Annotated in this window: 52 protein-coding genes, 2 tRNA genes and 2 pseudogenes (1 of these 56 only partly in view); 21 read left to right on the forward strand and 35 right to left on the reverse strand. The window is 74.6% G+C overall.

The features are described 5' to 3' along the window. Nucleotides 1-101 precede the first annotated feature (101 nt). The 9 genes from G339_RS0130680 to galU form a co-directional block, all read right to left on the reverse strand. On the reverse strand, nucleotides 102-2,189 hold the full coding sequence (locus G339_RS0130680) for a SpoIIE family protein phosphatase (protein ID WP_240489946.1): 2,088 nt from the start codon (nucleotides 2,187-2,189) through the stop codon (nucleotides 102-104). A 161-nt stretch (nucleotides 2,190-2,350) separates the two neighbouring features. Beyond that, nucleotides 2,351-2,424 (reverse strand) — tRNA-Ala (locus G339_RS0130685). A 57-nt stretch (nucleotides 2,425-2,481) separates the two neighbouring features. Beyond that, the gene (gene sepX, locus G339_RS0130690) at nucleotides 2,482-3,063 is read right to left on the reverse strand and encodes a divisome protein SepX/GlpR (RefSeq protein ID WP_019634900.1); all 582 of its coding nucleotides are present in this window, start codon (nucleotides 3,061-3,063) and stop codon (nucleotides 2,482-2,484) included. 248 nt (nucleotides 3,064-3,311) lie between these two features. Next, nucleotides 3,312-3,941 (reverse strand): GNAT family N-acetyltransferase, encoded by a 630-nt coding sequence (locus G339_RS0130695; protein WP_019634901.1) that lies wholly within the window; start codon nucleotides 3,939-3,941, stop codon nucleotides 3,312-3,314. A gap of 104 nt (nucleotides 3,942-4,045) precedes the next feature. Then, nucleotides 4,046-4,243 carry a hypothetical protein gene (locus G339_RS0130700; RefSeq protein ID WP_019634902.1) on the reverse strand — a complete coding sequence of 66 codons (198 nt, stop codon included), beginning with the start codon at nucleotides 4,241-4,243 and terminating at the stop codon, nucleotides 4,046-4,048. Next, nucleotides 4,243-4,719 (reverse strand): MogA/MoaB family molybdenum cofactor biosynthesis protein, encoded by a 477-nt coding sequence (locus tag G339_RS0130705; protein WP_033324881.1) that lies wholly within the window; start codon nucleotides 4,717-4,719, stop codon nucleotides 4,243-4,245. Before G339_RS0130705 ends, G339_RS0130700 begins: the two co-directional genes overlap by 1 nt. Nucleotides 4,720-4,727: 8 nt before the next feature. Beyond that, entirely contained in the window at nucleotides 4,728-5,225 is a 498-nt protein-coding gene (gene moaC / locus G339_RS0130710; RefSeq protein WP_019634904.1) for a cyclic pyranopterin monophosphate synthase MoaC, read from the reverse strand. Continuing rightward, complete coding sequence (gene glp / locus G339_RS0130715; RefSeq protein WP_019634905.1) at nucleotides 5,222-6,430, reverse strand: molybdotransferase-like divisome protein Glp; 1,209 nt, start codon at nucleotides 6,428-6,430, stop codon at nucleotides 5,222-5,224. The genes moaC and glp overlap by 4 nt, the downstream gene beginning before the upstream one ends. 28 nt (nucleotides 6,431-6,458) lie before the next feature. Further along, on the reverse strand, nucleotides 6,459-7,385 hold the full coding sequence (gene galU / locus G339_RS0130720) for a UTP--glucose-1-phosphate uridylyltransferase GalU (protein ID WP_019634906.1): 927 nt from the start codon (nucleotides 7,383-7,385) through the stop codon (nucleotides 6,459-6,461). Nucleotides 7,386-7,418: 33 nt separating this feature from the next. On the opposite strand from galU, the gene G339_RS0130725 reads away from it, so the two are divergent. The 3 genes and pseudogenes from G339_RS0130725 to G339_RS41175 form a co-directional block, all read left to right on the forward strand. After that, nucleotides 7,419-8,000 carry a 5-formyltetrahydrofolate cyclo-ligase gene (locus G339_RS0130725; protein ID WP_019634907.1) on the forward strand — a complete coding sequence of 194 codons (582 nt, stop codon included), beginning with the start codon at nucleotides 7,419-7,421 and terminating at the stop codon, nucleotides 7,998-8,000. A 283-nt stretch (nucleotides 8,001-8,283) separates the two neighbouring features. Next, nucleotides 8,284-9,768, forward strand: coding sequence for a potassium/proton antiporter (locus tag G339_RS0130730; RefSeq protein ID WP_019634908.1), 1,485 nt, complete (start codon nucleotides 8,284-8,286; stop codon nucleotides 9,766-9,768). Between the two features lie 124 nt (nucleotides 9,769-9,892). Next, nucleotides 9,893-10,033, forward strand: a pseudogene (locus tag G339_RS41175) (FmdB family zinc ribbon protein); the annotation flags it as partial. Between the two features lie 14 nt (nucleotides 10,034-10,047). Here G339_RS41175 and G339_RS41180 read toward each other — a convergent pair. Further along, entirely contained in the window at nucleotides 10,048-10,266 is a 219-nt protein-coding gene (locus G339_RS41180) for a hypothetical protein (protein ID WP_019634910.1), read from the reverse strand. Nucleotides 10,267-10,535: 269 nt separating this feature from the next. On the opposite strand from G339_RS41180, the gene G339_RS0130745 reads away from it, so the two are divergent. The 4 genes and pseudogenes from G339_RS0130745 (at nucleotide 10,536) to mscL (ending at nucleotide 13,554) form a co-directional block, all read left to right on the forward strand. Continuing rightward, nucleotides 10,536-11,354, forward strand: a complete 819-nt coding sequence (locus G339_RS0130745) for an S-methyl-5'-thioadenosine phosphorylase (protein WP_019634911.1) — start codon at nucleotides 10,536-10,538, stop codon at nucleotides 11,352-11,354. Nucleotides 11,355-11,365: 11 nt separating this feature from the next. Then, nucleotides 11,366-11,662 (forward strand): annotated as a pseudogene (locus G339_RS41185) (SAF domain-containing protein); the annotation flags it as partial. 999 nt (nucleotides 11,663-12,661) lie between these two features. Then, nucleotides 12,662-12,874, forward strand: a complete 213-nt coding sequence (locus G339_RS40725) for a hypothetical protein (protein WP_019634913.1) — start codon at nucleotides 12,662-12,664, stop codon at nucleotides 12,872-12,874. 230 nt (nucleotides 12,875-13,104) lie between these two features. Then, entirely contained in the window at nucleotides 13,105-13,554 is a 450-nt protein-coding gene (mscL, locus tag G339_RS0130760) for a large conductance mechanosensitive channel protein MscL (RefSeq protein WP_019634914.1), read from the forward strand. Nucleotides 13,555-13,683: 129 nt separating this feature from the next. Here mscL and G339_RS0130765 read toward each other — a convergent pair whose 3' ends face one another. Further along, entirely contained in the window at nucleotides 13,684-14,709 is a 1,026-nt protein-coding gene (locus tag G339_RS0130765) for a D-alanyl-D-alanine carboxypeptidase family protein (protein WP_033324866.1), read from the reverse strand. Between the two features lie 117 nt (nucleotides 14,710-14,826). Here G339_RS0130765 and G339_RS39205 point away from each other — a divergent pair, with 117 nt between their 5' ends. Beyond that, nucleotides 14,827-14,991: a hypothetical protein gene (locus G339_RS39205; protein ID WP_157408119.1), complete on the forward strand. Its 165-nt coding sequence runs from the start codon at nucleotides 14,827-14,829 to the stop codon at nucleotides 14,989-14,991. A gap of 338 nt (nucleotides 14,992-15,329) precedes the next feature. Beyond that, nucleotides 15,330-15,402: transfer RNA gene (locus G339_RS0130775), tRNA-Arg, on the forward strand. A 329-nt stretch (nucleotides 15,403-15,731) separates the two neighbouring features. Here the strand turns inward: G339_RS0130775 and G339_RS39210 are convergent. Both G339_RS39210 and G339_RS35910 read right to left on the reverse strand, forming a co-directional pair. Beyond that, entirely contained in the window at nucleotides 15,732-16,304 is a 573-nt protein-coding gene (locus G339_RS39210) for a CRISPR-associated endonuclease Cas3'' (protein ID WP_157408120.1), read from the reverse strand. 810 nt (nucleotides 16,305-17,114) lie between these two features. After that, nucleotides 17,115-17,519 (reverse strand): ArsR/SmtB family transcription factor, encoded by a 405-nt coding sequence (locus tag G339_RS35910; protein ID WP_019634917.1) that lies wholly within the window; start codon nucleotides 17,517-17,519, stop codon nucleotides 17,115-17,117. Nucleotides 17,520-17,855: 336 nt separating this feature from the next. On the opposite strand from G339_RS35910, the gene G339_RS39600 reads away from it, so the two are divergent. From G339_RS39600 to G339_RS40125, 3 genes are all read left to right on the forward strand, one after another. Next, complete coding sequence (locus G339_RS39600) at nucleotides 17,856-18,167, forward strand: hypothetical protein (protein ID WP_019634918.1); 312 nt, start codon at nucleotides 17,856-17,858, stop codon at nucleotides 18,165-18,167. A gap of 64 nt (nucleotides 18,168-18,231) precedes the next feature. Beyond that, nucleotides 18,232-18,606 (forward strand): TIR domain-containing protein, encoded by a 375-nt coding sequence (locus G339_RS40730; protein WP_019634919.1) that lies wholly within the window; start codon nucleotides 18,232-18,234, stop codon nucleotides 18,604-18,606. Further along, a complete protein-coding gene (locus G339_RS40125; RefSeq protein ID WP_026341929.1) occupies nucleotides 18,603-19,544 on the forward strand; it encodes a cation:proton antiporter domain-containing protein in 942 nt (313 codons plus the stop codon). The genes G339_RS40730 and G339_RS40125 overlap by 4 nt, the downstream gene beginning before the upstream one ends. A 129-nt stretch (nucleotides 19,545-19,673) precedes the next feature. On the opposite strand, the gene G339_RS0130800 is transcribed toward G339_RS40125, so the two are convergent. Continuing rightward, nucleotides 19,674-20,171 (reverse strand): MarR family winged helix-turn-helix transcriptional regulator, encoded by a 498-nt coding sequence (locus tag G339_RS0130800; protein WP_033324868.1) that lies wholly within the window; start codon nucleotides 20,169-20,171, stop codon nucleotides 19,674-19,676. A 131-nt stretch (nucleotides 20,172-20,302) separates the two neighbouring features. Here G339_RS0130800 and G339_RS0130805 point away from each other — a divergent pair, with 131 nt between their 5' ends. Beyond that, entirely contained in the window at nucleotides 20,303-22,129 is a 1,827-nt protein-coding gene (locus tag G339_RS0130805; protein WP_019634921.1) for a chloride channel protein, read from the forward strand. A gap of 79 nt (nucleotides 22,130-22,208) precedes the next feature. Here G339_RS0130805 and G339_RS0130810 read toward each other — a convergent pair whose 3' ends face one another. The 12 genes from G339_RS0130810 to G339_RS0130865 form a co-directional block, all read right to left on the reverse strand. Continuing rightward, nucleotides 22,209-22,709, reverse strand: a complete 501-nt coding sequence (locus G339_RS0130810; protein ID WP_019634922.1) for a MarR family winged helix-turn-helix transcriptional regulator — start codon at nucleotides 22,707-22,709, stop codon at nucleotides 22,209-22,211. A gap of 71 nt (nucleotides 22,710-22,780) precedes the next feature. Beyond that, nucleotides 22,781-23,641, reverse strand: a complete 861-nt coding sequence (locus G339_RS0130815) for a nitroreductase/quinone reductase family protein (protein ID WP_019634923.1) — start codon at nucleotides 23,639-23,641, stop codon at nucleotides 22,781-22,783. A 56-nt stretch (nucleotides 23,642-23,697) separates the two neighbouring features. Further along, complete coding sequence (locus G339_RS0130820; RefSeq protein WP_019634924.1) at nucleotides 23,698-25,053, reverse strand: NADH-quinone oxidoreductase subunit N; 1,356 nt, start codon at nucleotides 25,051-25,053, stop codon at nucleotides 23,698-23,700. Then, on the reverse strand, nucleotides 25,050-26,519 hold the full coding sequence (locus G339_RS0130825) for a complex I subunit 4 family protein (RefSeq protein WP_240489948.1): 1,470 nt from the start codon (nucleotides 26,517-26,519) through the stop codon (nucleotides 25,050-25,052). The genes G339_RS0130820 and G339_RS0130825 overlap by 4 nt, the downstream gene beginning before the upstream one ends. A 5-nt stretch (nucleotides 26,520-26,524) precedes the next feature. Further along, entirely contained in the window at nucleotides 26,525-28,597 is a 2,073-nt protein-coding gene (locus tag G339_RS0130830; protein ID WP_019634926.1) for a proton-conducting transporter transmembrane domain-containing protein, read from the reverse strand. After that, the gene (gene nuoK, locus G339_RS0130835) at nucleotides 28,594-28,899 is read right to left on the reverse strand and encodes an NADH-quinone oxidoreductase subunit NuoK (RefSeq protein ID WP_019634927.1); all 306 of its coding nucleotides are present in this window, start codon (nucleotides 28,897-28,899) and stop codon (nucleotides 28,594-28,596) included. Before nuoK ends, G339_RS0130830 begins: the two co-directional genes overlap by 4 nt. Continuing rightward, a complete protein-coding gene (locus tag G339_RS0130840) occupies nucleotides 28,896-29,408 on the reverse strand; it encodes an NADH-quinone oxidoreductase subunit J (RefSeq protein ID WP_019634928.1) in 513 nt (170 codons plus the stop codon). Before G339_RS0130840 ends, nuoK begins: the two co-directional genes overlap by 4 nt. After that, nucleotides 29,405-30,301, reverse strand: a complete 897-nt coding sequence (locus G339_RS0130845; protein ID WP_019634929.1) for an NADH-quinone oxidoreductase subunit H — start codon at nucleotides 30,299-30,301, stop codon at nucleotides 29,405-29,407. The genes G339_RS0130840 and G339_RS0130845 overlap by 4 nt, the downstream gene beginning before the upstream one ends. Beyond that, complete coding sequence (locus G339_RS35930) at nucleotides 30,291-31,382, reverse strand: hypothetical protein (RefSeq protein WP_019634930.1); 1,092 nt, start codon at nucleotides 31,380-31,382, stop codon at nucleotides 30,291-30,293. Before G339_RS35930 ends, G339_RS0130845 begins: the two co-directional genes overlap by 11 nt. Further along, complete coding sequence (locus tag G339_RS0130855) at nucleotides 31,373-31,711, reverse strand: NADH-quinone oxidoreductase subunit A (protein ID WP_019634931.1); 339 nt, start codon at nucleotides 31,709-31,711, stop codon at nucleotides 31,373-31,375. The genes G339_RS35930 and G339_RS0130855 overlap by 10 nt, the downstream gene beginning before the upstream one ends. A gap of 105 nt (nucleotides 31,712-31,816) precedes the next feature. Continuing rightward, complete coding sequence (locus tag G339_RS0130860; RefSeq protein ID WP_019634932.1) at nucleotides 31,817-32,047, reverse strand: Lrp/AsnC ligand binding domain-containing protein; 231 nt, start codon at nucleotides 32,045-32,047, stop codon at nucleotides 31,817-31,819. A 22-nt stretch (nucleotides 32,048-32,069) separates the two neighbouring features. Beyond that, a complete protein-coding gene (locus tag G339_RS0130865) occupies nucleotides 32,070-32,258 on the reverse strand; it encodes a hypothetical protein (RefSeq protein WP_019634933.1) in 189 nt (62 codons plus the stop codon). Nucleotides 32,259-32,338: 80 nt separating this feature from the next. Between G339_RS0130865 and G339_RS0130870 the strand changes: the two genes are divergently transcribed. The 3 genes from G339_RS0130870 to G339_RS0130880 all read left to right on the forward strand — a co-directional run bounded on the left by G339_RS0130870 (nucleotide 32,339) and on the right by G339_RS0130880 (nucleotide 34,570). Continuing rightward, nucleotides 32,339-32,749, forward strand: a complete 411-nt coding sequence (locus tag G339_RS0130870; RefSeq protein WP_026341931.1) for a YchJ family protein — start codon at nucleotides 32,339-32,341, stop codon at nucleotides 32,747-32,749. 55 nt (nucleotides 32,750-32,804) lie between these two features. Beyond that, on the forward strand, nucleotides 32,805-33,158 hold the full coding sequence (locus G339_RS0130875) for a DoxX family protein (RefSeq protein WP_019634935.1): 354 nt from the start codon (nucleotides 32,805-32,807) through the stop codon (nucleotides 33,156-33,158). Between the two features lie 200 nt (nucleotides 33,159-33,358). Continuing rightward, the gene (locus G339_RS0130880; protein WP_019634936.1) at nucleotides 33,359-34,570 is read left to right on the forward strand and encodes an alpha/beta hydrolase; all 1,212 of its coding nucleotides are present in this window, start codon (nucleotides 33,359-33,361) and stop codon (nucleotides 34,568-34,570) included. A 47-nt stretch (nucleotides 34,571-34,617) separates the two neighbouring features. Here the strand turns inward: G339_RS0130880 and G339_RS0130885 are convergent, their stop codons facing one another. Then, a complete protein-coding gene (locus tag G339_RS0130885) occupies nucleotides 34,618-35,853 on the reverse strand; it encodes an MFS transporter (RefSeq protein ID WP_019634937.1) in 1,236 nt (411 codons plus the stop codon). Between the two features lie 84 nt (nucleotides 35,854-35,937). On the opposite strand from G339_RS0130885, the gene G339_RS0130890 reads away from it, so the two are divergent. The 3 genes from G339_RS0130890 to G339_RS0130900 all read left to right on the forward strand — a co-directional run bounded on the left by G339_RS0130890 (nucleotide 35,938) and on the right by G339_RS0130900 (nucleotide 38,059). After that, entirely contained in the window at nucleotides 35,938-36,309 is a 372-nt protein-coding gene (locus tag G339_RS0130890) for an ArsR/SmtB family transcription factor (protein ID WP_019634938.1), read from the forward strand. A gap of 120 nt (nucleotides 36,310-36,429) precedes the next feature. Further along, nucleotides 36,430-36,783 (forward strand): YciI family protein, encoded by a 354-nt coding sequence (locus tag G339_RS0130895; RefSeq protein WP_019634939.1) that lies wholly within the window; start codon nucleotides 36,430-36,432, stop codon nucleotides 36,781-36,783. Between the two features lie 43 nt (nucleotides 36,784-36,826). After that, nucleotides 36,827-38,059: an RNA polymerase sigma factor gene (locus G339_RS0130900; protein ID WP_019634940.1), complete on the forward strand. Its 1,233-nt coding sequence runs from the start codon at nucleotides 36,827-36,829 to the stop codon at nucleotides 38,057-38,059. A gap of 65 nt (nucleotides 38,060-38,124) precedes the next feature. On the opposite strand, the gene G339_RS0130905 is transcribed toward G339_RS0130900, so the two are convergent. The 8 genes from G339_RS0130905 to G339_RS0130940 form a co-directional block, all read right to left on the reverse strand. Beyond that, nucleotides 38,125-39,384: a lipase family protein gene (locus G339_RS0130905; RefSeq protein WP_019634941.1), complete on the reverse strand. Its 1,260-nt coding sequence runs from the start codon at nucleotides 39,382-39,384 to the stop codon at nucleotides 38,125-38,127. 262 nt (nucleotides 39,385-39,646) lie between these two features. Then, complete coding sequence (locus G339_RS0130910; protein WP_019634942.1) at nucleotides 39,647-40,894, reverse strand: NAD(P)/FAD-dependent oxidoreductase; 1,248 nt, start codon at nucleotides 40,892-40,894, stop codon at nucleotides 39,647-39,649. Continuing rightward, nucleotides 40,891-42,354 (reverse strand): NAD(P)/FAD-dependent oxidoreductase, encoded by a 1,464-nt coding sequence (locus G339_RS0130915; protein WP_019634943.1) that lies wholly within the window; start codon nucleotides 42,352-42,354, stop codon nucleotides 40,891-40,893. The genes G339_RS0130910 and G339_RS0130915 overlap by 4 nt, the downstream gene beginning before the upstream one ends. Beyond that, entirely contained in the window at nucleotides 42,351-43,793 is a 1,443-nt protein-coding gene (locus G339_RS0130920) for an FGGY family carbohydrate kinase (protein ID WP_019634944.1), read from the reverse strand. The genes G339_RS0130915 and G339_RS0130920 overlap by 4 nt, the downstream gene beginning before the upstream one ends. Next, nucleotides 43,790-45,274 carry an amino acid permease gene (locus G339_RS0130925; protein ID WP_019634945.1) on the reverse strand — a complete coding sequence of 495 codons (1,485 nt, stop codon included), beginning with the start codon at nucleotides 45,272-45,274 and terminating at the stop codon, nucleotides 43,790-43,792. Before G339_RS0130925 ends, G339_RS0130920 begins: the two co-directional genes overlap by 4 nt. Nucleotides 45,275-45,346: 72 nt before the next feature. Next, nucleotides 45,347-46,111: a DeoR/GlpR family DNA-binding transcription regulator gene (locus tag G339_RS0130930; protein ID WP_019634946.1), complete on the reverse strand. Its 765-nt coding sequence runs from the start codon at nucleotides 46,109-46,111 to the stop codon at nucleotides 45,347-45,349. Between the two features lie 146 nt (nucleotides 46,112-46,257). Next, nucleotides 46,258-47,541 (reverse strand): serine hydrolase domain-containing protein, encoded by a 1,284-nt coding sequence (locus G339_RS0130935; RefSeq protein WP_019634947.1) that lies wholly within the window; start codon nucleotides 47,539-47,541, stop codon nucleotides 46,258-46,260. A gap of 86 nt (nucleotides 47,542-47,627) precedes the next feature. Next, on the reverse strand, nucleotides 47,628-50,996 hold the full coding sequence (locus G339_RS0130940; RefSeq protein WP_019634948.1) for a pyruvate carboxylase: 3,369 nt from the start codon (nucleotides 50,994-50,996) through the stop codon (nucleotides 47,628-47,630). 204 nt (nucleotides 50,997-51,200) lie between these two features. On the opposite strand from G339_RS0130940, the gene G339_RS37240 reads away from it, so the two are divergent. Together G339_RS37240 and G339_RS37245 are read left to right on the forward strand one after the other, a co-directional pair. Beyond that, nucleotides 51,201-54,674, forward strand: coding sequence for an AAA family ATPase (locus G339_RS37240; protein ID WP_157408122.1), 3,474 nt, complete (start codon nucleotides 51,201-51,203; stop codon nucleotides 54,672-54,674). Nucleotides 54,675-54,776: 102 nt separating this feature from the next. Further along, nucleotides 54,777-56,295: the 5' portion of a serine/threonine-protein kinase gene (locus G339_RS37245; protein ID WP_051108009.1), read on the forward strand. The gene runs 212 nt beyond the window's last position; 1,519 of the gene's 1,731 nt are visible here — the first part of the coding sequence; it begins with the start codon at nucleotides 54,777-54,779; its stop codon lies beyond the right edge, outside the window.

Here is a 56,295-nt window from a genome sequence, read left to right on the forward strand (position 1 = left end):
GCCCTGGGCGGGACGCTGACCGTCGACAGCGTCCCCGGCTCGGGCACCGTTCTCGTCGCAACCCTACCGATCTGACCCGATATCGACAGGAGGGAAAACCCTCAACCACCGGGGGTCCGGACGGCGATGAGCGCGATGTCATCGGTACCGGCAATAGGCAGTTCGTCCAGGAGCCCATCGCACAGATGCGCCACGGGCCGGCGCGCGAGCCCGGCGGCCTGACGACGGAGCCGCTCCAGGCTCGCGTCCAGGTGCTCGTTCGGATGCTCCACCAGGCCATCGGTGTAGAGCAGCAGCGTCGAACCAGGCGGAAGCGACTCCGTCGCACTGTGGTACTCCTGCTCGAACGGGAAGCCCAGCAGCGGATTGCTCGCCCCTTCGAGGAAGCGGCCCGCGCCCCCGGCGGTGACCAGCAGCGGCGGCGGATGCCCGGCGACCGCGTAGTTGAACTGCCACCGGCCGGGTTCGGGCTCCTCGACGCGCGCCAGGACGCAGGTCGCCGTCGCGTCCGGAGCCACCGTCTCCATCGCGTCGTTCAGGCGGCGCAGGATCTCGCCGGGCGGCGCGAGCCGGTCGGCCGTGAGCACCCGCAGCATGTTGCGGAGCCGGCTCATGTCGACGGCGGCGGCCAGGTCGTGCCCCGCCACGTCCCCGATGGCCACGACCGTCGCGCCGTCCGGGAGGACGAACGAGTCGTACCAGTCGCCGCCCACCTCGGCCGCCGCCGGGCTCGCCAGGTACCGCGCGACGATCCGCAGATCGGACAGCTCGGGCGGTTCGGCGAGCAGCCCGTGCTGCAGCGCCAGCGCGACCTGCTGCGTGCGGTAGAACTCGACGGCCCCGCTCAACGCGTCGTGCGTGTGCTCGAAGATCTGCCGCATGAGGGCGATGTCGTCGGGGTCCATCGGGCCGCGGCCGCCCCGCCGCGCGCCGGTGACCACCGCCGCGACCGCGCCGTCCACGACGACCGGCATCAGCACGACGCTCGTCGCGCCGGTCTCCGCCAGCCAGTCGGCCGTGGTCTTCGGCAGCAGGTCGACCGGCGGCCGGCCCGGCGGAAAGGTGCGTTGCAGCGGCCGCCGCCGCGCCAGCGCGCGGGCGAACGCGCTGTCGGGCGAGAACCGCTCATCGCCGCTGGGCGGCTTGCGCGGCAGCCCGCCGACCGCGGCGGTGGCGATCCGCCGGGCGATGACCGGCGCCCCGGCCGGACGGTCCCCCAGGTCGGGCAGCAGATACACGCCGCACCCGTCCGCGAGGGCGGGCACCAGGACGTCGGCGAGCGCGGCGAAGATGTCGGTCAGCGCCGTCTGCTCGGTGGCTGCCGCGGCGGCGCGGTCGAGCAGCGCGCGGCGCTGCCGGTCCCGGTGCTCCTGCTCGATGTCGAAGCACGTGCCGATCCACTCGACGACGACGCCGTCCTCGACCACCGGCGCGGACCGCACCTCGAAGTGCCGGTACTCGCCGTCCCGCGTGCGGACCCGGTAGACGTGGTGCCACGGGCGCAGCTCCCGGCGCGTGCGCTCCCACGACCGCAGCGTCGCCTCGACGTCGTCGGGGTGCAGCGCCCGTGTCCAGCCGTCGCCGCGGAACTCCTCAGGGGTCTGCCCGGTGATGCGCTCCCAGCCGCCGTGCGACTCGACGACCTGGCCGGCCGGGTCCGTCACCCAGACGACCTGCGCGTTGATCCACACCAGGCTCTCGAACCGGCGGCGCAGCCGCGTCTGCTCCTCGGTCACCCGGTCCGCGCGCCGGACCGCCGCGACCTGCTCGGTGACGTCCACGGCCACCACGAGGACCCCGGGCCGCTCGTGGGTGAACCGCGAGAGGCTGAACGAGAAGCACCGCTCCGGATCGGCGACGCGCGCGGCGGCCAGCCGCACCGGCGCCTCGACCAGGCTGACCGTCTCACCGGTGGCCAGCACACGGTCGAACAGGTCGCCGTATTCGCGCTTCGCCACCGTGCTGAACGCTTCTCCGATCGGCTCGCCGAGCGGGAAGTCCCCCACCAACGACCGGTAGGCGTGGTTCGCGTACACCAGGCGGTGCTCCGGCCCGATCGTCAGCGCGACCGCGACCGGCGCCGGATCGAAGGCCTCCAGCGCGAGCCGCCCCATGCCGACCCCGCCCGCACCGCCCATCGCCAGTCCCCCGGTCCCGTCCGCAACCGCCTTCTCCGGGTTCCTGCCCACTCGCGGCGCGACTTCCTCACGGCGGCGCCGAATGCTCCGGCTCCATCCCCCGCCATCACCCAAAGTTGGGACGCCGTTTCAGGGAAAGGAGGACGCCCGCCGGTCCGCCGCACATGCGAAAGGCCGGTTCCGACGAGCGGAACCGGCCTTTGTCGACCTTGTGGAGCTGAGGGGATTTGAACCCCTGACCCCCTCGATGCGAACGAGGTGCGCTACCGGTCTGCGCCACAGCCCCAAGGACGTGTTTAGGTTAGCAGGACTCGGGAGCGTTCGCGTAATCGAAGGCGCCGGGTCACTCGCCGACGGCGCGGCGGTCGTCGGCGTACTGGTCGAAGACCTCCTCCTCCGCGACGGGGAGGAGCTCGATGACCTCGGCCTCGTCGGCGGGCTCGGGTTCCGCGGCGGCGAGCTCGGCGGCCAGGGCGCGGCGCTCGGCGGCCTCCCGGCGGCGGACCGCGTCCACGCCGACCGCCACGCGCAGCAGCGCGAGGTGCCCGGCCAGCAGCAGGACGGCCGGGACGGTCGCGAACCACGGCGCGACGCCCGTCGCCGCCAGGACCACCGAGGTCAGGAACAGCAGCGTGAGGCCCGCCGTGCGACGGCGGCGGCGCGCGATGACGGCGGCGCGGCCGGCGCGGCGGCGCGGGGCGGCCGGGACCGGGTCGTGGGTGTCCGCGTCGTCCTCCGCCTCGATCTCGGCCGGGGGCCCGTCGGCGTCGGTGTCCGCGAGGTCGGCCTCGTCCGTCTCCCCGCCGCGGCGGGTCCGGAAACGGGATGCTCCGGGGGATTCATTGTTGTCCCGGCGGAGCCACATGGGAACCAGGACGACGGCCCAGACGGCCACGATCGCGAGATAGAGGACGGCGCTGCTCAAGCGGCCACCCCCCGGCGCCGGGGGCGGCCCGGAGCACGGCGACGGAGCGGGCCGCGAAGCGGCTCGCGCACGTGCGTCGGGAGCAGGGTCACGCCCGCACGCTACGAGTCGGTGTCAATGGTTGACGAGCATAAGGGGCGGTGTGTCGCGAGATAGTTCTCTTGGTTACTCTCCGTTTGCCGAGGCTTCGCCGACGCAGGAAACTTACGGCGCGCCGCCCCGTCCGGACGTCACCGTCCGCTCAAATGTCAGGGTGACGAGGAGGAGTGGGGAAATGCTCGTTTGCGGGCGGCGAGCCAGCGCGCCCGCAACCCGCCCGGCACGTCCTCCACGGTGAGGGCGTAGCAGATGTGGTCGCGCCAGGCGCCGTCGATGTGGAGGTGCCGCCGCCGAATTCCCTCCTCGCGGAACCCGAGCTTTTCCACGACCCGGCGGCTCGCGGTGTTCTCCGGCCGGATATTGGCCTCGACGCGGTGCAGCCCGACGGTGAAGAAGCAGTGGTCGACGGCGAGCGCGACGGCGGTGGGGGTGATGCCGCGCCCGGCGACCCGCCGGTCCACCCAGTACCCGATCTGCGCGGACCGCGCCGAGCCCCACACGATCGCGCCGACGGTGAGCTGCCCGGCGAACCGGTCCTCGTGGGTGACGACCCACGGCAGCGCGAGCCCCTGCCGGGCCTCGCGGCGCATCGTGCGCACCATCGCGAAGTAGGGGCCGAGGCCGCTGCGGAAGAGCGGCGTCTCGGGATTGGTGGGCTCCCACGGGCGGAGCCATTCGGCGTTGCGGACGCGCAGATCGCGCCAGACGGACGCGTCGCGGTGCCGCAGCGGGCGCAGCCCGACCGGACCATCGGTCAGCGTGACCGGCCATCCCCGCATGCGTTCCACGGCTCCATGATTCCCTTTTCGAGGGTGCGGACGCCATCCATTGTCCCGCAGATCCGCCCCGGCCGCCCGGCGCGGCGCGCTCGGCCCCGTACCGGCTACGGAAAGACGTGGTGCCGGTGGGGATACAGGTCCCGCAGAACGCCGATCTCGGCGGTGTGGTGGGAGAACTCGTCGAGGACGTGGATCGCGAGGTCCAACGTCGTCCGGTCGCCGTACGCCCCGAATTTCCCCCCGAGCGGCCGATCCCACTCGGCGGCGCCGAGTTTGCGCAGTGCCGGGGCGGGGTCGGTCATCAGCTCTCCGGGGGGCGGGGGTGGTCGCCGCCTCCGATCTGGTCGACGGCGTGGTGCAGGACGGTCCGCAGGACGGCCATCCCGTCGCGGACGCCGCCCGTGGAGCCCGGGAGGTTCACGATCAGCGTACGTCCGGCGATCCCGGCGACGCCCCGGGACAGGATCGACGCGGGGACCTCGGCGCGGCCCTCCTGGCGGATCGCCTCCGCGATGCCCGGGATCTCCCGCTCGACGATCCGGCGCGTCATCTCCGGCGTCGCGTCGGTCGGGCTCAGCCCGGTGCCGCCCGTGGTGACGACCACGTCGTAGCCCTGCGCGACCGCGTCCGCGAGGACCTCGGCGACCGGTTCCCCGTCCGGCACGACGACCGGGCCGTCCACCTGGAGGTCCAGGTCCTCGAGCAGGGTCACCAGCATCGGGCCGGACCGGTCCTCGTACACCCCCGCCGCCGCGCGGTTCGACACGGTGACCGCCATCGCGCGGATCACCGGTCGGCCGCCCGCCGCCACGTCCCGGTCTTGCCGCCGGTCTTCTCCTCGACGCGGACGCGCTCGATCGACGCGGCCGGGTCGATCGCCTTCACCATGTCGACCAGCGCGAGCGCGGCGGCCGTGACCGAGGTCAGCGCCTCCATCTCCACGCCCGTGCGGTCCGCCGTGCGGGTCGTCGCGGTGATCTCGACGCCGCCGTCGGTGACCGCGAGGTCCACCGCGACGCCGTGCAGCGCGATCGGATGGCACAGCGGCACCAGGTCCGGCGTCCGTTTCGCGCCCATGATCCCGGCGATGCGCGCGACCGACAGCGCGTCGCCCTTCGGGACGTCCCCGGCGCGCAGCGCCGCGACGCACCCGGCCGACAGCGCGACGAACCCCGTCGCGGTCGCGGTGCGGTCGGTGACCTTCTTGTCCGCGACGTCGACCATCCGCGCCGCGCCCGCCTCGTCCAGATGGCTGAACCCGGCGAACTCCGAACCCATGCTCATGACGGCAACCTCATGACCTCGACATGCGCCCCCGCGGGCACGGCCTCGACGTCCTCGGGGAGGACGATCAGCGCGTCCGCGCCCGCGAGCGCGCCGAGCTGGTGCGACCCCTGCCGGTCGGCGGGGGCGACGGTGGGATGGCCGCGGGTCTCGCTGAGCGTCCCGCGCTGGTAGTGGCGGATTCCGGCGGGCGAGCGCAGGTCCGCGGTGAGGACGGCGCTGACCGTCGGCAGCGCCTCCGGCGGCAGGCCCTGCATCGCGCGCAGCGCCGGCCGGACGAACACCTGGAACGACACGTACGCGCTGACCGGGTTGCCGGGCAGCGTGAAGACCGGCGTCCCGTGCAGGAGCCCGAACCCCTGCGGTTTGCCGGGCCGCATCCGCACCTTGTGGAAGGCGACGGACCCGACGCCGGTCAGGACCTCCTTCACCACGTCGCGGGCACCCATCGACACGCCGCCGGACGTCACGACGGCGTCGGCGCGGGCCAGGACGTCCTCCAGCGTCCGCAGCACCTCGGCGGGGTCGTCGCCGACCGTCGCCTGCCGGTACCCGACGCCGCCCGCCTCGGTGACGGCGGCGGTCAGCATGAAGCTGTTGGAGTCCCAGATCTGGCCGGGCGCCAGCTCCGAGCCGGGTTCCCGCAGCTCGCTGCCAGTGGACAGCACCACCACGCGCGGTTTCGGCCGCACCCGGACGCTCGCCCGGCCGACCGCCGCGACCATGCCGAGCCGTGCGGCCGTGAGCCGCGCCCCCGCCGCCGCGACGACCTCGCCCGCGATCACGTCCTCCCCCGCGCGCCGGATGTAGTTCCCCGGCGGCGCGGCCCGGAAGACCCGCACCGCGCGGACGCCGCCGTCCGTCCACTCGACGGGGATGACCGCGTCCGCCCCGGCGGGCAGCGGCGCGCCCGTCATGATCCGCGCGGCGAGCCCGCCGGTGATCGCCTCGACGCCCGCGTCCCCGGCGGCGATGTCCCCGACCACCGGCAGCTCGACCGGCGACGCGTCGGTCGCCCCGGCGATGTCGGCGGCGACGACCGCGTAGCCGTCCATCGCCGAGTTGTCGAACGGCGGCAGCGGCACCGGCGCGGTGACGGGCTCGGCCAGGACCGTGCCCGCCGCCTCCAGCAGCGCGAGATCCAGCGGCTCCGGCACGGGGACGCCGGCCAGGATCTCGGCGAGATGTTCCTCGACCGTTCTCATGCCCACGTCTCCCAAGTGTGCCGGGTCGTCACCGGGGACCGGCGCCGTCCACGCCGTCGTGCTCCCGGCAGAATTCGCGCAGCCAGGCGAGGAACTCGGCCGACAGGTCCTCGCGCTCGGACGCGAACATCACGACGGTGCGCAGGTACTCCAGCTTGTTGCCGGTGTCGTAGCGGCGGCCCCGGAACTTCACGCCGTACACGCCGCCGCCCTGCTCGGGCGGCGTGTCGGCGAGGGTGCGCAGCGCGTCGGTGAGCTGGATCTCGCCGCCCCGGCCGGGCGGCGTCCTCTCCAGGACGTCGAACACGGCGGGGTCGCACACGTACCGGCCGATGATGATCCAGTTGCTGGGCGCCTCGTCCTTCGGGGGCTTCTCGACCAGGTCGGTGATCCGGACGACGTCGTCCTCGTCGGTCGCCTCGATGGCGGCGGAGCCGTAGGCCGACACCTGGTCGGGCTCCACCTCCATGAGCGCGACGACGCTGCCGCCGTACCGCTGCCGCACCTGGATCATCCGGCGCAGGAGGTCGTCGCGCGCGTCGATCAGGTCGTCGCCGAGGAGGACCGCGAACGGCTCGCGGCCCACGTGCTGGCGGGCGCAGAACACCGCGTGCCCGAGCCCCTTCGGCTCGCCCTGCCGGACGTAGTGCATGATCGCCAGGTCCGCGGACTCGCGGACGGCGGCCAGCCGCTCCTCGTCCCCCTTGGCGTCGAGGGCCTCCTCCAGTTCGTAGGCGCGGTCGAAATGGTCCTCGATGGACCGCTTGTTCCGGCCGGTGATCATCAGGACGTCGGTGAGTCCCGCGTCGACGGCCTCCTCGACGACATACTGGATCGCCGGTTTGTCGACGATCGGCAGCATCTCCTTCGGCGTCGCCTTGGTCGCGGGCAGGAAGCGCGTGCCCAGGCCCGCCGCGGGGACGACCGCCTTGAGTACAGGTGCGTTGTCGGCCATGTTCAGACCCTAGCCACCCCCGAGGGGAGCACCATGAGCGACATGGGCGCGAAACCGGATCTGCGTGCTTCGCACCTCGCCGCGCGGGCCGCGCTGGAGCCGTCCGCGCGCGCAGCGGCGGGCCGTTCGCTGCGCGACCACCTGCTGTCGGCGCCCGAGATCGAGATGGCCGGGACCATCGCGGCGTACGCGTCGGTCGGCGGCGAGCCGGACACGCGCGGCCTGCTGTTCGCCCTGTGGAAGCGGGGCGCGTACGTCCTGCTCCCCCTGCTGCTGCCGGACGGCGACCTGGACTGGGCGTCCTACGAGGGCCCGGACTCGCTCGCCCCGGGGCCGCGCGGGACGCTGGAGCCGACCGAGCCGCCGCGCGGTCCGGGCGCGGTGGCCAGCGCGGACGTCGTCCTGACGCCCGCCGTGGCGGTGGACCGGTCGGGGACGCGCCTCGGCCGGGGCGGCGGCTCCTACGACCGGGCGCTGGCGCGGGTGGGTCCGGCGATCCTGACCGTCGCGCTGCTGTACGACGGCGAGCTGGTGGACCGGCTCCCGGCGGAGCCGCACGACCGCCGGGTGCGCGCGGCGGTGACGCCGTCCGAGGGGCTGGTGCGGTTCCCATGATCGTCCTCCCTGTCCGCGACGGCCCGGTGACCGTGCGTCGCCATCCTGCGACAGGGGTCTGACATTTTCGGGACGGGCCGCTCCGCCCGGGGGACGAACGCCGCCTCTGGGGAAGAACATGACCAAAGGGGTCGACGGCACCGCTGATACGCAGGCCAGGGCGCATTTACGCGGACAATCCAGGCGTCGCGACCACGCCGACGGGTCAACGAAAGTATGCGATCTGCGGCTAAATCTGTAGGATTCCTAAACGATCACCGGTCGCGACCCCCTGGGGAGGGATGTGCATCTCGAACTCTGGCTACTCCTCGGATCCACACTCGTACTCAGCGCGATCGTCGCGGTGCGCCTGTCCCACCGCGCCGGGCTGCCCAGCCTCCTGGCGTACATGGGGCTCGGCCTCCTCATCGGCGAATCCGGCCTGGGCATCGACTTCGACAACGCCGAACTCGCCGAGGTCCTCGGGCTCGCCGCGCTCGTCCTGATCCTCGCCGAGGGCGGCATCACCACCGACTGGCGGCACGTCCGCGCCTCGGTGCCCGCCGCGATCTCGGTCTCCGTCCTCGGCACGCTGATCAGCATCGGCGTCGTCGCCGGGGCCGCGATGTGGCTGCTCGACATGAACTGGCAGCTCGCGTTCCTGCTCGCCGCCGTCCTCGCGCCCACCGACGCCGCCGCCGTGTTCTCCGTACTGCGGCGATTGCCCCTCCCGTCCCGGCTCACCGGGTTGCTCGAAGCCGAGTCCGGATTCAACGACGCCCCCGTCGTGATCATCGTCGTCACGCTCAGCACCGCCCACGCGAGCGTCCCGAACCTCCCCGAGCTGTTCGGCGTCATGGTGTACGAGCTGGTCGCGGGCGGACTCATCGGCTTCGCCATCGGCTGGCTCGGCGCGTACGGGCTGCGGCACATCGCGCTGCCCGCGTCCGGCCTCTACCCCATCGCGGTGCTGTCGCTGTCGGTCGCCGCGTACGGCGTCACGGCGGAACTGCACGCCAGCGGGTTCCTCGCCGTGTACGTCAGCGCGCTCGTCCTCGGCAACTCGCGGCTCCCCCACCGGCCCGCCACGCGCGGTTTCGCCGAGGGGATCGGCTGGCTCGCCCAGATCGGGCTGTTCGTCATGCTCGGACTGCTCGCCTCGCCTGATCAGCTTCCCGCCCAGATCGTCCCCGCGCTCATCATCGGGTCGATCCTGCTGCTCGTCGCGCGGCCGATCTCGGTCGTGCTGTCGACGATCGGATTCCGGCTGAGCTGGGGCGAGAAGATGTTCGCGTCCTGGGCTGGGCTGCGCGGGGCCGTGCCGATCATCCTCGCGACGATCCCGTGGGTGAACGACGTCGAGGGCGCGGACCGGCTGTTCTCCATCGTCTTCGCGATCGTCGTGGTGTTCACGCTCGTCCAGGGGCCGACGCTGCCGCTCGTCGCGCGCTGGTGCCGGCTCAAGAACGACGACGCCCCGCGCGAACTCGGCGTCGAGGCCGCGCCGCTGGAGGAACTGCACGCCGAGCTGCTGGAGATCCGGGTGCCGCCGGACTCCCTGCTCGGCGGCGTGGAGCTGTTCGAGCTGCGGCTGCCCAAAGGCGCGTCGATCACGCTCGTCGTCCGGGACGGGACGAGCTTCGTGCCCGGGGCGACCACCGCGCTCCAGGGCGGCGACACCCTGCTCGTCATCGCGACCGAGGACGTCCGGGACCTCACCGAACGGCGGCTCCGCGCCATCAGCAGGCGCGGCAAGCTCGCGGGCTGGTTCGGCGAGACGGGCGGGTAGGCCGGGGCGCGCCCGCTCCGGGAACAGGGGCGGGACGAATCCCGTTGCCATCATCGGTACCATTAGCAGTCGTTTCAACTGAGTGCCAGCCCGCTGGTCCGGGCTGAGTCAGCGAGGAGGAACCGTGCCGACGTATCAGTACGTTTGCACCGAGTGCGGCGAGCCTCTGGAGGTCGTGCAGAAGTTCAGCGACGACGCGCTGACCGAGTGCCCGGCCTGCTCGGGCAAGCTCCGCAAGGTCTTCTCGGCGGCGGGGATCATCTTCAAGGGGTCGGGCTTCTACCGGACCGACAGCCGGGGGTCGGGGTCGACGTCCACGGTGACGTCGTCGTCCTCGAACTCGTCGTCGGGCGGGTCGGACTCGGGCAAGACGGACGCTTCTTCGTCGTCCTCGTCCTCGGGGAAGAGCGAGTCGTCCTCCTCTTCTTCCTCGGCGTCTTCGTCGTCTTCGTCTTCGTCTTCGTCTTCGTCTTCGTCGGAGAAGGTCGCCTGACGCACGTCGATCTCCCCCTCCGGGCGCGCTCGCTTCGCCTCCGGAGGGAGATCGTGCTTTCCGCCGACCGGCCTGGTACCGCCGGTCCTTCGCCGACCCTGCTCGGGGGCGCGGTGCTCGCCGCTCGCGTCTTTCGCCGAGCGGCGGCTTCCTGTTCGGCCGCCGCAGTCCGCCGCACCGCGCTCACCTGCGGCAATGCCGTCGCGGGCACCGAGTTATCCACAGCCTGTGCGTGATTTCGGCGCGCCGCGCGGCGGCTGTCTAGGGTCGCGGCATGACGACTTCGCGCCCGCCCGTCGCCGAGATCGGCGTCATCGGCGGTTCGGGCTTCTACTCCTTCCTCACCGACGCCGAGGAGATCCGCGTCGACACGCCGTTCGGCGCGCCCAGCGACCCGGTCGCGGTCGGCGAGCTCGCCGGGCGGCGGGTCGCGTTCCTGCCGCGCCACGGCCGCGACCACCGGTTCCCGCCGCACGCGATCCCCTACCGGGCGAACCTGTGGGCGCTGCGGTCCCTCGGCGTGCGGCAGGTCGTCGCGCCGAGCGCCGTCGGGTCGCTCGTGCCCGACCGGGGGCCGGGGACGCTCGCCGTGCCGGACCAGCTCGTCGACCGCACGGCCGGCCGCGCCCAGACGTACTACGAGCGGGGCGGCGCGGTCCACGTCCCGTTCGCCGACCCGTACTGCGCGGAGGGCCGCCGGGTCTCGCTCGCGGCGGGCCGCGCCGCCGGATGGGAGCCGGTGGACGGCGGCACGCTGGTCGTCGTCGAGGGGCCGCGCTTCTCGACGCGCGCCGAGTCGCAGTGGTTCGCGGCGCAGGGGTGGACGCTCGTCGGGATGACGGGGCATCCCGAGGCCGTCCTCGCGCGGGAACTCGCGCTCTGCTACACGCCGCTGTGCCTCGTCACCGACCTCGACGCGGGCGTCGAGACGGGCGAGGGCGTGACGATGGCGGACGTCCTGGCGGTGTTCCGCGCCAACATCGGGCGGCTGCGGACGCTCGTCGGCGACGTGGTGGCCGCGCTCCCGGCCGAGCGGACGTGCGCGTGCCCGGACGTCCTGTCCGGCGCGGACCTGCCCCTGGAGCTGCCGTGAACAGGGCTGGTATGAACAGGGCCGGCGCGCTGTCGGCGCGGTCCCGGTTACTGCGCCGGCGCCGCCCGCTGGCGGCGGCGCTCGCGGCGCTCGGCACGGGCTTCGGGCTGCTCGCGCTGCGCCCGCCCGGCGCGGCCGCGGCGGACGTCCTCGCCGCCGCGCGCGACCTGCCCGCCGGGGTGACGATCCGTCCCTCGGACGTGCGGCGGACGGCCGTCCCGCCGAGCGCGGTGCCCGCCGGAGCCCTGCACGGCCGGATCGCCGGCCGGGTGCTGGCGGGCGCGATGCGGGCGGGCGAGCTGTTCACCGACGCGCGGGTCGTGGGCGCGGCGGGCCTGCTGCGCGGCCTTCCGGCCGGGACCGTCGCGACCCCCGTCCGCATCGCGGACGCCGACGCGGTCCGCCTGCTGCGGCCGGGCGACCGCGTGGACATCCTGGCGGCCGGACCATCGGACGGCGCGGCGGCGACCGAACCGGCGGCGGATGTGGAGATTCCCGGCCCCGGACCGCGAACGCCGGGCGAGGACGGCGAACGGCCGGAGTCGCCCGGCAACGCGCGGCCCGGCATGTTCGACGGCGGCGGAACACCGCCGGGAACAACGGAAGGCACGCAACCGGGTGGCTCTGGCACGAGACCTGGCGCGTCCGGCAACGGTGAACAATCCCGGAGGTCCGGCGACGGGGAACGGCCCAGGACGTCCGGCGGCGGTGACACGCACCCGATAACGCCCCGCAGCGGACCTCGCCCGGGAAAGCCCAGCGAGAACGGCGAACGGTCGGGGGCGTCCGGCAGCACGCACCCGGAGACTCCCCGCGGCAGACCCCGGCCCGGGGTACCTGACGGAGCCAGCACGCGGTCGGGAAAGCGCGGCGACGTCGGCAAGCCTGGCAGCGTGAGGGAACACCCCGCGACTCCGGGGACACGACGCGAGGCGTCCGGCACACGGCCCGGGATGCCGCGCGGGAACAAGCGATCGGGTTCCGCAGGCGCGCCCATCCTTCCCCGACCGGGCCTGGAACCGTTCCAGCCCGTGTCGGTCAGCGCTGGGCGCGCGCGTCCATCGTCGCGGCGCCCGCCCTTCGCATCGGCCGCCGGATGGTCGGACCGCCCGTCGCCTCTCGCGCGTCCGGCCGAGCCTGCGGCGGCTGCAGCGAGCGGGTTCATGCCGCAGAGGCGGCGAGCGACGCCCATTCCGCTGCCCCCAGACCCGGCGAGCGCGAATCTCGCCGGACGACCGACTCCGCCGAGCGTGAACTCCGGCCCTGTGGGTCCGGCGGGCACCGACTCCGGTGGTCCTCCGCGTCCCATGAACGTGGGCTTCGGTGAATCCACCGGCCCGGCGGGCGGGGGCTACGGCGGCCGGGCGCGGCTGATCGTCGCCGGAGTGACGGTGGTCGCGGTTCCGAAGATCCGCGCGCAGGGCGAAGGCGCGCTGATCGTCGTCGCGACGGACCGCGCGCAGGCCGCCGCGCTGACCGGCGCGGGCGGCTACCTGGCGGTCACGATCAGCCCGGGATAGCGCCGTGAGGTCGGTTCGACGAAAGGAGGCGTCCGCCCGCGTCCCTCGCGCACTGTGACCAGGTTCACCGGAGTTCCGGGCCGCCAGCGGGAGCGCGCCATCCGATCCTCAAGCGGTTCGGACGGAAAGCGCCGAGCGGCAGTCCTCGGTAACACCGCTCATGGAGCCGGGCACACAGGGTAAGAAGGAGGCCGCACGAACACCCCCGACATGTTGTGGAGAGAACCCTGATGGGCGGCTTCAAGAAGTTCCTGATCCGCGGAAACCTGGTCGATCTCGCGGTCGCGGTCGTCGTCGGCGCGGCGTTCGCGTCGCTGGTGAAGGACTTCGCGAACTCGTTCATCACGCCGCTGATCGCGCTGTTCGGCGGGAAGCCGGACTACACCGAGCTGACGTTCAAGATCGCCGGAACGACGTTTCCCTACGGCAACTTCGTGACCTCGGCCCTGTCGTTCTTCATCACGGCGGCGATCGTGTACTTCCTGGTGGTCCTGCCGACCAGCAAGATCCTCGAACGCCTCGACCGCGGGAAGGAGCGCACCGAGCGCGAGTGCCCCGAGTGCCTGGGCGAGATCCCGATTCGGGCCCGCCGCTGCCGCCACTGCACGGCGGTCGTCATCGAGTCCGCCCCCGCGGACGCCGTCGCCCCGAACCCCCGCTCAGGCTCCACCACCGCCTGACCGACGCGCCGCCCGGCGCAGAAGGGAATGAACGAGCCGAACGCCCAATTCAACCCGCCGAGCTTCGGCGTCGCAGAGCGCCGCAGTCCCACGCCAGTGAGGCGCAGGCGGCGGCTTTTTCGTCCGCTTCTACTCGGTGCCGAATTCCCAGTGCCACGGTTCGAAGGGGTTGCTGTACGCCCAGGCGGGGTGGCGCCAGCCGAAGCGGCCCGCGTTCGCCTCCATCCAGCGGAACTGGATCGAGCCGGAGATCTGGACGCCGCCGCAGATGTCGACGGCCTGGCCCTTGCCGTGGTTGCTCGTCCCCGGGACGGCGGCGAACGCCGGGCGGCGGGCGTAGATCGACTGCTGCTCGGCGAGGCTGCGGTAGGAGTCGGTGAGGCACATGTCGCGGCCGAACCGCCTCTTGTAGGCGGCGTTGAGCTTGTAGAAGGCGAGGGCCGCGTCGGCGCGCAGCTCGCGGCCCTTCTGCGGCAGGGGGCACAGGTACTTGTCCGGGATGAGCCCGTTGGGGAACCGCTTGGCGTCCGCCGCGAGGCTCTTGTCGCAGGCCATCTCCAGGCGGCGCTCGCGGCTGACGTCCAGCTTGTTCATCATCGCGGTGAGCTGCCGGGTGAGGTCCGCCGACTTCGTCTTGAGGTCCTGGATCTGCTGCTCCACCTTCGTCTGCGCGACGGCGTTGCGCGACTGCAGGTCCTGGGCGGTGGACGCGAGCTGCTCGCGGCGCTTCTCGTACTGACCGGCCTGCGCGATGAGGCCCTGCTGGTCGGCGGCGAGGTGGTCGACGTCCGCAGAGGTGCGCAGCGCGTCCTCCGGGTCGCCGGTGCCGAAGACCGCCATCGACCCGGCGGCGTTCTGCTGCTGGTAGCTGGCGTTGGCGAGGCTGGCGAGCGGGCCGCGCACGCGGTTGACGTCCGCCTCGGCCGCGGCGAGCTGCTTGAGCGTCGTCTGGAGCTTGCGCTGGGAGCCTTCGAGGTCCTTCTCGCGGCCCTCCAGTTGCCTGGTCGCCTTCTCCAGGTCCTTCCGCGCCGCGGTGGCCTGGCGCTGCAGCGCGTCCAGCGGGTCCTGGCGCTGCGCGGCCCGTCCGGGGGACGCGCCGATCGCCGACATCACCAGGACGACCGCGGTCAGCACCGCCGCCCGGGGGGATGGCACGGTGGTTTTCCTCCTGATGCCCAAATGCAGAACAGCGCCAGGAACGCTACTACAGGTTCACGGGTCGTCCTGGCAGATCAGCGCGCTCCACGCGGATGCCTGCGGCACCATCGCCCGATGACCGGAATGTCCTCCATCCCGGGCGGGCACGGCTCGTACCGCGGCCTCGACGGCCTGCCGGACGGCTTCCGCCGCGTGCTCGGCGGCGCCGCCGGCCGCGTCGCCTTCGGCGTCGCGCGCCGCACCGGACGCGGCGGGATCGACTCCCCGTACGTGGGATGAATCTCAGGACTGCGCGGCGCACGCGCGACGGACGCCTCCGCGCGCTGCGGCGGCGACTCCCGCCCGCCGTCGCGCGACCCCAGCACCGCCAACCCGCCGACGGCGACGCACGCGACGATCCCGCCCGTCACGAGGACGGCGGCCCGGCTCACCCGCCCGCCGCGAACGGCGTCCTCACCCGTCTGCGTCTTCCCCCGATGCCGTCCGCCCACGGGACGGAAGCGTACAGAAGCGGCCAAGACCCAACGAGCCGGCACCGCATATCGGGGAGCGGACTCCCGTCCCGTTCCCTTAACCTGTACGCGTCGTCCGCTACGCTCCTGTATCGGGCGTCACCAGCCTCCGTAGCTCAGGGGATAGAGCACCGCTCTCCTAAAGCGGGTGTCGCAGGTTCGAATCCTGCCGGGGGCGCCGTACAGACCTGTGCGTGATCGCCGTTCTCGGCGTCCGCTGAACCGTCCAGCGCTTCCCGCGCCGCCTCACGCTGGGCGGGAAGCACGTCGCCTCCGACGGTCACCTGGAAGCGTCTTCCCTCGGCGGATCTCCAGTCGGAACGCCTCGAACAACCGGTGTGCCATCGCCTCCGGCGGCCCTTCGAGACCCATTCCGTCGAAAGGGCCTCCAGCAGGTCGGGGCACCGCCGACTCGGCCGTGCGGCCGCCAACTCGGCCAGCCGCCGCTCCTTCTCTTTCCGCTCCGCGCCGAGACTCGCGACCCGCGCGTTGACCTCCTGGGTGAAGTCAGGGTCCAGGACGTCGAGGTGCTCCAGGCTGGCGACCAGGCGCGCGAGATCGTCCAAGGCACGGCCTCGGTTCTGACGCGGTGGGTAGCCGCCGACCCGAGGAACGGGTTTCGACCGCGATCAACGCCGTCCGGTCGAACCGACGCGAGAGACGGCGACCGAGCGCGGCAGCACCCGCCGAGAGCAGCCCCCACACCCCCGGCGACCAGAACGGCACGTGGGTGCCGTAGTCGAGCGCGAACACGCACCCGCCCCGGGCGGCCAGGACGCACGTCCGGCCCGCCGCCAGCCGAACATGTTCGCCCCGCGCCGTGCCGTCGTTGAGGTGCTCCTCGGTTTGGTCGATACCGACCCGGCCATCACTGGTGCCGACAAGACGCAACCCGTCCTGCCACGCGCACGACACCTTCCCCAAGTCATGGACGAGCCCGAGGTACTCGGCGGCCTCGCGCGCGCCGAACGCGTCCGCGAAACGTTTCGCCCGAGCCGCAGTCCCCCGCAGATGATCCGCCAGGTCGTGACAACGCCCCAGCCCGTTCGCACTGTGCGCATGAATCTCCTCGGAACGCACCCGGCGACCTCCACCGCGGAGAAGCTCACCCGGTCACGGCAAGCAGCCGACGACCTCGGCCAGTAGCTTTACCGCAACCATTCGTCACCGAGCACCCGTTCACGCCAACGGACCAGAGTTGGCTCACCCCAGCAAACGACTTGACGCCGCCCGCAGCGCGGATCGGCCAACAGCACGCCGCCGGGCCTCACCGCTTGCGACCTCGCAGCGGGCGAGTGCTCCTAATCGCGATCGAACGCAGCTGGTCACGGGCACTGGGCCTGCGCCGTCTGTCTGGTCCCCGCAGGGAGCACGCCGAAAATCGGGCGGGGCGTCAGCGCAACTGAGCCCCGCCCGATCTTGTGAGCCGCAGGGTACGTCGGACTCTCAGTTAACGAACTACTTCTTCTTCGGCTTCGACGGCTTCTCCACGACCGTGGTCTTGGGGTGCCGGGCCGCCGTCGCCTTGCTCACGTACCTACCCGTGATCGCACTCCGGGCCTTGCCTGAGCTCGAGGACTTACTCTCCTTCGCCATGCGCCTGCTCACCCCCTGTCCGAGCCGAGCACCTACGCGAAACGGCCGGGGCTTGCGCGTACCCGCTTGCCCCCGCCGTATAGAGTCCAGGACTCTCGCCAAAGAGACAGACCCCAGCCAGGTGCCATCCCCAGCGTTGGTGCCCAGGCTGGAGTTTTCAGCTCTCGGTAACCGTAACAGGCGGCACCGACATTTCACCCGCCCGACGCACCACATATTGACGGACCGAACCTCCTCGACACCAGATGTTGGGTCGACTGTCTCGTCGCCCCGCCTGGCTCACCGGGTGGCGGACTACGTCGGCCCCGCCTCGGGGGATCGGCCGGTTCGCAGGTAGGCCAGTAGTTCGGTCAGGGAACGCTCGACGGCTCGGGCGTCGATGCGGTAGTACACCTGCCGGCCGTCCTTCCGATAGCTCAGCACGCCGCTTCGGCGCAGGGCCGCCAGTCGTTGCGAGGCGGTCGGCTGGGCGATCCCCATGCGCTCGGCGACCGAGGAGACCGTCAGCTCCGCGCCGCCGGCGAACAGCGCGAGCAGGTCCTGCCGCTGTTCACCCGCCAGCGCCCGCAGGATTCCACGCGTCTCGGCGTTGAGCGCGAAAGCCGCGGAGGGAGTCTCGGCGGCGCCGGCCGTATCGGGTCGCGCCGGGGCCGTCTGCGGCTCCGCCGCGTCCTCCGCGTCGATCACCGTGTCGGACATCGCCAGGCCCCTCTTCCCGCCGTCTCGGCGAGCCCGTTGCGTCGGACCGGCTCCGCTGCCGCCGAACGGGCCGTCCCGCCCGCGCACCGGCGCTCCCCACGCGGGGCGGGTCGGGCCGCGCATGGGCTCGAACGTACCCGAACCTTTGCATAATGCAAAGGAAAACCTGCGAATCCGGACACGCCGTAATCCCTGCTCACACCTGACGCGCGGCGGCCTCGGGGACGGCGCCGAGCCGCCGGCGGCGCATGCGATCGCCGTGCGCGGTTAGTGATCCGTTGTCGGGGTCTCCGGAGGGGGACGCCGACGACGGACGCAGCCGAGCGAGGGGACGCTATGCGGACGACGACGTACGGAGCCGTGGTGACGGTGGACTCCACCGCCACGTCGATCGCCAGCCCGCCGGGGCCGAGCCACCGCGTCGGGGTGCGGATACCGGGTCGCGGGGCGAGCGGCCCGCGCAGGCTGGAGGCCCTCCTGACCACCGAGGACGACGAACCGCTCCGGCCCGGAGACCATGCCCGCCAGGTGACGCTGGTGACGACCGATGAGCGAGCCCACGAACTCCTCACGACGGGAACCCGATTCGAACTTTGGACCCGTCACCTGGTCGGGCAGGGGGCGATCACGCGCCGCCGGTTCGTGTGAGGCCGTGCGCCCCGCCGGACGAACAGCGGGCGCGGATCATGCCGGAACCGACATCGACGCCCGTGTGTCGGCCGTGGTGGTGCTGCTCACCCCCGAGGACGTCGTCCGGCTGCACCCGAGCCCGCACGGACCGGCGGACGGCCCCGACGAGACCCGCTTCACGATGCAGGCCAGGCCCAACGTGCTGCTCGAACTCGGGATGGCGCTCGCGGCGGCCCCCGAGCGCACCGTCATCGTGCGGGTCGGCGCGCACCGGCCCGTCGCCGACCTCGACGGCCGCAACTTCGTCCAGTTCGACGACGGCGTCGGATGGCGGCGCGAGCTCGCGGCGCGGCTGCGGACGGTCGGCTGCCCGGTGGACGACTCCGGGCAGGACTGGCTCGCCGCGGGCCGGCTCGACCGCCTCGACGCCGACGCCCACCGCCCGGAGGCCCCGTGACCGACGCCGACCGCCGGTTCGCGCTGGCCCGCGAACGCGACCGCCTCGTCGACCAGGTCCGCGCGCTCGACGGGTTCGGCGGCTTCCTGCGGCCCCCGCCGCCCGCCGACCTGCTCGCCGCGGGCGACCGCGGACCCGTCGTCGTCCTCAACGCGAGCCGGTGGCGGTGCGACGCCCTCGTCCTCGCGGACGGCGCCGTGCGGACCGTCCCGCTCGGGGGGCTGACGCTCGACGGCCTCGGCGACCGCGTCGGACGCTACCTGCGCGCGGTCGGATACCCGGACCCGGACGAACCGGACGGCCCCGCGCCCGGCATCGGGCCGCACGCCCCCGGCGCCGACCGGCCGCGCCTGTGGTGGTGCCCCACCGGCCTGCTGTCGCTCTTCCCGCTGCACGCCGCCGGACACCACGGCGAACCCGGCCGCTCGGTCCTCGACCGCGTCGTCTCGGTGCGGCCCGGCGACCCGCTGGTCTCGGAGCTGGCCGAGCTCGCGCTGTTCGCCGTCCTGTTCACCGACGGGATGCACGCGGCGTGGAAGGACCTGCGCGGCGCGTGGCGGCTCCCCGGACGCGCCCTCGGCTGGGGCCTGCCGCTGACGCTGCTGATCACCGCGCTCCTGGCCCGGTACGTCGTCGGGCTGGGCTGGGTGGAGTCGCTGCTGATCGCGGCGATCCTCACGCCCACCGACCCGGTCTTCGCGGCGGCGCTCGTGGGCAACGACCGGGTGCCGCCCCGGCTGCGGCACCTGCTCAACGTCGAGTCCGGGGTGAACGACGGCCTGGTCCTGCCGTTCGTGGTCCTGTTCCTGGCGGTCGCCCGGGGCTCGGACGACCTGCACCTGGGCGAGCTGGGCGGCGAACTGGTGCCCGGGCCCCCATCGCCTTCTGGCACCTCACCAAATACGGACTCATCGTCACCGTCACGACCGTCGCGATAGCCACCCCCTACCTCTGGCTCCGCTACCTGTGACGCCTTGTCCCGCGGCTCATCGCCGGCGCGGGCCTGATGCTCGTGAGCGTCCTCGCCGGCGGCGCCGCGGAATCCGCGACCGCTGAGAGCCGCCGGGTCAGGTCCAGCCGAGGGGGAGGACGGCGGCGGCCGGGGGCTCGCCGCCCGCTTCGGTGAAGGTCCGCAGGGCGTCCACGAGGGCGCGGCGGCGGCCGGCGGGCATGCGCGCCACGACGGCGGCGATGTCGGCGCGGCGGCGGGCGGTGACCTCGTCCACGACGGCGCGGCCGGCGGCGGCGAGCTCGACGCGGACCTCGCGGCGGCTCTGCGGGCTCGCGCGCCGGGTCACCAGCCCCGCCGCCGCCAGGCGGTCCACCATCCGCATCGCGGTCGAGGGGTTGACGCCGAGGAGATCGGCCAGGGCGACGAGCTTGGCGGGGCCGAGCGTGGACAGCCCGACCAGGAGGCGGAACTGCGGGGGCGTCACGGCGTCGTCCACGGCCGCCAGCGACCGCGCCGAGATCGCCACCAGGAGCCGCGACGCGGTCAGGAGCGCGGCGGTGACCTCGTCGACGTCGGTCGCGTCGAGTCCGCCCGGCACTGGGTCGTCGGTCATGCCGAACTTTCTATCCCACGCCGGGGCCGGTGCGGCCCGGCCGCCACACCCCGCTCACCCCGGGCCGTGGCACCGTCCTTAATATTGCATACTGCAAGAGTTAGCGGGACGAAGGACGTGGAGGTGGCGGGGTGGGCGAGACGGCCGCACGAAGGCGGATACCGGTCGAAACCGGAGTCCGGGGGCTGCTCGGCCGCGCCCGGTCGGCGCAGGGCACGCTCGTCGGGCTGGCCCTGGTCGTCGGCTGCGGCGCGGGCCTCGGCGCGGTGGTGTTCCGCTGGCTGATCGAGACGTTCACCCGCGTGTTCACCGGCCGCGACGACTACTCCGACGCCGGGCACGCCGCCCACCCCCACCTGGCCTGGCTCGGCCCGTTCTTCGTGGTCGCGACGCCCGTCGTCGCGGGTCTGGTGTACGGGCCGCTGGTGCAGCGGTTCGCGCCGGAGGCGCGGGGGCACGGCGTGCCGGAGGTGATGCTGGCCGTCGCGCGGCGCGGCGGGCGGATCGCGCCGCAGGTGGCGGTGGTGAAGTCGCTGGCGTCGGCGCTGACGATCGGGTCCGGCGGGTCGGTGGGCCGCGAGGGGCCGATCGTGCAGATCGGCGCGGCGCTGGGCTCCACGCTCGGGCAGCTCGTCCGGTTGACTGAGGACCGGTTGCGGGTGCTGGTCGCGTGCGGTGCGGCGGGCGGGATCGCGGCGACGTTCAATGCTCCGTTGGCGGGGGTGTTCTTCGCGATGGAGCTGATCCTGCGCGACTACACCGTGGAGTCGTTCGGTGTGGTGGTGCTGTCGAGTGTGACCGCGAGTGTCATCGGGCGTGGGGTGTTGGGCGCGGACCCGTTCATGTCGCCGCCGCATTTCCACGTCTCCCATCCGGCGGAGTACGCGCTGTTCGCGGTTCTGGGCCTGCTCGGCGCGGTCGCGGGGGTGGGGTTCACGCGCGTGCTGTACGCGGTCGAGGACGCGTGCGACTGGGTGTGGCGCGGTCCGGAGTGGCTGCGCCCGGCGGTGGGCGGTCTGCTGCTGGGTGGGCTGCTGCTGGCGCTGCCGCAGATGTACGGGGTGGGCTACCCGGTGCTGCAGAACGCGGTGGACGGCCGGTACGCGGTCGGGTTCCTGCTGCTCCTGCTGGTCGCCAAGATCGTTGCGACCAGTCTGACGATCGGCATCGGCGGGTCGGGCGGGGTGTTCGCGCCGAGCCTGTTCATGGGCGCGATGCTCGGCGGCGCGTTCGGCGCGCTCGCCCACCAGGCCGCGCCCTCGCTCGCCGGATCGCCGGGCGCGTACGCGCTCGTCGGGATGGGCGCGGTGTTCGCCGGGGCCGCCCGCGCGCCGATCACCGCCGTCATCATCCTGTTCGAGCTGACCGGCGAGTACTCGATCATCCTGCCGATGATGACCGCGATCGTCGTGGCGGCCCTGGCAAGCCGCGTCCTCAGCCGCGACACCGTCTACAGCCTCAAACTCCGGCGCCGGGGCATCGACCTGGACGCGCCGCCGACCGACGCCCGGCTGACCGCGCCCGTCGGCGCCGTCGCGCGGCCGGTGCCGGAACCGCTGCCCGCCTCGGCGCTCGTCGACGACGCCGCCCGCGCGCTGGCGCTCTCCGAGCACGGCGCGCTGCCCGTCCTCGACGCCGACGGCGCCTACCAGGGCATCGTCACCGCCCGCGCCGCCGCCGAAGCCCTCACCGACGCCGGACCCGGGCAGCGCGCCCCCAGGGTCGGCGACCTGGCCGAGGTCCCCCCGCGGCTCACCGCCGGCACGCCGCTCGGCGACGCCCTCGCCGTCCTCACCGGCGCACCGGGCACCGGCCTCCCCGTCCTCGACGCCTCCGGCGCGGCGCTGGTCGGCTGGGTCACCCACCAGGCGGTGCTCCGCGCGCTGCACGCACCGGACACCGACCACGCCGAGGACGCGTCCCCACGCGTCCCGGCGGCCGCGTCACCGACCCGCTGACGAGCGGGCCGCTCCCGTCCGGGGCGCCCGTCCGGTTCCGCGTCGGCGCGGCGGGCCGGGTTTCGATGAAACGCCGAGGTCAGTCGGTGGGGGTTTGGGAGGCGGATTCGTAGGACCGCAGGGTGTGGACCACGAGGGCTCGTTGGGTGTCGGTGAGGGACGCGAAGGCGGTGCGCCAGGCTCGGGCGCCGTTGGCCAGCCAGCCCTCGATGGCCGCGCGGGTGTCGGGGTCGGGGGTGATCGCGACGATGGTGCGGCGGCGGTCGGCGGTGTCGGTGCGGCGTTCGAGGACGCCCTGGCGGCTGAGGTCGCCGACCATGAGGCTGACGGTCGTCGGGGCGACCTCCAGGCGCTCGGCCAGCGCGTTGACGGTCATCTCGCCGTCGAAGAGCAGGTAGGCGAGCAGGGACAGGTGGCGCGGCGCGAGGTTGAGGGGGCGCAGCGCCTCGGGCAGCGGCGTGCGCTTCGCGCGGCCGACGAGGCGGGGCATCAGCAGGAGCATCGCGCGGATGGCGTCGTCGGTGCTGAGGCCCGCGCCCGGGTCGGCCGCGTCCGCGTCGGAACCGTGCTTCCCCGACATGACCCGCCGCCCCTCGACCTCGCTCCGGAAGGCTCCCGCCTGCCGTCACGATATCCGGGGCGGCGGGCGGGTCAGTCCGCGGTCGCGGCGAGGAGTGCCTGTTCTTCGCGGGCGAAGTGGTCCTCCAGGTCCGCGGCGACGCGGTCGAGTTCGGTGCGGACGTGGTCGGGGTCGAGGTCGTCGCCGCGCAGGAAATCCTCGAAGGCCGCCAGTGCCTTTTCGACGGCGCGGTGTTCGTCGCGGAGGCGCGCGATGGCGGGTGCGAGCGCGGGGAAGCGGCGTTCGAACTCGGTGAAGGCCCCGTCCTCGCGCGTGTGGTGGAGTTGCAGGTCGAAGCAGTACTTGAGGCAGTGCCGCCGGAGCTGGGACGCGAGGTCGGGTGCGGGCGGTCCGGCGGCGGCGCTCGCGAGGCGGGCGCGGACGTCGGCCAGTTCGGCGCGCAGCGTCGCGTGGATCGCGCCGAGCTGTTCGGCGACGGCGCGCGCCCGCGCGCGTCCGGCGTCGCCGGACAGGTCCAGCGGGATCAGCGCGACGACGGGGATCGTCCGGCTCGTCTTGCGCTCGTACTCGCGGAAGCCGGGGTCGATCGCGCACTGCCGCTCCCACTCGCGGTCGCGCTCCGGCCCGTCGAGGAAGCGCGCGACCATCGAGTGGACGCCGACCCCGCCGTCGCCGTCGCCGATCTCGACGGTCACCTGCGCGCTGGCGAGCAGGTTCTTGTACCAGTCGGGATGGTCGTCCGCTCCCGCGTTCGACGCGAACACCAGGTAGCGGTCCCTGTCGCGCCGGTACACCGCGGGCGTCACGTGCGGCCTGCCGCTGACGCGGCCCGCCGTGGTCAGCAGGACGAGCGGGACGCCCGCGAACCCGCCGCCGACCCGTCCGCCGTTCGCCCTGAACTCCGCGATGACCGCGGTGTTCCAGTCAGCCATGCCGCCTCCATAGTTTTGCTTTGAAAGCAAAATTATGTCCGGGGCGGCGCCGCCTGTCAACGCACGATCCCGCCCAGCACCCCCAGCGCGACCGCCGCGACCGCCGCCGCGCAGGCCGTCGCCCCGGGGAGCGACCGCCCCCGGGACGGCCCGAACCGCCCCGCCAGCGTCGGCGCGAGCCAGCGCAGGTAGTAGAAGACGCTGGCCACCGTGTTCACCACCGCCAGCGCCGCCAGCCAGCCGTACCCGCCGCGCATCGCCGCCGCGAACGCGAGGAACTTGCCGACGAAGACGCCCGTCGGCGGCGTCCCGACCAGGCCGAGCAGCGCGACGGCCAGGCACAGCGCGAGCGCGGGCGACGCGCGGAACAGCCCGGCGTAGTCGGCGAGCGCGTCCCGGCCCGTCGCGACGACGACGGCGAACGCGGCCAGGTTCGTCACCGCGTAGGCGGCCAGGTAGAACAGCAGCGCCGCGCGCGCGGCCGGGACCGACGCGGCGACGACCACCGGCAGCAGCAGGAACCCCGCCTGCCCGACCGTCGAGTAGCCGAGCAGCCGCCGCGCGTTCGCCTGCCGGAACGCGGCGAGGTTGCCGAGCGTCATCGTCGCCGCCGCGACGGCCGCGAGGAACGGCGGCCACTGCGGGACGTCCGGGACGACCTCGGTCGTCAGCCGGAACAGCGCGACGAGCGCGCCGGCCTTCGGGATCGTCGTGACGTACGCCGCCGCGACCGGCGACGCGCCCTCCGCGACGTCCGGCACCCAGAAGTGGCCGGGCGCCGCGCCCGCCTTGAACAGCAGCCCCGCCGCGACCGCGACGGCCCCGGCCGCGACGGCGCCGGGCGGCGCGGCGGGCAGGGCGCGGTGCAGCGCCGCGTAGGACGTGCTCCCGCCGAGGCCGTACAGGACGGTGGTCCCGGCGAGCGTCACGATGCCGAAGAGCGCGCCCGTCAGGTAGTACTTCAGCGCCGCCTCGGTCCCGGCCGCGTCCTTGGCGAACCCGGCGAGGGCGTAGGCGGGGATGCTCGCGAGCAGGAACGCGGCGGTGAGGACGAGCAGGTCCGAGGACGCGCCGAGCAGGATGGTCCCCAGCGACGACAGCAGCGCGAGGACGGTGAACTCGGTCTCGCGCGGGTGCCCGTGGAACGCGGCGGCGGCCAGCGCGACGACGGGGACGGTCGCGCCGAGCACGACGAGCCGCGTCACGTGCGTGGCGGTGTCGACGGTGAACGCGTCGAACGCCGTCGCGTCCGGCCGTCCCGCCGCCCACCCGGCCGCGCCGAGCGCGGCGAGCAGGAACGCGACGGCGACGGCCGCGCCGGTCCACTGGCGGCCGCGCGGCACCGCCAGCCCCGTGCCGAGCGCGGCGACGGCCCCGGCGAGCAGCAGCAGTTCGGGGAGCAGTTCCGTCATCGGGCCACCAGCGCGATGAGCGTCGCCGACGCCGGTTCGACCAGGTCCAGCAGGAAGCGCGGCGCGACGCCGATCGCCGCGGACGCCAGCAGCAGCGGCGCGACCGCGGCCAGTTCGGCGCGCCGCACGTCGGTGACGCGCGGCGTCAGCTCGCCGGGCGCGCCGAGCAGCACGCGGTGCAGGACGCCGAGGAACAGCCCGGCCGTGACCAGCACGCCGAGGACCGCGAGCGCCCCCGCGACGGGCGCGCCGCCGCCGATCGCGCCGGTGAAAATCTGGAATTCCGCGATGAACCCCGACAGGCCGGGCAGCCCGAGCGACGCGAACGCGGCGACGGCGAGCAGGCCCGCGAACCGCGGCGCGGCCCGCGCGACGCCGCCGTACCGCGCCAGGTCGTAACTGCCCGCCCGATCGTGCAGGACGCCCGCGAGCAGGAACAGCGCGCCGGTGACGAGGCCGTGCGCGACCATCTGCGTCACCGCGCCGCTCACCGCGAGGCGCCGCGCGGCGGCGTCGCCCGCCAGGCCCGCCGCCCCGGCCGCGAGCACGATGTAGCCCATGTGGTTGACGGACGTGTAGGCGATGAGCCGTTTGACGTTCCGCTGCGCGAGCGCGACGAGCGCCCCGTACAGGACGCCGAGCAGCCCGAGCGCGACGGCGACCCAGGCGTAGCGCCGCCACGCGTCGGGGAGCATCGGCATGGCGACGCGGACGATCCCGTACGTCCCCATCTTCAGCAGGACGCCCGCGAGGATCGCCGAGCCGGGCGCGGGCGCGTCGGTGTGCGCGGGCGGCAGCCAGGTGTGGAACGGGACGACCGGGGTCTTCACCGCGAGGCCGATCCCGATCGCGAGCAGCGCGAGGCCGCCGCCGGACGCGACGGGACGGCGCGTGATCTCGGCCATGTCGAACGTCCCGGCGTCGAGGTAGAGCGCGATGAAGCCGAGCAGCAGCGCCAGCGAACCGGTGAAGGTGTAGAGGAAGAACTTCAGCGCCGACCGGGCGTTGTCGCCGTGCCCCCAACCCGCGATGACGAAGTACATGCCCACGATCGAAAGATCGAAGAAGACGAAGAACAGCAGCAGGTCCTGTGCGGCGAACACGCCGAGGCAGACGGTTTCAAGCGCGAGGAACAGCGCGGCGAACGCGCGCGGACGTGTCCGAGTCCGCAGCGAGTAGAGCGCGCAGCACAGGAACAGCAGCGCGGTGAGCGCGAGCAGCGGGAGCGAGAGTCCGTCCGCGCCGACGTGGTAGCCCGCGCCGACGGACGGAATCCAGCGGACGCGGTCCTGGTAGGCGAGGCCCGGTCCGTCGTACGCGGTCCACAGCGCGAGGACGGCGGCGAGGTCGGCGGCGGACGCGGCCGCCCACGCGGCGACGGCGGCGCGGCGCGGCAGCGCGGGCAGGACGAGCGCCGCCGCGAGCGGCCAGAAGACCACCAGGGTCAGCACGGTGTGCTCCGGCACGGGCGTCACCCGGCCAGCGCGACGGCGAGGACGACGGCGAGCAGCACGACGGCCGCCTGCGCGTAGTACAGGTGGAGCTGCCCGGTCTGCGGGCGGCGGGCGAGGCCGCCGAGCGCGCGGAACGCGCGGGCGACCGCCTCGACGACCGGGTCGGGGTCGGCGCGGGCGGCGAGCGCGGCGGCCCGCCGCGCCCCGGCCGCCGCCGCGCGCACGCCGCCGTCGACCACGCGGTCGTCGAACCGCGCCAGCCCGCCCGCCGCCGCCCGGACGCCGCGCACGACGGCGAACGCCCCGCGCTCCAACCCGAGCCACCCCTCGAAGACCCGCGCCACCGCCTGCGACCCGAAGACCCGCGCCACGGCCGCTCCCCGCACGGGTACCCCGATTCCGACGAGCACCGCCACCACCCCCGCGATCAACGCCGTCCCGAAGAACTCCCACCACTCAGGCCCGCGTTCGCCGGGAACGCCGAGCACCCGCCGCCACTCCCCCGCGACCGGCGGCAGCGCCGACAGCCCCGCCCCGGCGGACGCGACGGCCAGCACGGGCAGCGGCAGGACCCGCAGCGCCCCACCCCGCACGGCACCACCGCGCGCGGCACGTGCGTCGGGCACGTCAGGCGCGGCAGGCGCGTCGCACGCGGCACGCGCGTCGCGCGCGGCAGGCACGTCACGCGTGTCGTGCGCGGCGGGCGCGGCAGGCGCAGCGGGCGCGGCACGTGCGTCGCGCGCGGCGGACGCGGCGGGCGCGGCGGGCGCGGCGGGCGCGGCGGGCGCAGCGGGCGCAGCGGGCACGGCACGTGCGTCACGCGCGGCGGACGCGGCAGGCGCGGCGGGTGGGAGGGGGGCGAGTAGCGCGCGGGCGGCGCGGGTCGCGTAGGCGGCGGCGAGGGCGGACGCCGCGACGCCCACCGCCGCGAGCTGCCACGGCGCGGCGGCCAGCGCCGCGTCCTTGGTCGCCCACAGCGCGAACGGCGGCAGCCCCGCCAGCGACCACGCCCCCGCGCAGAAGCACGCGCCGACGACCCGGTTGCGCCGGGCCGCGCCGCGCAGCCCGTCCAGCGCCCCGGTCCCCAGCGCGCCGAGCCAGATCCCCGCGCACAGGAACAGCAGGCTCTTGACGGCCGCGTGCGCGACGAGCTGCGCGGTCCCGCCCGCGACGGCCCCCGTCCCGGCGGCGAGCACCGTGAACCCGAGCTGCGCGCAGGTGGACGCGGCGAGGATCTGCTTCAGCTCCCGCTGGGCGAGCGCGACGCCGCCGAGCAGCAGCGCGGTGAGCGCGCCGGCCCACGCGACGAGCGGCGCGGCCCAGCCGGTGGCGTGCAGCAGCGGCGCGGTCCGCAGCAGCAGGTAGGCCCCGGCGGCGACCATCGTCGCGGAGTGCAGCAGCGCCGACACCGGGCTCGGCCCGGCCATCGCCCGCGACAGCCAGAACGAGAACGGGAGCTGCGCGGACTTGCCGAGCGCGGCGAGCACGATCCCGGCGGCGACGGCGTCGCGCCACGGCGCGGGCGCGGCGGCGAGCGCGTCGAGGTCGAGCGTGCGGGCGCCCGCGTACGCGCAGCCCGCCGCGACGTACAGCCCGAGGTCCGCGGCCCGGGTCGTGAGGAACGCGGTCGCCGCCGACCGGACGCGCGCGCCGTCGTCCCACCGGAACCCGATGAGCGCGTATGACGCCGCGCCCATGACCTCCCAGCCCATGAGCAGCACGGCGAGGTCGGCGGCGAGGACGGTGACGAGCATCGCCCCGGCGAACAGCAGCGTGAACCCGAAGAACCGGGGCCGCGCGCCGCCGATGTCCCCGGCGGCGTACACCAGGACGAGCAGCGTGACGAGCGCTGTCGTCACGGCGAGGACACCCGCCGACCCGTCCGCGCGCAGCCCGCCGGGCAGCCCGGCGAACAGCGGGAACCGCGCGGCCGGACGGCCGGCCGCCGCGAGGCAGGCGAGCGCGAGCGTCCCCGCCGCCGCGCCGACCGCCAGCGCCGGGACGAGCGCCGGACGCGCCCGTCCGGCGACGAGCAGCAGCGCCCCGCCACCGAGCGGCAGCAGGACCAGGGCGGCGAGGACGGCCGTCATCCGCGCAGGTCCCCGGCCTCGTCGGTGGTGTCGGCGTCGCGGGCGCGGAACAGCGCGGTGACGACCGCGAACCCGACCGCCATCTCCAGCGCCATGACGCTGACGGCGACGAGCACGAGCACCTGCCCGTCCGCCGCGCCCGGCGCGACGTAGTGCCAGAACGCGGCCCCGGCGACGACGATCCCGTTGACCATCAGTTCGAGGCCCATCATCACCATCACGACGGACTGCTGCGACAGCGCGCCGAACAGCCCGACCGCGAACAGCGCGGCGGCGAGCAGCAGGAACGTCTCCAGCGTCATTCCGCGTCCCCGTACCGGCCGCGCCGCGTCGCCAGGACGACGGACGCGATCATCGTGGCGAGGATCGCGAGCCCGATCCCCATCATGACCGGCATCTTCGGCCCCATGATCGCGAGGCCGAGGGCGCGCGTCGGGTCGCGCGGCGGACGGCCCGCGCGGTGCGGCCACGGCGTCAGGACGATCCCGGCCGCGAGCGCCGCGAACACCGCGCCGGAGATCCCCAGCGCGCCCCACCGGTTGTGGACCATCGACATCGGCATGAGCCCCGCCGGGTTCATCATGAACATCACCATGAAGACGGCCATCACCAGCATCTCCATGATCATCATGAGGACGACCAGGACGCCGAGGTAGTCCAGGTCGAGGACGAGCAGTTCCCCGCCGACGCACAGGAACGACGCCAGCAGCGCGAACGTCGCCCGCGCCATCGACCCGACCGCGAACACCGCGACGCCGCCCGCGACCGCGCCGACCGCGAGCGCCCAGAACAGGACCGTCGCCGGGATCACCGCGTCACCGCCACGACGAGCAGTTGCAGCAGCGCGACCGGGATCAGGACCGTCCACGCGGCCGCCAGGAACCGGTCCATGCGCAGCCGGGGGACGCGCGCGCCCGCGAACACCAGCGCCGCGAGCACCGCGAGGGTCTTCACCAGCGACCAGACGGGCGCGGGCAGCAGCGGCCCCGCGCCGCCGCCGAGGAACAGCGGGACGGCCGCCGCGCCCGCGACCGCGAGCATCGCGCAGCGCCCGCCGAGGAACAGCAGCCGGTCCGCGCCGGACAGGTCCGCGCCGAGCGCGCCGTCCAGCGGATGCGCGAACGGGCCCCAGAACGCGAGCGCCGACGCGGACACGAGGTACAGCGCGAACGCGACCGGCATCTGGACGGCGAACCACAGGTGCCGCTGCGCCGCCGCGACGGCGGTGAGGTCCAGCGAGCCCGCGCCGACCGCGACCGTGATCAGGACGAACATGTGCGGCAGCTCGTAGGCGAGTCCCTGCGCGAGGAACCGGTAGCCGCCGACGAGCGAGAACGCCGCGTTCGGCCCCCACCCGACCAGCCACGCCGCCGCCCACGTCGCGACCTCCGCCGCGTTGAACCAGACGATCCCGACCGGCGACGCCACGACCGGGACGCCGCCGACCGGCACGACCAGCGCCGCCAGCAGCGCCGCCGCCGGGAGCACCGCGACGCCCGCGCCGAGCAGCAGCCGGTCGGCCGCGAGCGTCGTCCGCCGCTGCCGGACGGCGAGCAGCGCCGCCCGCCGCAGGGGCCGCGCGAACGCCCGGCCCCGCATCCCCTCGACGGCGACCGCGTCGAACACCGCGACCGCGTACGCGAGCAGGCCGACCGCCGCGGGCAGCGCCACGACGGCCCACACGGGCGTGCGCTCACCGCTCATCGACGCTCGCCACGATCAACCGGGCCGTCCCTAGCTCGACCCCGACCAACGACTCCCCCAACTCCCGAAAACCCGGCCCGCGCTCCCCGCACCCGGCCGCGTCGCGCCCGCCGCGCGCGCACGAGCCGCGTTCGCCATTGCGCCACGCGGCCGGGTCCTCACCGGGCTCGTGCAGCTCGGCGAGCGTCGTCTCGACGTCGTCCAGCCAGGCCAGGTAGGACGGCGGGACGCCGCGCGCCATCCAGCGCAGCGTGCGGGAGCGGCGGACGCTCCGGGCGAACCGGCGGACGCGCGCCTCGCGGAACGCGTCGGCGAGCAGGTCGTCGCGGTGCCGGGCGGCCTCGGCCGCCCGTGCGGGCCAGCCCGCCGCGCCGAGGAACCGGGCCAGCGCGTCCAGCCGCGCCGCCGCCCGCCGCCGCGCCGCCGCGCGGCGCGGCGTTCCGGCGGGCACGTCCCAGAACGTCTCGGCCACCGCGCCCGGCAGCAGCTCGACGTCGGCCGACTGCACGACGTCGCCCTGCAGCGTCACCGCGACGCGCAGCCCGGCGGGCCACCACGCGAGGACCGGCCCGAGCGGCACGTGCAGCACGTCCAGCTTCAGCCCGTCCCGATCCGGCGCACGCGACGCGAGCGCGACCCCACCGGGCCCGCCCATCTCCATCCCGCCACCGCCGTGCCCACTCTCGTCGTCGTGTTCCGCGTGTTCCGCGGGCGGGGGCCACGGTTTCGCCGCTGTGCGGGCCGCCTCGGCGCGCTGTGCGGGGACGTCCGCGAGAACGGGCACGAGACCGTCCAGCGCCGCCGCGACCTCCCGCGCGGACGCCCGCGACGGCAGGTCCACCCGCACGCGCGGCGCGGGAACGCCCGCCCACACCGCGTCGACCGCCGCCGCCAGCTCGTCCCCCGGCTCGCCGCAGACGAGCAGCGCGTCGCAGGCGACCGGGTCCGCGACCGGCGTCCAGCCGCGCCGCCGCAGCTCGGCCTCCACCGCGACGCGGCACCGCGCCCCGCCCGGCACCGCGACGACGAACGGCGCGGGCAGCCCCGCCGCGTACCGCGCCAGCCGCGCCCTCACGCCCACCGGAACGCCCCTTCGCGCCACGCGTACAGGACGCCGACGAGCAGCAGCCCGAGGAACGCGAACATCTCCACGACGGCCTCGGCCCCGAGCGACGCCACGACGAGCGCCCACGGGTACATGAAGATCATCTCCATGTCGAAGGCGAGGAACACCATCGTCACCGCGTACCAGCGGACGTGGAACCGCGACAGCGCGTGCTCGGCGGGCGCGCCCCCGGACAGGAACGGCCCCGCCCGGAGCGCCTCCGTGAACGGCGAGAGCGCCCGCACCGCGCAGTAGGCGGCGGCGAGCAGCAGGAGCAGCGCGAGCACCGCCGCGTCCGTCCGCACCCCGAGCCGCCCCCTCCGGTCGGCCGCCGCGGACCCGGCCGGTCCGCGGGGCGTCGCGGTACTACCCGGTCGCGGGCAAAGCACTCGGCGGCGGCGGGGAAACGATCAGCCGGTGAGGGGGCAGGTCAGCGTCCGGACGACACCGGGGACCGACTGGACCGAGTCCATGATCAGACGGCCCAGGCGGGCGACGTCGGCGGCCTCGACGCGCGCGATGACGTCGTACGGCCCCGTCACGGCGTCGACCTCCGCGACGCCGGGCGCCCCCGCGACCCGGTCGACCACCTCCATCGCCTTCCCGGCGTCGGTCTGGATCAGCACGTAGGCCCGCACCATCACGGAGCCCCCTCTCCCCCGTTCAGGGCACCTCGGTCTGCGGCCGGTACCCCTCGTCCTCGCCGCCGGGCGTGTCGGCCGCCGCGTTGGGCGGGTCGGTCGGCCCCGGCGTGTGCTCGCCCGCGAAGTCGGCCTCGTCGTCGGGGACCGGGTCGCCCGGGTCGGCGCGCCGGTCGGCGAGGGGCCTGTCCTGGTCGTCGCGTCTCGTCATCTTCCCTACGTGACCGCGCGGCGGCGGCTGAAACCGGCGGCCGCCCGCATGATCCGGCGGCGAGGGGCGAGAATGAGGCCATGCCGAAGCGCGCAGCGTCCCCGCGGACGCCGGTGAACTGCCCCTGCGACCCGCGCATGGCGTACAACGCGTGCTGCGGGCGGCTGCACCGCGGGGAGGCCGACGCGGCGACCGCCGAGCAGCTCATGCGGTCGCGGTACAGCGCGTTCGCCCTGCGGAACGCCGACTACCTGCTGCGGAGCTGGCATCCGCGGACGCGCCCGCGCCGCATGGGGTTCGACCCGGGCCTGGTCTGGACGGGCCTGACGGTCCTCGGCACGACGGGCGGCAGCCCCCTGCACGCCGAGGGGACGGTCCGGTTCAGCGCGACGTTCACCGAGGACGGCCGCGCGGGCCGGATGGACGAGGACAGCCGCTTCCTCCGCCACGACGGCGCGTGGGTGTACCTCAACGGCGTGATCATGTCTTGATCATTTTTGTCCGGCCCGCCGGTAGCGCGCGGCCGGGCGGGGGAACGCCTCCCCAGTGTTCGCGCTCACGGTGATCTTCTCGTTGGTGACGGCCGCCGTGTTCCTCGGGGCGGGCCTCGCCAAGATGCAGGGCGTCCGGGGGCAGGTGGCGACCGCCGCGCGCCTCGGCGTCGGCTGGGACGCCTACCGGCTGGTCGGGACGGCGGAGATCGTCGGCGCGTTCGGCCTGGTCATCGGCCTGTGGCTGGCGTGGCTGGGCATCGCGGTGGGGTTCTGCCTGTTCGTCCTGATGGTCGGCGCGCTGGTGCTGCACAGCCGGGCGGGCGACTCGGCGGCGCGGACGGCGCCGGCCATCGCGGTCGGCGCGCTGGTCCTGGCGGCGCTGCTGCTGCGCGTCGCGACGCACTGATTCGTGCGCCTGAATCCCGTTCGGGGCCTCCCGCCCGGACCCCTCAATGGAGCACTATTGGACGCGGGGCCGGTTGCGTGCCCGTTGTCGCCGAACGATAACGTGTGCCCCAGGTCTCGATTGGTTCACGTTTGTCCCGTGCGCCCCGTTGCTCACGGTGAGGGCCAGTATGGTCTGCTCCGACCCAAAGGGGGATGCAAGTGCGGAAAGGGACCGACGCTCTGCTCGCGATCGGCAGCATCGCCGTCGTGACGATCGTCCCGACGGTGCTCGTCCTGCTGCCCTCCGGCAAGGACGACAAGGACCCGGGCCACCTGCCGGACCCGGCCGCCGCCCAGCTCAACGCGCCGATCCCGACCGAGGCCCTGCCCACGCCGACCGTCAGCGCGCCGACCGTCAACGGGAACCAGGCGCCGACGAACCCGTTCCCCACGATGAACGCCCCGTCCGGCAACGGCGGGAGCACGCCGAAGACGAACAAGCCGGCGACGGGGTCGAAGTACGCGGCGGCCGACGACGGCTCGTCCGTCACGGGCGTCAAGTGGGTCGACAAGGCCAAGACCGAGCTGGACATCACGGTCAAGTCGACGGGCCTCGGCAAGTCCGTGAAGGTCCGGCTGCTCGTCCCCAAGGGCTGGAAGCCGACCGCGCAGCGCACCTGGCCGACCGTGTACGCCTACCACGGCGGCAACGACGGCTACGTCTCCTGGACGCGCAGCACCGACATCGAGCAGGTCGCCGCCAAGTACGACACGCTCGTCGCGATGCCCGAAGGCGGCTCGAACGGCTCGTACACCGACTGGTACAACGGCGGCAAGGGCGGGACGCCGCGCTGGGAGACGTTCCACACCGTCGAGGTGCGGCAGCTCCTGGAGCGCAACTTCCGCGCCGGGCCGGACCGCGCCGCGTTCGGCATCTCGTCCGGCGCGCAGGGCGCGATGAGCTACGCCGCCCGGCACCCCGGCCTCTACAAGTACACGGCGTCGTTCAGCGGCGTGCTGTCGATGCTGAGCCCCGGCATCCCCGCGCTGCTGCTCTACACGAACACGCGGTACGGGACGAACGCGACGGACATCTGGGGCGACCCGGTCCTCAACCGCTCGAACTGGGCCGCGCACGACCCGACGACGCTGGTGCAGCGGCTCAAGGGCACGAAGGTCTTCGTCTCGTCCGGCAACGGCAAGGCGGGGCCGTACGACAACCCCGACTCGGCGCCGTGGGACATCCGGTACCTGAGCGAGGGCCAGGTCGAGCGGGCGTCGAAGGACTTCGTCGCCCGCGCCAAGGAACTCGGCGTCCCGGTCAAGTCGGACTTCTACGGCAACGGCTCGCACTCGTGGAAGTACTGGCAGGACGAGATGCACAAGGTCTTCCCGGACATCATGGCGACGCTCGGCGCCCGCAAGTTCTGACGTGACGCCCCGAGGACCCCGCGCCCGCGCGGGGTCCTCGGCGTCTCCTACGCGTCGATGCCGCGCCGGACGGCGACGACCGCGCCGCCCGCCAGCGCCGCCGCCGCGAGGACTGCCCCGAACACGGCCGCGCCCGTCGCGAGCCCGGCCGCGTCGCCGAGGTAGCCCGCCGCGACCGGCAGCAGCCCGGCGGGCACGTACCCGCCGACGTTGAGCGCCGCGTTGGCCTCGGCGAGGCGGCGCGGCGGCACCGCGTGGTTGAGCAGCGACAGGCCGCCGAGCTGGCCGAGCCCCTGGCCCGCGCCCGCGAGCACGGCCGCGCCGACCAGCGCCGCCGCCCAGCCCTGCGCGACGGCCGCGACGAGCAGCAGCGTCCCGGCGGCCGTCGCGGCGGCGCCCGCCGCCAGGATCGCGCGCCGGGACAGGCCCCGGACGGCGAACTGGACGCCGGTCGCGGCGAGGAACATCACGAACGCGGTCAGCCCCGCGACGACGCGGCTGCGCGTGTCCAGGAGCCCGGACAGCAGTGACGGCCCGAGCGACAGCACGAACGACGTGGCGGTGATGCCGGGCGCGAAGACCGCGATCCCGAGCAGCAGGTGGCCGCCGCTCCCCTTCGGCACGGACGGGACGCGCACCCAGGCCCCGATCCCGCCGCGCCCGGCGTCCGCGCGGGGGGCGGGGCGGGGCAGCGGCATCCGCAGCGTCACGGCGACGGCCGTCGCGAGGAGCACCGCCTCGACGGCGAACACCGTGCGCGTCGGGCCGGGCAGCGTCTCCGACAGCACGCCGGACAGCAGCGGGCCGAGGCCCGCGCCGAACACCATCGCGCAGGAGGCCAGGAGCGCGGCGAGCCGCCGCCGCTCCGGGCCGGCGACGTCGGTGACGGCCGCCATCCCCGCCGACACCGTCGCGCCGACCGCGACGCCGGTGAGCAGGCGCGCGGCCAGCAGCGCGGCGACGCTCCCGGCGGTCGCGAAGATCCCGCAGGCGACGAGCGCGAGGACGAGCGCGGGCAGCAGCACGGGCCGCCGCCCGAGCCGGTCGGACACGACGCCGGACACGGTCAGGGACGCCAGCAGCCCGGCGATGTAGGCGGCGAACACGACGGTGAGCGTGCCGCCGGAGAACCCGAGGTCGCGCTGCCACACGACGTAGAGCGGCGTGGCCGCGTTGGACAGCACGAACACGGCGGTGACCGGCCAGGCGGCGAGCCAGATCCGGCGGACGGGGACCGCCGGGCGGGCGTGTTCGGGCGGGCGGGACGCGAGGGTCTCGGTCATGGGGGCCTCCCGGGTCGACATCAGTACGAATAAACTCGAACTTACACCCATGTACGATGAATCTCGTACAGAAGGGAGCGCCCCATGCCGTCGCCGTCGCGGGCCGCCGTCCGCGTCCTGCCCGAGCCGCCCGGCCTGCCCGCGCCGCTGCCCGAGCCCGCCGCCGGGGAGTTGCGGCTGGAGACCGTCCTCGCCGCGCTGAGCACGCCGCTGCGGCTGCGGATCGTCCGCACGCTGCTGCTGGAGCGCGAGGAGTTCGACCACACCTGCGGCTGGTTCGGGATCGACCGGCCGAAGTCGTCGCTGACCCACCACTTCCGCGCGCTGCGCGAGGCGGGCGTCCTGCGGCAGCGCCAGTACGGCCTCGAACGCCGCAGCCACGTGCGGATCGACGACCTCGACGCGCGCTTCCCCGGCCTCCTCGACCTCGTCCTCGACTGGGACCCCGACGCCTGACCTGCGCGAACAAGATTCTCCGAAATAATCTCGGCGAAGATGTCGAAACCGGGGAGGCCCGGACGACGCGTCAGTGAGAGGCCGGGAGGAGCCCGGCCCGCGGACCGACAGGACGGACCCATGCGCTACCTGCTGATGACCACCGACGACGACTCCGCCGGCGGCCCGCCCGACGAGAAGCTGATGGCCGAGATGGGCGCCTTCATCGACGAGATGACGCGGTCCGGCGCGCTGCTGGCCACCGGCGGCCTCGACCCGCGCGTCAAGAAGATCAGCGCGACGCGGGACGGGAAGTTCACCGTCACCGACGGCCCGTTCAGCGAGGCCAAGGAGCAGGTCGTCGGCTTCGCGCTCATCGACGTGCGCGACGAGGCCGAGGCCCTGGAACTGAGCCGCCGCTTCTACGCCATCACCGGCGGCGGCGAGGGCACGATGCAGCGGGTGTTCGGCCCCGGCGACGAGTTCCCCGGCTGAGCCGATTTGCGCGGGTCGCGCCGCCGGTGCTGTCATCGGCGGCGTGACCGCGCACGCACACCGCTCCGTCGAGGCCGTCTGGCGTTTCGAGTCGGCCCGCATCATCGCCGCGCTCGCCGCGCTCGTCCGCGACGTCGGACTCGCCGAGGAACTGGCGCAGGACGCGCTCGTCGCCGCCCTCGAACAGTGGCCTGAGTCGGGCGTCCCGGAGAACCCGGGGGCGTGGCTGACGACGGTCGCGCGCCGCCGCGCCGTGGACCGCATCCGCCGCGACCGCCGCTACGCCGAACGGCTCGCGGAGATCGGGCACCGGCTGGAGACGGCCGAGACGTTCGACCCCGACCCGGAGCGGATCGAGGACGACGTCCTGCGGCTCGTCTTCACCGCGTGCCACCCGGTGCTGCCCGAGCAGGCGCGGGTCGCGCTGACGCTGCGGATGATCGGCGGCCTCACCACCGGCGAGATCGCCCGCGCGTTCCTGGTCCCCGAGAGCACGGTCGCGCAGCGCATCGTGCGGGCGAAGAAGGCGCTGAGCGACGCGGGCGTCCCGTTCGAGGTGCCGGAGGGCGCGGACCGCGCGGCGCGGCTCGGCTCGGTGCTCGCGGTCGTCTACCTGATCTTCAACGAGGGGTACGCGGCGACGTCCGGCGACGACTGGCTGCGCGCCGACCTGTGCCGGGAGGCGCTGCGGCTGGGCCGGCTCGTCGCGGCGCTCATGCCGGGCGAGGCCGAGGCGCACGGACTCGTCGCGCTGATGGAGATCCAGTGGTCCCGGACCCCGGCGCGGACGGGACCGGACGGCGAGCCGGTGCCGCTGCCCGCGCAGAACCGGGCGCGCTGGGACGGGCTGCTGGTCCGGCGCGGCTTCGAGGCGCTGCTGCGCGCCAAGGAGGTCGGCGGCCCGCCCGGCCCGTACGTGCTCCAGGCGGGGATCGCGGCGTGCCACGCGAGCGCCGCGACGGCCGAGGAGACCGACTGGACGCGCATCCGCGCGCTGTACGACGTGCTCGCGTCCGTCGCGCCGTCGCCGATCGTCGAGCTGAACCGGGCCGTCGCGGTCGGGATGGCGGACGGTCCGGCGGCGGGCCTGGCGGTGCTCGACGCGGTCGCGGGCGAGGCCGCCGTGCGCGACCACCATCTGCTGCCGAGCGTCCGCGGGGACCTGCTGGAACGGCTCGGCCGCGCGGCCGAGGCGCGGGCGGAGTTCCGCCGCGCCGCCGACCGCACGGCCAACGCCGCCGAGCGCCGCGCGCTGCTGCGCCGCGCCGGGGAGTAGGAAGGCGCGCGGCCCGGACGGGGAACTCGGGAGGAGCCGTCCGGGCCGCGCGGTGAGGGGGAGGGTCAGCAGTTGCCCTTGACCGACTTGCCGGCGAAGCGGTCGTTGAGGAACTTGGTCACGTCCTGCGCCGCGTTCCAGTCGGTGGACAGGTGCTCGGACATGTACGTGTTGTTCCACGTGGTGTTGATGCCCGCCTTGCAGTAGGCGGCGTGGGTCGCGTCCTCGGTCTCGTGGGGGATGATCTCCTCCAGCCAGCCGCGGTACTGGAAGACCGGGAACCCGATCTCGTACTTGGCGCCCGAGCCCGCCGGGCCGATGTCGACGCCGACCTTCTGGTCGTCGATGATCTCGCCGCCGGTGCGGCCGTCCGACGCCTTGACCTGGTAGAGCTGGTCGAGCGTCAGGTGGTCGGTGGTGTAGTTCTCGACCTTGGCGCCCATGAACACCGCGAGCGTGCCGAGCAGGCAGTTGGTCTTGACGTTCTGCTCGGCCTGCCGGCCCTGGTCGTTCATGAGCTGGTCGAAGGGCAGCTCGGGGTACTGCTGCTTGAGGCCGATGAGCGCGTCCGCGAGGAACCCGGCGAACAGGCTGCCGTTGAGCTGCTTGGCGGTGACCTTCAGGTCGCCGGGGACGCCGCCCGCCGCCGCGCCGACGACGTTGAGCTCGGGCGCGTAGGACTTGGCGAGCTGCGCGCCCCACAGGGCGGCGTGCCCGCCCTCGGAGTAGCCGGAGATGCCGACCTTGCCGTCCGCCGCCAGGCCGGAGCCGGGGAGCTGCCGGGACGCGCGGACGATGTCCAGCAGCGCGTGCCCGGCGTTGGCGCCGTTGACGTAGGTGTGGACCATGCCCTTGATGTAGCCGACGCCGTCGGTCGCGGCGACCGCGTCGCCCGCCTTCAGGAACGTGACGACGTTGTCGCCCTCGTACATGTCCTGGTACTGGCCGCCGAGCTGCTTGGAGAACGCGCACTGCGCGCCGGAGCCGAGCGTGCCGGGGTTGAACGCGACGGTCGGCCGGGAGCCGCCGCCGGTCCAGGCGGCGGTCGGGACGGCCACGGTGCCGGTGACCGGGACCTTCTTCCCCTTCGCGTCCGTCGTGACGTAGCGGACCTTCCACGCCTTCAGCCCGGGGGCGTTGGAGACGCCGGAGAGCTGGATCTCGCGGCAGGCCAGCAGGTCGCCGTTGCTCCCGCTCAGGTTCGCCGGGGCGGCGGCGTAGATGTCGTCGTCGGACGCGGAACAGCCCGTGGGCGCGGCCGATGCCGACGGCGCCGCGACCACCGCCGGCGCCGCCAGCGCGGCACCGAAAGCCGCGGTGGTCATCAGAGACCGAAGTTTCATCACCACTCCAGGGGTGGAAGACCGGAAAAGTGAACGCTGACGACTGTTCCGCACGCGACTGCGCACGAGGAATGAAGTTTCGTCACAGCCTCGGGAGACGAATTAGCAATCCGGCGACAAAGGCCGCGCGCATCCGGCGCGTTCACCGTGTTGCCGGCGGCGCCCGTGGCCTGCCGCGCGGCGGCGTCCGGAGACGCCGCGGCCCGACCCGGAGCGGGCCGGGTCGGGCCGCGGGCGTCGGCCGTCAGGCCAGGCCGACGTGGACCGGGCCGCCGCCCGGCCGCACCCGGCGGACCACCGACCACGGGACGCGGAACACGCGGCCCGGCGACGCGGGCCACGGCAGCGTCCGGTGCGACAGCTCCCGGCCGTCCTGGGTGAGGACGACGCGCGGCACCCGGACCAGCTCGTCGGTCCACAGCAGTAGCCGCCCGCGCGGCGGGGCCGGGTCGCCGGGCCGCAGCAGGCCGGGCGCGACCCAGCGCAGCGGCGCGTCCGCGACGAGCGGGACGCCGCGCGGGTCCGCCGCGCCGCCGCCCGCGAGGTGGTCCAGGACGCGGTCGGCGACGAACCGGCCGTCGAGCGCGGCGATGTCCGCGGTGTCGACGGGGTGCAGCAGGTTCCCCGCCGCGAACACGCCGGGGCGGCTGGTGCGCAGCGCGGTGTCGACGAGCGGCCCGCGCGTCCCGGCGTCCATCGCCAGGCCCGCCGAGCGCGCCAGCTCGTGGTCGGGGATCCAGTCGCCGGTGAAGACGACGCAGTCGCAGTCGACGGTGCGGCGGCGGCCGGTGGCGGTGTCCTCGACCTCGACGCCGGAGACGCGGCCCTTCCCGACGACGCGGACGACCCGCGTCCGCGTCGCGACGGGCACGCCGAGCACGGTCCGGCCCGCCGCGTTGAACGCCGCGTACGACTCCGGCGAGGGGTGCTCGGTCGTCAGCAGGACCGTCGCGCAGCCCGCCTCGCGCAGCGTCACGACCGCCGACCAGCTCACCAGCTCGCCGCCGACCACGACGGCGCGCGTGCCCGGCGACCCGTGGTGCAGGTGGACGAGGTTCTGGAGCTGCCCGGTGGTGTAGACGCCCGCGGGCCGGTCGCCGGGGACGAGCCGCGCGGGGCGGGGCCGCTCGCGCGCCCCGGTCGCGAGGACGACGGCCTTCGCCTCGACCTCGTACCGGCCGCGCGGGGACGTCACCGCGAGGGTCCGCTCCCCCGTCCAGCCGGTCACCGTCGCTTCGGTGTGCAGCGCCGCCCCGGCGCGCAGGGCGCGGTCGGTGAGGCGGCGCGCGTAGGCGGGGCCGGTCATGACGCGGCGCAGGTCGCGCAGGCCGTACCCGGTGTGGTCGCTGTGCCGGGGAATGCCGCCGGTCGCGCGCTCGCGGTCCAGGACGAGCACGTCGGCCCGGCCCGCGAGCGCGGCGGCGGCGGTGAGCCCGGCCGGGCCGCCGCCGACCACGACGACGTCGGGCCGCAGCACGCTGGTCGCGGTCATCGGGCGTCCTCCTTCGTCTCCGCCGCGGGACGTCCGGCGGACGCGCACGGCGGCGCGCCCGCCGCCAGCCGCGCCGCGACCTCCGCGCCGCAGAAGAACCCCTGGCAGCGCCCGTTCATCGCGCGGGTGCGGCGGCGCAGGCCGTCCAGCCCGGCGGGCGGCAGCGGCGACGCGAGCGCGTCGCGGATCTCCCCCGCCGTGACGCGCTCGCAGAAGCACACGACGCGCCCGTACTCGGGGTCGCGGGCGATGAGGTCCGCGTCCTGGTAGGGCCGGGTGAACGCCTCCCCGATGTTCGGCATCCGGGGCGGCGCGGGCAGGTCGGCGCGCGGTTCCAGCGCCAGGCCCGCCCCCGCGAGGAGCCCGTGGACGTGTTCGGCGATGGCCATGCCCGCCGTCAGCCCGGTCGAGCGGATGCCGCCGACGAGCAGGTAGCGCCGGTCGGCGTCGGCCTCGATGAGGTAGTCGCCGCGGTCGATGGCGGCGCGCAGCCCCGCGTAGGTCGCGGTGACCTCCTCCTCCAGCAGCTTCGGCATGAGCTTGCGGCCCTTGTCCAGCAGGAACGCGAACCCGTCCTCGGAGGTGCCGGTGGCGGTGCGGTCGTCGAGGTCCTCGGCGGTCGGGCCGAGCATCACGTTGCCGTAGATGGTCGGGCTGACCAGGACGCCCTTGCCGCGCGACGACGGGACGGGCAGCACGATCCGGTCCACCAGCGGCCGGGCGAGCTTGTCGTAGACGAACAGCTCGCCGCGCCGGGGCGTGACCGTGAAGCGGTCGTACCCGAGCATCCGGTCCAGGACGTCCGCGCCGAGTCCGGCGGCGTTGACGATCCAGCGCCCGGCGACGTCGCCGCGCGTGGTGTGCAGGACCGTCGCGTCCGGCCCCTCGGTGACGCCGGTGACGCGGTGGCCGAGCAGCACGCGGGCGCCGCGCGCCCGCGCGTCGGTGGCGAGCGCGAGCGTCGTCGTCCACGTGCAGATGATCGACTCGTCGGGGACGGTCAGTCCGCCGAGCGCGCCCGGCCCGAGGTCGGGCACCTGGCGGTACACCTCGTCGGCGGAGACGATCTCGCAGCGGGTGCAGCCGTTCTCGGCGGCCTTGTCGCGCAGTCCCGGCAGTGCGTCCAGTTCCTCGTCGGTCCACGCGACGAGCAGCGCGCCGACGCGTTCGACGGGGATGCCGGTCTCGGCGGCGTACCCCGACAGCAGCTCGTAGCCGCGCCGGACGAGCCGGGACTCCAGCGTCCCCGGCTTGGCGTCGAAGCCGGTGTGCAGGATGGCGGTGTTGGCCTTGCTGGTGCCGTCGCCGACGTCGTCGCGGGCCTCGACGAGCGCGACCGACAGGCGGTGGCCCGCCAGGTCGCGCGCGATGGCCGCGCCGACGACGCCCGCGCCGACGACGACGACGTCGAACGCCCCCGGGGCGCCGGCGCGGTCGGCCGCGGATGGGTCGGTGGTCATGATCCCCCTTCGGCGGCCTGTCCCCCGGGCAGGCCGAGTGCGAGCGCGGCGCGCCACCGGTCGCGGAAGGCCGCGGCCCGGTCGGCGCTCCAGCGCGGTTCGTGGCGGGTGCTCGGCGTCCAGCCGACGACGGCGCCGCGCACGGCGAGGCCGGGCTCGACGGCGAGCCGCGCGAACGCGGCGGCGCCGAGCGCGGTGGCGTGCGCGGACGGGTACACCTCGACGGGCGTGCCCGTCAGGTCGGCGACGGACTGCATGAGCACGGCGCTGCGGGTGAGGCCGCCGTCCGCGCGCAGCGCGGTGAGCGGCGCCGGGAGCAGGTCGGCGAGTTCGGCGACCTGCGCGGCGATGCCCTGGAGCACGGCGCGCACGAGGTCGCCGCGGCCGGTGGACAGCGTCATGCCGGTGAGCGCGGCGGTCGCGTCGGACCGCCACCACGGGGCGGCGAGCCCGGCGAGGGCGGGGACGCACAGGACGCCGCCCGCCTCCTCGTCGGCGGCGCCGGCGGCGACCGCGTCCAGCTCGGCGGCGGAGCCGACGAGCCCGAGGTCGGTGAGCCAGCGGACGGCGGACGCGGCGGTGTAAACCTGCCCGTCCACGCAGTACGGGGTGGCGCCGCGCGCCCGCCAGGCGACCGAGGTGGTGAGCCCGGACGCCGAGCGGGGCGCGGTCTCGCCCGTGTTGGCGAGCAGGAACGCCCCGGTCCCGAACGTGCATTTGGCGGTGCCCGGGTCCAGGCAGTTCTCGGCGAGCAACGCGGCCTGCTGGTCGACGACCAGCCCCGCGACGGGGATCTCCCCGCCGAACGCGGTGGTCGTGCCGACGATCTCGTCGGACCCGACGATGCGCGGCAGCCGTTCGCCGCCGAGCCCGAACAGCTCGGCGAGCGCCGAATCCCACGCGACGGCGTCGAGGTCGAGCAGCAGCGACCGCGACGCGGTGGACGCGTCGGTGACGAACTCGCCGGTCAGCGCGTGGACGAGCCAGGTGTCGGTGGTCGTGACGACGCCCTCGCGGGTGACGTTCCGGCGCAGCCACGCCATCTTCGGCGCGCTGAAGTACGGGTCGAGGACGAGCCCGGTGCGCGCGGCGACGTCCGCCGCGTGCGCGGCCAGCTCCGCGCAGACCGGCTCGGCGCGCCGGTCCTGCCACACGATCGCCCGCGACAGCGGCCTCCCGGTGGCGGGGTCCCAGGCGAGGACCGTCTCGCCCTGGTTGGCGAGCGCGACCGCCGCGACGGGGCGGCCCGCGCGCTCCAGCGCGAGCCGGCCCGCCGTCAGCACCGAGTCCAGGAGTTCGGCCGGGTCCTGCTCGACCCCTCCGCCGGGGAGGTAGTCGGGGTGGACGGGGACCTCGGCGAGGCCGAGGACCCCGTCGGCGGGGTCCACGACGATCGCCTTGGTGCCCGACGTCCCCTGGTCGATGGCGAGGACGGTCACGGCCGCTCCTCCTCCAGCAGCGGCATCTTGACGAGCTGGTCGCGGCGGGTGGCCCACACGACCGCGAAGACCACGGCGCCGATGCCGAGCGTCGCGAGCACGTAGTACTGCGCGGCGCGGAAGTCGCTCGGGATGACGAAGATGCACAGCTCGATGACGAGCCACACGACCGCGCCGACGACGACGGGGAGCTCCCAGCGGCCGAGCCGGAAGTCGCCCGGCGCGGGCTTGTAGGAGCGGCGCGTGAAGATGTAAAGCGCGACCGTCCCGGCGTACAGGATGGCGGGCATGAGCGTGCCCGCGCCGAGCAGGTCCGACAGGGCGTTCTCGTTGGAGGAGAACACCGCGACGATGACGACGGACACGACGCCGCACAGCGCCGTCGCCCAGGTCGGGCCGCCGGTGGAGCGCGGGACGCTGCTGAGCGCGCGGGAGAACGGCACCCGGCCGTCGCGGGCCATCGAGTGGACGAGGCGGCTGTTGCTGGTCATGATGATCAGGCCGCAGGCGAAGATCGCGACGCTGACGACCACGAGGAACGCGCGCGCGATGAAATGCCCGGCGGTGTTCTCGATGACCGCCGCGACCGGCGCGGAGCTGGCGCTGATCGAGGCGATGTCGCCGCCGAGGCCGACGCTGATGACGATGAGGAACAGCATCCCGATGACCCCGCTGATCAGGATCGCACGGACCATCGCGCGCGGGACGACCTGCTTGGGGTTGTGCGTCTCCTCGGCGAGGTTCGCGGCCGACTCCCAGCCGACGAGCGTGAACGCCCCGAGCAGCGCCGACAGCATGAACGGCCCGAGGAACCCGAAATAGCTCCCGCCGCCGCCGGACGCGGCCGCCGTCGAGCCGAGGTTCCCCCAGTCGCCCTTGCCGAAGAAGATCACGATGACGGCGATGAGCAGGGTCAGGCCGATCATCGCGACGACCTCGGCCGCCACCGCCAAGTTGTTGATCTTGGTTGCGATCGGGGTGGACCAGATGATCAGCGCCATCTGGACCAGCAGCACGACCGCGGTGACGACCGCGCCGCGCATCGCCGTGTACTCCAGCCCGAACAGCGGGAACAGCGCGACCTGCGCGAGCCCGTAGTCCACGGCGACCACGACGATCCCGAGGAACGTGAACGACACCCAGCCGAACCACCAGCCGAGCACCGGCGACGCCAGGCGCGAGGCCCACTGGTAGCTGTAGCCCGACAGCGGGATGCGGCTGGCGAGCATGCCGTACACGAGCGCGACGAGCAGCGTGCCCGCCGTGGCGATCGGCCACGTCCAGATGCCCGCCGGGCCGCCCTCGCCCAGGACCGTTCCATACGTGCTGAACAGGCCCGTCGTGATGGAGATGAACGAGAACGCCACGGCGAACGACTCGAACTTGCCGAGCGTCCGCTCGAACTGGGCGGTGTAGCCCGCCTCGCCCGCGCGGCCGGAGCCGGGTCCGGAGTCCGGTGGACGGGTGGAAGACTGTGTCATGGGTCGTGCTCCTAGCTTTGCGGCGGGGGTTTCGATCAGGGGCCGGGCGGCGTGGCAGCGCCGTCCGGCCCGTCATCCGGTGACGATGACGCCGTCCGCTCGTTCGACGGCGCGGGCGAGGTCCGGCGGGACCGGTCCCTCGGTCACCAGCCCGTCGAACGCGTCGAACCCGCACACGCGGTGCGGCGCGACGCGCCCGAACTTGCCGGAGTCGGCGAGGACGTAGGACCGCAGGGCCGTGCCGAGGATCACCCGGCGCGTCGCGACCTCGTCCAGGTGGAAGTCGGTGAGCCCGGTGGCCGCGTCCAGCCCGCCGGACCCGAGGAACGCCACGTCGGCGTGCAGGTCGGCGAAGAACGCGACGGCCTGCGCCCCGGAGCAGGCGAGGTCGCCGGCGCGGACCCGGCCGCCCGCGACCAGGACGTCCACGCCCGGCCGCCCGGCCAGCTCGGCCGCGACCTGCAGCGAGCAGGTCGCGACCGTGCCCCGGAACTCGGCGGGCAGCGCCCGCGCGACCGCGACGGCCGTGGTGCCGACGTCGATGACGACGGTCTGGCCGGGCCGGACGAGCGCGGCGGCGGCCCGCCCGATCGCGGTCTTGGCGGCCGAGGCGATCCCGGCCCGCTCGGTGAACGGGGGCTCCTCGCCGGTTCCGCCGTCGCGCGCGGTCGCTCCGCCGTGGACCCGGACCAGCGCGCCGCGCCGCTCCAGCTCCTTGAGGTCGCGGCGGACGGTCTCGGCCGAGACGCCCAGCAGCCGCCCGAACTCCTCGGTGCTGACGACGCGGTTGTCGCGCAGCGCCTCGACGATCTGGGCGTGCCGCTCAGCGGGCAGCATGATCGCCCGAACTTGTGGATTCTTGCCCGTTCATGGGGTTAATCGTGGATGAATGTGGTGACAAACGTCAAGATGTCGCTAAGACTCTTTACAAACGGGGGTGACCGTTACCGCCGGCCAGGCGCCGGACGCGCGGCGCGGGCGGATCAGTCCTGCGGCGGGGCGAAGGCCGTGGGGCCGCAGAGGGCCTGGCTGAGGTGCGCGCCGATCGCGTTGTCCAGCGGGTCCGCGACGGGGTTGCCGTCGCCGTCGAGGGGCTGGTAGCCGCCCCGGTTGATGCCGACCGCGACCGAGCGGGCGCCGTCCGCGCTCGCCAGGACGCGGGTGTGCGCGCCGAACACCGTCCCGTCGTGCCCCCAGAACACGCCGCACGGCAGCGTGCGCTCCGCGATGCCGAGGCCGTACCGCCCGCGCGTCGGATCGTCGGCGTCGCCCGCCGGGACGGTCGTGCGCATCGCGGCGAGCATCGCCGGGCCGAGCAGGCGGCCGGACAGCAGCGCGCCGTAGAACCGGTCGAGGTCCCCGACCGTGGAGACGAGCCCGCCCGCCGTCCACGCGTAGGACATGTCGTACTCGGAGTACTCGCGCGGCGGATCGGCGCTGCCGTGCAGGGACTCGTACATCTTCGGGTGCGGCCCGTCGATGTCCACGCCGTCCGGGAACGCGGTGTGCTCGAGCCCGGCGCGGTCGATCACGTCCCGCTCGATGACGGTCTCGGCCTTCTTCCCGGTGACGCGTTCCAGGAGCATCCCGAGCAGCACGTAGTTCGTCCGCGAGAACGCGAACCGCTCCCCCGGCGCGCCGGTCGCCGGGGCGGCCAGCCCCCAGCGGACGAGCCGGTCCGGCGCGAGCCGCCGCGACCGCCCCGCGTCCACGTCCGCCGCCGACTCCTCGCGCAGCGACGGGAACGCGCTCGGCAGGTAGTCCGCGATGCCGCTGGTGTGCTGGAGCAGCATCCGGACGGTGATCTGGCGGCCCCGGTCGCCGGGGACGACGCCGGGCAGGTACAGCGCGACGGGCGCGTCGAGGTCCACCCGGCCCGCCTCGACCTGCCGCAGGACGGCCGTCGCGGTGAACGTCATCGTGACCGCGCCGACCCGCTGCCGCAGCCCGGGTTCGGCGGTGCGGCCCGTGGTGCGGCCCGTGGTGCGGTCCGCGACCCCGGCGGCGTCGCGCCAGACGGCCGCGCCGTCGCGCGCCTCGGAGTAGACGCCGTACGCGCCCGACGCGCGGACCGCGTCGAGCGTCGCGCGGAGCAGGCCGGAGTCCAGGACGGGCGCTGCCGCCGTCACCGACGCGGTCGCCGCGACGCGCAGCGGCGCGGGCCGCCCGCCGGGCGCGACCGCCGAGGCCGCGACGGACGACAGCGCGACCGCGGCGGCGAGCCCGAGCGCGGGCAGCGTCGCGCACCGTCGCAGCAGCCGTCCCATCCCCGCCCCATTTCCAGCCAAAGTAGACAACCGAGAATACGCCGCCGGACGCCCGGAGCCTCCGGCGGCGCACCCCGGAGCGGTGTTCAGTCGATCACGATCAGCAGGTCCCCGGCCTGCACGCGCGTCGCGCCCGGCACGACGACGCGCGCGACGGAGCCCGCGACCGGCGCGGTGATCGCCGCCTCCATCTTCATCGCCTCGATCGTCGCGACGACGTCCCCGGCCTCGACCCGCGCGCCCTTCTCCACGCGCGGCGTCACCGACCCGTCGAACGGCGCGGCGACCTGCCCCGGCTCGGCGGGGTCGGCGCGCTCGACCGGCGGGGCCTCGGCGGCGACCGACCGGTCCCGCACCGACAGCGTCCGGAGCTGGCCGTTCACCGTGCAGATGACCTGGCGCACGCCCGCCTCGTCCAGTTCCCCGACCGCCTCCAGCCCGGCGAGGACGCGCACGCCCGGCTCCAGGTCGAACGCGACCTCGTCGCCGGTCCGCAGCCCGTACAGGAACGGCCCGGTCGGCAGCACCGACAGGTCGCCGTACGCGGCGCGCGTCTCCCGGTACTCCTTGGCGGGGCCGGGGAACAGCAGCCGGTCGAGGGTGTCGCGGACGTCCGGGCCCGCGAGGGCCTTCTCCTCCTCGCGGGTCAGCTCGGCGCGCGCCGGGGCGTGCGCGCGCGAGTCGAGGGCGCGGCCCCGGAACGGCTCCGGCCAGCCGCCGGGCGGGTCGCCCAGCTCCCCGGCGAGGAACCCGATGACGCTGTCGGGGATGTCGAACCGCTCCGGGTGCTCGGCGAACTCGTCCGGGTCGGCCCCGGCGGCGACCAGGTGCAGCGCGAGGTCCCCGACGACCTTGCTGGACGGCGTCACCTTCACCAGCCGCCCGAGGATGCGGTCCGCCGCCGCGTACAGCCGCTCGATCTCCTCGAACCGGTCGCCGAGGCCGAGCGCGACGGCCTGCTGCCGCAGGTTGGAGAGCTGCCCGCCGGGGATCTCGTGCCGGTAGACGCGGCCGGTCGGGGCGGGCAGGCCCATCTCGAACGGCGCGTACAGCTTCCGGACGGCCTCCCAGTACGGCTCCAGCTCCGTCAGCGCGTCCAGCGACAGGCCGGTGGCGCGCGGCGTGAAGTCGGTGTGCGCGACGATCGCCTGGAGCGGCGGCTGGCTGGTGGTCCCGGCGAGCGGCGCGGCGGCCCCGTCCACGGCGTCCACGCCCGCGTCGATCGCGGCGAGGTAGGTGGCGAGCTGCCCGCCCGCCGTGTCGTGCGTGTGCAGGTGGACGGGCAGGTCGAAGCGCTCGCGCAGCGCGGTGACGAGCGTCCGCGCGGCGGGCGCGCGCAGCAGCCCGGCCATGTCCTTGATGCACAGCACGTGGACGCCCGCGGCGACGAGCTGTTCGGCGAGCCGCAGGTAGTAGTCGAGCGTGTAGAGCGTTTCGCCCGGCGAGGACAGGTCGCCGGTGTAGCACAGCGTCCCCTCGACGAGCGCGTGCGTCTGGAGCGCCGCGTCGATCGCAGGCCGCATCCGCTCGACGTCGTTGAGCGCGTCGAACACCCGGAAGATGTCCACGCCCGTCGAGGCGGCCTCCGCGACGAACGCGCGCGCGACCGAGTCCGGGTACGGCGTGTACCCGACCGTGTTGCGCCCGCGCAGCAGCATCTGCAGGCACAGGTTCGGCGCGGCCTCGCGGATCGCGGCGAGCCGGTCCCACGGGGATTCGCCGAGGAACCGCAGCGCCACGTCGTAGGTCGCGCCGCCCCACGCCTCCAGCGACAGCAGCTCCGGCGTCGCGCGCGCCAGGTGGGGGGCGGCGGCGACGAGGTCGAACGTCCGCACGCGCGTCGCGAGGAGCGACTGGTGCGCGTCGCGGAACGTCGTGTCGGTGACGGCCAGCGCCTCCCGCGCGCGCAGCTCGGCGGCGAACCGCGCCGGGCCGAGCGCCAGCAGCCGGTCCCGCGAGCCGGGCGGCGGCGCGCCCGGGTCGAGCGGCGGGAGCTTCGCGGCCGGGTCGAGGTCGGTGGGGGCCTCGCCGTGCGGCTTGTTGACGGTGACGTCCGCGAGGTACCGGACGAGCCGCGTCGCCCGGTCCCCGCTGGACCGCGCCGTCAGCAGCTCCGGATGGTCCGCGATGTAGGACGTCGTGACGCCGCCCGCGCCGAAGTCCGGCTCGTCCAGCAGCGCCAGCAGGAACGGGATGTTGCTCGCCACGCCCCGGATGCGGAACTCCGCGACGGCGCGCCGCGAGCGGCGGACCGCGTCCTCGAACGTCCGGCCGCGCGTCGTCAGCTTCACCAGCAGCGAGTCGAAGTGCGGGCTGACCTCCGCGCCCGCGTACGCGGTACCGGTGTCGAGCCGGACGCCCGCGCCGCCCGGCGACCGGTACGCCGAGATGCGGCCGGTGTCGGGCCGGAACCCGTTCGCGGGGTCCTCGGTGGTGATGCGGCACTGCACCGCGAACCCGGACACGGCGACCTCGTCCTGGGAGATCCCGAGGTCGCGCAGCGTCTCGCCGCCCGCGATGCGGAGCTGGCTCTGCACGAGGTCGACGCCGGTGACCTCCTCGGTCACGGTGTGCTCGACCTGGATGCGCGGGTTCATCTCGATGAAGACGTGCTCGCCCCGGTCGTCCACCAGGAACTCGACCGTCCCGGCGTTGACGTAGCCGATCTCGCGCGCGAACGCGACCGCGTCCGCGCACAGCCGCCGGACGAGCTGCGCGTCCAGCCGGGGCGCGGGCGCGATCTCCACGACCTTCTGGTGGCGGCGCTGCACCGAGCAGTCCCGCTCGCGCAGGTGGACGGTGTGGCCCGCCCCGTCCGCGAGGACCTGCACCTCGATGTGCCGGGGCCGCTCGACGGCCTGCTCCAGGAACACCGTCGCGTCGCCGAACGCCGACTCGGCCTCGCGGCGCGCGGTCTCGACGGCGAGCGGCAGGTCCTCGCGGCGCTCGACGCGGCGCAGCCCGCGCCCGCCGCCGCCCGCCGCGGCCTTGACGAACAGCGGGAAGCCGACCTCGTCGGCCGCCGCCAGCTCCGCGCCCGGCTCGGGCGTCGCCGACCGCAGCACGGGCAGGCCCGCGCGGCGCGCCGCCGCGACGGCCTCGATCTTGTTCCCGGCGAGCCGGAGCACCGCCGCGGGCGGGCCGACGAACGTCAGCCCGGCGCGCTCGCACGCCTCGGCCAGCTCGGGGCTCTCCGACAGGAACCCGTAGCCGGGGTAGACGGCGTCCGCGCCGACGCGCAGCGCGGTCGACACGATCGCCTCGACGTCCAGGTAGGCGCGCACGGGGTGGCCGCGCTCGCCGATCTCGTACGCTTCGTCCGCCTTCTGGCGGTGCAGGGAGAAGCGGTCCTCGTAGGGGTAGACGGCGACGCTGGGGATGCCCAGCTCATAGGCCGCGCGGAAGGCGCGGACAGCGATCTCGCCGCGGTTGGCGACGAGGAGCTTGCTGATCACGACTCAACTCCCGTGGGGTCGGGGACGGCGGGCCGCCCCGACACGCGCGGCCTACCGGGCTCGGCGTCGAGCGCGTCCAACATAACGCGGCGCCCGTCCCGCCGGCGGGCTCGGTCCGGCCAACGGGACGCCGTGTCGGCGGGGAGCACCTAGGCTGTTCGACCGGGCTGTTTCGTTGAGGTTTGCGTTGCTTGAAGGGGGATCGTGTTGCGGCTACCGGAGCACCTGGAACTGCTGGTCGGCGACGAACCCGTCTGCGACCTGTACTTCCACGGCCCGTGGCGCGTGCCCGACGGCCTGTACGACGAGATCCGCGCCCGGATCGACAAGCTCGCCGCCGACCCGCGCGCCGCCGGGCTGACCACCGACGCGCAGCCGCTGCTCGCGCCGCCCGCGTCGCTCGTCGTCGGCGACCTGGTCCTGATCGTGGACTTCCTGTGCGGCGCGGCGGCCGTGAACTCCGGCACGCACTCCCGGTTGCAGTACCAGTTCTTCAACTCCTACATGCGCGAGCCGCAGGACCCGGTGCGGCCCGTGACGGGCTGGGGCGTCACCACCGGCGGGTTCCGGCCGCTCGAATGGCTGGAGGAGTCCCCCGACCAGGACCTCGCGCTCGCCCTCGCCCGCGAGTCGCTGGACGTCCTGGAGGGCATGGAGCCGCTGGAGCGCCGCCGCCAGGCGCTGATCAAGCTGTACGACGACCCGCCGCCCGACCTCGACATCCGCGCGCCGCTGGACGAGCAGCGCCGCGCGTGGATCGCGCACGCCTCCGAGGACATCGTCGCGGAACTCCCGGAACTCGCCGGGCCGATCGGCTACCTGGACTGGGTGTGCTCGGGCCTGCTGCCCGTCCACGAGCACCTGCGGACCGTCGCGCCGCACGACGAGACCGCCGTCGAACTCATCGTGGACCTCCTCGCCCAGGCCGGGCTGGAGCAGGTGCCCGCCGAGCTGTCCGGCGCGCTCACCCAGGACCAGTTCGGCGAGGTGCTGGAGCGGTTCCCCGTCGTCCGCAAGGACTTCGAGCCCGCCGCCTGGTACGGCCGGGCGCGGGCGTGGCTGGCCCGCGCGCTCGGCGCGGGCGAGGCCGACGCGTGCCGCGCCTGGCTCGACATGGCGATGCGGTTCACCGGCTGCGCGCAGGGGTTCCCCGACGACGCCCGCTACCCCGACCCCGAGTGGATTCCGGTGGGCGAGTTCCAGGCGGACCTGCGGCGGCTCGCCGCGCCGCGCCGCCGGTACGTCAACCCGGTCGCCGCGACCGTCGGCGCGGACCCGGCGCGCCGCCGCCGCGCGAGGACGCCCGACGTCGGGACGGGCCTGGTCGGGCAGCCCGCGCTCGTCGCCGCGCTGGAGGAGATCGCCGCGAACCCCGGGCGGCCCGTCCGGCTGATGATCGTCGGCCCGGACGGCACCGGCAAGCGCGACGCCGCCCAGGAGATCGCCCGCGTCCTCCAGGACCGCCTCATCACCGGCCCGCCGCTGTGGCTCGCCGACGACTTCTTCGCGGGCAAGGAGGTCTCGGCGGGCACCACGCACCTGCACGTGGACGCCCGCGACTCCGCCGGGAACCGGCTCATGGTCATCGACGGGCTCGACGACATCTCCCGCGACCCGCGCAGCGGCGAGGCCGTCGTCGAGGAACTGCACCGCGCGCTGGACGTCCACGACGACCTCCACGTCGTCGCGCTGTGCGAGCCGGGCGGCGACGAGCGCATCCGCGAGGTCAACCCCGGCCTCGCGCTGCGGTTCCAGGTCGCCTACACGCACCCGTTCAACGCCGACGGGTACGCCGAGCTGTTCGAGCGCGCGCTGCGGCAGCGCGGCGCGCGCGCCCACAAGCGGGCGCTGACCGCCGCCGGGCGGCTGCTGGCCGAGACCGCGCCGGTGCGGAACCTGCGCAACGCGCGGCTCGCGCACCGGCTCGCGGACGTCGTCGTGGACTCCGTCCGGGAGCGGACGCCGCCCGGCGAGGAACTGGTCGTCAAGCGCTCGGACGTCCCGGCCGTCTTCCACGCGGGCCGCACGGCGGGCGACCCGTTCGCCGAGCTCGCCGCGCTGACCGGGCTGCACTCGGTCAAGCAGGAGATCGAACTGCTCGCGGCGGGGGCGAAGGCGGCGCGGCTGCGCCGGGAGGCGGGGCTGACCGTCCCCGCGCCCGCCCGGCACATGATCTTCAGCGGGAACCCGGGCACCGGCAAGACCGTCGTCGCGCGGCTGCTGGCCCGCATCTACAAGGACCTCGGCGTGCTGTCGTCCGGGCACCTCGTGGAGGTGTCGCGGGCCGAGCTGATCGGCCAGTACATCGGGGAGACCGCCGTGAAGACGCGCGCGGTCGTGCGGCGCGCCGTGGGCGGGGTGCTGTTCATCGACGAGGCGTACGCGCTGACCCAGTCCGACCTCGGCGAGGACTACGGGCCCGAGGCCGTCGCCGAGCTGATCAAGATGATGGAGGACCACCGCGACGACCTGGTCGTCATCGCGGCGGGCTACGAGCGGGAGATGCAGCGGTTCGTCGCGTCCGATCCGGGGCTGGCGTCGCGGTTCCCGACGACGCTGCGGTTCCCCGACTTCAGCGACGACGAACTGGTCGAGATCTTCGCGGGCCAGGCCGCGCAGGCGGGCCTCGAACCCGACGCCGCCGCCCGCGACAAGCTCGCCGGGCTGCTGCGCCGCGCGCCGCGCGGCCGGTCGTTCGGCAACGCGCGGCTGATGCGCAACCTCGCGGAGCGCTCCACCGCGCTGCAGGCCCGGCGCGTCACCGCGCTGCCCCGCGCCACCGCCGAGGACCTGTCGACGCTCGTCGCCGCCGACCTCCCCGACACCCTGTCCGGCACGACGCGCAACGCGCCCGCCGCCGACCCGCTGACGACGCTGGACGGGCTCGTCGGGCTGCGGACCGTCAAGGAGGAGGTCCACCGGCTCGTCGCCGAGGCCCGCACCGCCGAGCTGCGGCGCGCCGCCGGGCAGCCCGCGCCGTCCCCGTCGCGGCACATGGTGTTCACCGGCAACCCGGGCACCGCCAAGACGACCGTCGCGCGGCTCATCGCGGCCGTGTACGCGCAGCTCGGGCTGCTGTCGTCCGGGCACCTGGTGGAGGTCGGGCGCGCCGACCTCGTCGGGACGCACCTCGGGCAGACCGCGCCGCGCGTCCGCGCCGCCGTCGAGCAGGCCCTCGGCGGCGTCCTGTTCGTGGACGAGGCGTACGCCCTCACCGGCGACGCCTACGGCCAGGAGGCCGTCGCGACGCTCGTGAAACTCATGGAGGAGTACCGGGGCGACCTGTTGGTCATCGTCGCGGGATACGAACGCGAGATGCGCGGTTTCCTGACCGCGAACTCCGGCCTGGAATCGCGTTTCCCGAAACGGCTGCGCTTTCCCGACTACAGCGACTCCGAACTCGTCGCCATCTTCGAACACCTCGCCGCCGCGGAAGGCTTCTCCCTGGCCGCGGACCTTTCACCCGCCCTGCGCTCCCTCCTGCGCGGCGCGGGCCGCGGCCCGTCCTTCGGCAACGGCCGCCTGATGCGCAACGTCCTCGACGCCGCCGTGGCCCGCCAATCCCAACGCCTGACGACCACGACAACCCCCTCCCCCACCGAAGTCACCACCCTCCACGCCGCCGACCTCCCACCCGACCTGTCCACCGACCCCGACCACACAGGCCTCTACCTCTGACCGCCTCCGGCCATTCCCCGGGACGAATCCGCCGGTCGCCCCTCTTTCGGTGGACATGGCTTCTGACGCCCTCCCGGGAAATCGGTAATCTCCCGTCCGCTCGTGAACATCCGACGCGACGCCGAGGGAGACGCCGTGCGGGCCGACCAGTCGCCGTGGACGTCCGGCGCCGACCCCCTGACGCCCGCCGACCCCGAGTCGGTCGGCGGGCACCGCCTCCTCGGCCGGCTCGGGGAGGGCGGCATGGGCGCGGTGTACCTCGCCCTCGCGCCGGACGGGCGGCAGGTCGCCGTCAAGGTCGTCCGCCCGGAGCTGGCGGCCGCGCCCGCGTTCCGCGCCCGGTTCGCCGCCGAGGTGGACCACGCGCGCCGCGTCGCGTCGTTCTGCACCGCGCGGGTCCTCGACCACGGCGTCTCGGGCGGCAGCCCGTACCTCGTCACCGAGTACATCGACGGGCCGTCGCTGGCCGACCACGTCGCCGCGCGCGGCCCGCTCGCGCCCGCGCCGCTGCGCGCCCTCGCGGTCGGCGTCGCGACGGCGCTCGTCGCGATCCACGCCGTCCGGCTCGTCCACCGCGACCTCAAGCCGCGCAACGTGATGCTGTCCGCGACCGGGCCGCGCGTCATCGACTTCGGCATCGCGCGGGCGCTGGACTCCGACGACCGCCTCACCCGCACCGGCGGCGTCGTCGGCAGCCCCGGCTGGGCCGCGCCCGAGCAGGTCTTCGACGGGCAGGCGGGCCCGGCGGCCGACGTGTTCGCCTGGGGCGCGCTCGTCGCGTACGCCGCGACGGGCCGCAACCCCTACGGGACGGGCAACCTCGCGACGCTCGCCGCGCGCGCCCAGCAGGGCCGCCACGACCTGACGGGCGTCCCCGCCGAGTTCCAGACACTCGTGCGCGCGGCGCTGGAGCCGGACCCGGCCCGGCGGCCCGCGGCGCAGGCGCTGCTGTCCGGCCTGGTCTCCGGCCCCGACCCCGAGCGCGCCGCGACCGCCGTCATCGCCGAGGGCTGGTCGCCCGAGCGGCCGGCCGCGCCCGCCCCGGCGGCGCGGCGGCCCCGGCCGCTCTGGCTGACGTCGCTGGTGTCCGCGGCCGCGACCGCGGTCGTCGTCGGCGCGGTCAGCGCGGGCGCGGTCGCGCTGCTGCGCGACGACGCGCCGGACGAGGGCGCGGGACACGGGCGCGCGGCGGCGGCCGTCGCCACGACGCCGGGACCGACGCGGCGGAGCGAGTACGTCGGCCCCGCCAAGCCCTGCGCGATCGTCTCGCCGTCGCTCCTGGAGGCGCTGACGCCCGGCGCCGAGGCCCGCCCCACCACCGACGGCGCGGTGCAGGACGCGTCACTGGACGGCGCCCAGACCGGCTGCGCGTGGACGGCCGAGAAGCGGTCCGCGGACGACGGCTCCGGCCCGTACCGGCTCCAGCAGCTCATCGCCCGCGTCAAGGTGCGGCGCAGCGGCGCGGGGCGCGACGGGCCGACCGAGGCGGCGCGCGACTTCGCCGCCGAGCGCGAGAAGCTGAAGAAGAGGTCGCGGACGACGTCGGGCGGCCTCCGGTACGGGCAGCTCCAGGCCGAGCCCGGTCTCGGCTCCGAGGCGTTCCGGATGTCGGCGCAGGGCG

The organism is Actinomadura atramentaria DSM 43919 (genome assembly GCF_000381885.1).
Lineage (GTDB): Bacteria > Actinomycetota > Actinomycetes > Streptosporangiales > Streptosporangiaceae > Spirillospora > Spirillospora atramentaria.

Bases quoted from the DNA above. Each gene is read 5' to 3' on its own strand.
- G339_RS0130695 (WP_019634901.1), bottom strand. From the start codon at position 3,941: ATGCGGGGATGGCCGGTCACGCTGACCGATGGTCCGGTCGGGCTGCGC.
- G339_RS0130700 (WP_019634902.1), bottom strand. From the start codon at position 4,243: ATGACCGACCCCGCCCCGGCACTGCGCAAACTCGGCGCCGCCGAGTGG.
- G339_RS0130705 (WP_033324881.1), bottom strand. From the start codon at position 4,719: ATGGCGGTCACCGTGTCGAACCGCGCGGCGGCGGGGGTGTACGAGGAC.
- moaC (WP_019634904.1), bottom strand. From the start codon at position 5,225: ATGAGCATGGGTTCGGAGTTCGCCGGGTTCAGCCATCTGGACGAGGCG.
- glp (WP_019634905.1), bottom strand. From the start codon at position 6,430: ATGAGAACGGTCGAGGAACATCTCGCCGAGATCCTGGCCGGCGTCCCC.
- galU (WP_019634906.1), bottom strand. From the start codon at position 7,385: ATGGCCGACAACGCACCTGTACTCAAGGCGGTCGTCCCCGCGGCGGGC.
- G339_RS0130725 (WP_019634907.1), top strand. From the start codon at position 7,419: ATGAGCGACATGGGCGCGAAACCGGATCTGCGTGCTTCGCACCTCGCC.
- G339_RS0130745 (WP_019634911.1), top strand. From the start codon at position 10,536: ATGACGACTTCGCGCCCGCCCGTCGCCGAGATCGGCGTCATCGGCGGT.
- G339_RS40725 (WP_019634913.1), top strand. From the start codon at position 12,662: ATGAACGTGGGCTTCGGTGAATCCACCGGCCCGGCGGGCGGGGGCTAC.
- mscL (WP_019634914.1), top strand. From the start codon at position 13,105: ATGGGCGGCTTCAAGAAGTTCCTGATCCGCGGAAACCTGGTCGATCTC.
- G339_RS39205 (WP_157408119.1), top strand. From the start codon at position 14,827: ATGACCGGAATGTCCTCCATCCCGGGCGGGCACGGCTCGTACCGCGGC.
- G339_RS35910 (WP_019634917.1), bottom strand. From the start codon at position 17,519: ATGTCCGACACGGTGATCGACGCGGAGGACGCGGCGGAGCCGCAGACG.
- G339_RS39600 (WP_019634918.1), top strand. From the start codon at position 17,856: ATGCGGACGACGACGTACGGAGCCGTGGTGACGGTGGACTCCACCGCC.
- G339_RS0130800 (WP_033324868.1), bottom strand. From the start codon at position 20,171: ATGACCGACGACCCAGTGCCGGGCGGACTCGACGCGACCGACGTCGAC.
- G339_RS0130810 (WP_019634922.1), bottom strand. From the start codon at position 22,709: ATGTCGGGGAAGCACGGTTCCGACGCGGACGCGGCCGACCCGGGCGCG.
- G339_RS0130815 (WP_019634923.1), bottom strand. From the start codon at position 23,641: ATGGCTGACTGGAACACCGCGGTCATCGCGGAGTTCAGGGCGAACGGC.
- G339_RS0130820 (WP_019634924.1), bottom strand. From the start codon at position 25,053: ATGACGGAACTGCTCCCCGAACTGCTGCTGCTCGCCGGGGCCGTCGCC.
- G339_RS0130830 (WP_019634926.1), bottom strand. From the start codon at position 28,597: ATGACGGCCGTCCTCGCCGCCCTGGTCCTGCTGCCGCTCGGTGGCGGG.
- nuoK (WP_019634927.1), bottom strand. From the start codon at position 28,899: ATGACGCTGGAGACGTTCCTGCTGCTCGCCGCCGCGCTGTTCGCGGTC.
- G339_RS0130845 (WP_019634929.1), bottom strand. From the start codon at position 30,301: ATGAGCGGTGAGCGCACGCCCGTGTGGGCCGTCGTGGCGCTGCCCGCG.
- G339_RS0130860 (WP_019634932.1), bottom strand. From the start codon at position 32,047: ATGGTGCGGGCCTACGTGCTGATCCAGACCGACGCCGGGAAGGCGATG.
- G339_RS0130865 (WP_019634933.1), bottom strand. From the start codon at position 32,258: ATGACGAGACGCGACGACCAGGACAGGCCCCTCGCCGACCGGCGCGCC.
- G339_RS0130870 (WP_026341931.1), top strand. From the start codon at position 32,339: ATGCCGAAGCGCGCAGCGTCCCCGCGGACGCCGGTGAACTGCCCCTGC.
- G339_RS0130885 (WP_019634937.1), bottom strand. From the start codon at position 35,853: ATGACCGAGACCCTCGCGTCCCGCCCGCCCGAACACGCCCGCCCGGCG.
- G339_RS0130890 (WP_019634938.1), top strand. From the start codon at position 35,938: ATGCCGTCGCCGTCGCGGGCCGCCGTCCGCGTCCTGCCCGAGCCGCCC.
- G339_RS0130895 (WP_019634939.1), top strand. From the start codon at position 36,430: ATGCGCTACCTGCTGATGACCACCGACGACGACTCCGCCGGCGGCCCG.
- G339_RS0130905 (WP_019634941.1), bottom strand. From the start codon at position 39,384: ATGACCACCGCGGCTTTCGGTGCCGCGCTGGCGGCGCCGGCGGTGGTC.
- G339_RS0130910 (WP_019634942.1), bottom strand. From the start codon at position 40,894: ATGACCGCGACCAGCGTGCTGCGGCCCGACGTCGTCGTGGTCGGCGGC.
- G339_RS0130915 (WP_019634943.1), bottom strand. From the start codon at position 42,354: ATGACCACCGACCCATCCGCGGCCGACCGCGCCGGCGCCCCGGGGGCG.
- G339_RS0130925 (WP_019634945.1), bottom strand. From the start codon at position 45,274: ATGACACAGTCTTCCACCCGTCCACCGGACTCCGGACCCGGCTCCGGC.
- G339_RS0130930 (WP_019634946.1), bottom strand. From the start codon at position 46,111: ATGCTGCCCGCTGAGCGGCACGCCCAGATCGTCGAGGCGCTGCGCGAC.
- G339_RS0130935 (WP_019634947.1), bottom strand. From the start codon at position 47,541: ATGGGACGGCTGCTGCGACGGTGCGCGACGCTGCCCGCGCTCGGGCTC.